This window comes from Paracoccus sediminicola, from assembly GCF_027912835.1.
GTDB lineage: Bacteria > Pseudomonadota > Alphaproteobacteria > Rhodobacterales > Rhodobacteraceae > Paracoccus > Paracoccus sediminicola.
Genome location: NZ_CP115768.1, coordinates 2,871,487 through 2,926,294, shown reverse-complemented (window position 1 = coordinate 2,926,294; position 54,808 = coordinate 2,871,487). Strand labels below are relative to the sequence as shown.

Annotated in this window: 58 protein-coding genes and 2 tRNA genes (2 of these 60 running past the window's edge); 36 read left to right on the top strand and 24 right to left on the bottom strand. The window is 64.0% G+C overall.

Annotated elements, in window-relative coordinates; genetic code table 11:
* Positions 1 to 319 carry the 3' portion of an SIS domain-containing protein gene (locus tag PAF18_RS14360; protein ID WP_271116368.1) on the top strand. It extends 707 nt beyond the left edge of the window, so only the last 319 of its 1,026 coding nucleotides appear in the window; its start codon lies beyond the left edge, outside the window; it ends in the stop codon at positions 317 to 319.
* On the top strand, positions 316 to 1,464 hold the full coding sequence (gene nagA, locus PAF18_RS14355; RefSeq protein WP_271116367.1) for an N-acetylglucosamine-6-phosphate deacetylase: 1,149 nt from the start codon (positions 316 to 318) through the stop codon (positions 1,462 to 1,464). The genes PAF18_RS14360 and nagA overlap by 4 nt, the downstream gene beginning before the upstream one ends.
* Positions 1,465 to 1,477: 13 nt before the next feature.
* On the opposite strand, the gene hutG is transcribed toward nagA, so the two are convergent.
* The 7 genes from hutG to hutI are packed head-to-tail and all read right to left on the bottom strand — an operon-like array spanning position 1,478 to position 9,999.
* The gene (gene hutG / locus PAF18_RS14350; RefSeq protein WP_271116366.1) at positions 1,478 to 2,404 is read right to left on the bottom strand and encodes a formimidoylglutamase; all 927 of its coding nucleotides are present in this window, start codon (positions 2,402 to 2,404) and stop codon (positions 1,478 to 1,480) included.
* On the bottom strand, positions 2,397 to 3,941 hold the full coding sequence (locus tag PAF18_RS14345; RefSeq protein WP_271116365.1) for a TRAP transporter large permease: 1,545 nt from the start codon (positions 3,939 to 3,941) through the stop codon (positions 2,397 to 2,399). Before PAF18_RS14345 ends, hutG begins: the two co-directional genes overlap by 8 nt.
* Positions 3,934 to 4,455, bottom strand: coding sequence for a TRAP transporter small permease subunit (locus PAF18_RS14340; RefSeq protein ID WP_271116364.1), 522 nt, complete (start codon positions 4,453 to 4,455; stop codon positions 3,934 to 3,936). The genes PAF18_RS14345 and PAF18_RS14340 overlap by 8 nt, the downstream gene beginning before the upstream one ends.
* Complete coding sequence (locus PAF18_RS14335) at positions 4,452 to 5,537, bottom strand: TRAP transporter substrate-binding protein (protein ID WP_271116363.1); 1,086 nt, start codon at positions 5,535 to 5,537, stop codon at positions 4,452 to 4,454. The genes PAF18_RS14340 and PAF18_RS14335 overlap by 4 nt, the downstream gene beginning before the upstream one ends.
* A 42-nt stretch (positions 5,538 to 5,579) precedes the next feature.
* Positions 5,580 to 7,268 carry a urocanate hydratase gene (gene hutU / locus PAF18_RS14330; protein ID WP_271116362.1) on the bottom strand — a complete coding sequence of 563 codons (1,689 nt, stop codon included), beginning with the start codon at positions 7,266 to 7,268 and terminating at the stop codon, positions 5,580 to 5,582.
* Positions 7,265 to 8,803: a histidine ammonia-lyase gene (gene hutH, locus PAF18_RS14325; protein ID WP_271116361.1), complete on the bottom strand. Its 1,539-nt coding sequence runs from the start codon at positions 8,801 to 8,803 to the stop codon at positions 7,265 to 7,267. Before hutH ends, hutU begins: the two co-directional genes overlap by 4 nt.
* Positions 8,797 to 9,999, bottom strand: a complete 1,203-nt coding sequence (gene hutI, locus PAF18_RS14320; RefSeq protein ID WP_434802226.1) for an imidazolonepropionase — start codon at positions 9,997 to 9,999, stop codon at positions 8,797 to 8,799. Before hutI ends, hutH begins: the two co-directional genes overlap by 7 nt.
* Before the next feature lie 111 nt (positions 10,000 to 10,110).
* Here hutI and hutC point away from each other — a divergent pair, with 111 nt between their 5' ends.
* On the top strand, positions 10,111 to 10,782 hold the full coding sequence (hutC, locus tag PAF18_RS14315) for a histidine utilization transcriptional repressor HutC (protein WP_271116360.1): 672 nt from the start codon (positions 10,111 to 10,113) through the stop codon (positions 10,780 to 10,782).
* Positions 10,783 to 10,794: 12 nt separating this feature from the next.
* On the opposite strand, the gene PAF18_RS14310 is transcribed toward hutC, so the two are convergent.
* The 3 genes from PAF18_RS14310 to PAF18_RS14300 form a co-directional block, all read right to left on the bottom strand.
* Positions 10,795 to 11,814, bottom strand: coding sequence for a nucleotidyltransferase family protein (locus tag PAF18_RS14310; RefSeq protein ID WP_271116359.1), 1,020 nt, complete (start codon positions 11,812 to 11,814; stop codon positions 10,795 to 10,797).
* A gap of 1 nt (position 11,815) precedes the next feature.
* Entirely contained in the window at positions 11,816 to 12,034 is a 219-nt protein-coding gene (locus tag PAF18_RS14305; RefSeq protein WP_271116358.1) for a hypothetical protein, read from the bottom strand.
* Positions 12,035 to 12,216: 182 nt separating this feature from the next.
* Positions 12,217 to 13,002, bottom strand: a complete 786-nt coding sequence (locus tag PAF18_RS14300; RefSeq protein WP_271116357.1) for an IclR family transcriptional regulator — start codon at positions 13,000 to 13,002, stop codon at positions 12,217 to 12,219.
* A gap of 238 nt (positions 13,003 to 13,240) precedes the next feature.
* Here PAF18_RS14300 and PAF18_RS14295 point away from each other — a divergent pair, with 238 nt between their 5' ends.
* The 7 genes from PAF18_RS14295 (at position 13,241) to PAF18_RS14265 (ending at position 20,810) form a co-directional block, all read left to right on the top strand.
* On the top strand, positions 13,241 to 14,602 hold the full coding sequence (locus PAF18_RS14295; RefSeq protein ID WP_271116356.1) for an aspartate aminotransferase family protein: 1,362 nt from the start codon (positions 13,241 to 13,243) through the stop codon (positions 14,600 to 14,602).
* Positions 14,599 to 16,194, top strand: a complete 1,596-nt coding sequence (locus PAF18_RS14290) for an aldehyde dehydrogenase family protein (RefSeq protein WP_271116355.1) — start codon at positions 14,599 to 14,601, stop codon at positions 16,192 to 16,194. The genes PAF18_RS14295 and PAF18_RS14290 overlap by 4 nt, the downstream gene beginning before the upstream one ends.
* 49 nt (positions 16,195 to 16,243) lie before the next feature.
* Positions 16,244 to 17,431, top strand: a complete 1,188-nt coding sequence (locus tag PAF18_RS14285; RefSeq protein ID WP_271116354.1) for an ABC transporter substrate-binding protein — start codon at positions 16,244 to 16,246, stop codon at positions 17,429 to 17,431.
* Positions 17,432 to 17,495: 64 nt separating this feature from the next.
* Positions 17,496 to 18,257 (top strand): ABC transporter ATP-binding protein, encoded by a 762-nt coding sequence (locus PAF18_RS14280; RefSeq protein WP_271116353.1) that lies wholly within the window; start codon positions 17,496 to 17,498, stop codon positions 18,255 to 18,257.
* Positions 18,250 to 18,954 (top strand): ABC transporter ATP-binding protein, encoded by a 705-nt coding sequence (locus PAF18_RS14275; protein WP_271116352.1) that lies wholly within the window; start codon positions 18,250 to 18,252, stop codon positions 18,952 to 18,954. The genes PAF18_RS14280 and PAF18_RS14275 overlap by 8 nt, the downstream gene beginning before the upstream one ends.
* Entirely contained in the window at positions 18,955 to 19,839 is an 885-nt protein-coding gene (locus PAF18_RS14270) for a branched-chain amino acid ABC transporter permease (protein WP_271116351.1), read from the top strand.
* Complete coding sequence (locus tag PAF18_RS14265; RefSeq protein ID WP_434802225.1) at positions 19,836 to 20,810, top strand: branched-chain amino acid ABC transporter permease; 975 nt, start codon at positions 19,836 to 19,838, stop codon at positions 20,808 to 20,810. The genes PAF18_RS14270 and PAF18_RS14265 overlap by 4 nt, the downstream gene beginning before the upstream one ends.
* 194 nt (positions 20,811 to 21,004) lie before the next feature.
* Here the strand turns inward: PAF18_RS14265 and PAF18_RS14260 are convergent.
* Positions 21,005 to 21,080, bottom strand: a tRNA-Lys gene (locus PAF18_RS14260).
* A 96-nt stretch (positions 21,081 to 21,176) separates the two neighbouring features.
* On the opposite strand from PAF18_RS14260, the gene dapF reads away from it, so the two are divergent.
* Both dapF and mtaB read left to right on the top strand, forming a co-directional pair.
* Positions 21,177 to 21,992 carry a diaminopimelate epimerase gene (gene dapF, locus PAF18_RS14255; RefSeq protein WP_271116349.1) on the top strand — a complete coding sequence of 272 codons (816 nt, stop codon included), beginning with the start codon at positions 21,177 to 21,179 and terminating at the stop codon, positions 21,990 to 21,992.
* Entirely contained in the window at positions 21,989 to 23,254 is a 1,266-nt protein-coding gene (mtaB, locus tag PAF18_RS14250; RefSeq protein WP_271116348.1) for a tRNA (N(6)-L-threonylcarbamoyladenosine(37)-C(2))-methylthiotransferase MtaB, read from the top strand. Before dapF ends, mtaB begins: the two co-directional genes overlap by 4 nt.
* 117 nt (positions 23,255 to 23,371) lie before the next feature.
* On the opposite strand, the gene PAF18_RS14245 is transcribed toward mtaB, so the two are convergent.
* Entirely contained in the window at positions 23,372 to 24,208 is an 837-nt protein-coding gene (locus tag PAF18_RS14245; protein WP_271116347.1) for a hydratase, read from the bottom strand.
* A 96-nt stretch (positions 24,209 to 24,304) separates the two neighbouring features.
* Between PAF18_RS14245 and mutS the strand changes: the two genes are divergently transcribed.
* Entirely contained in the window at positions 24,305 to 26,932 is a 2,628-nt protein-coding gene (gene mutS, locus PAF18_RS14240; protein ID WP_271116346.1) for a DNA mismatch repair protein MutS, read from the top strand.
* Here mutS and PAF18_RS14235 read toward each other — a convergent pair.
* From PAF18_RS14235 to PAF18_RS14220, 4 genes are read right to left on the bottom strand one after another with little or no spacing between them, the layout of a single operon-like run.
* Entirely contained in the window at positions 26,929 to 27,657 is a 729-nt protein-coding gene (locus PAF18_RS14235; protein WP_271116345.1) for a proteasome-type protease, read from the bottom strand. The two genes, mutS and PAF18_RS14235, sit on opposite strands and share 4 nt — an antisense overlap.
* A 33-nt stretch (positions 27,658 to 27,690) precedes the next feature.
* Positions 27,691 to 28,503 (bottom strand): transglutaminase family protein, encoded by an 813-nt coding sequence (locus PAF18_RS14230; protein WP_271116344.1) that lies wholly within the window; start codon positions 28,501 to 28,503, stop codon positions 27,691 to 27,693.
* 2 nt (positions 28,504 to 28,505) lie between these two features.
* The gene (locus tag PAF18_RS14225) at positions 28,506 to 29,453 is read right to left on the bottom strand and encodes an alpha-E domain-containing protein (protein WP_271116343.1); all 948 of its coding nucleotides are present in this window, start codon (positions 29,451 to 29,453) and stop codon (positions 28,506 to 28,508) included.
* 11 nt (positions 29,454 to 29,464) lie between these two features.
* The gene (locus PAF18_RS14220) at positions 29,465 to 30,871 is read right to left on the bottom strand and encodes a circularly permuted type 2 ATP-grasp protein (RefSeq protein ID WP_271116342.1); all 1,407 of its coding nucleotides are present in this window, start codon (positions 30,869 to 30,871) and stop codon (positions 29,465 to 29,467) included.
* A 213-nt stretch (positions 30,872 to 31,084) separates the two neighbouring features.
* Here PAF18_RS14220 and PAF18_RS14215 point away from each other — a divergent pair, with 213 nt between their 5' ends.
* Complete coding sequence (locus PAF18_RS14215; protein WP_271116341.1) at positions 31,085 to 31,663, top strand: transglycosylase SLT domain-containing protein; 579 nt, start codon at positions 31,085 to 31,087, stop codon at positions 31,661 to 31,663.
* A 266-nt stretch (positions 31,664 to 31,929) separates the two neighbouring features.
* Complete coding sequence (locus tag PAF18_RS14210) at positions 31,930 to 32,790, top strand: D-amino-acid transaminase (RefSeq protein WP_271116340.1); 861 nt, start codon at positions 31,930 to 31,932, stop codon at positions 32,788 to 32,790.
* Between the two features lie 124 nt (positions 32,791 to 32,914).
* On the opposite strand, the gene PAF18_RS14205 is transcribed toward PAF18_RS14210, so the two are convergent.
* Entirely contained in the window at positions 32,915 to 34,297 is a 1,383-nt protein-coding gene (locus tag PAF18_RS14205; RefSeq protein ID WP_271116339.1) for a YfcC family protein, read from the bottom strand.
* A 424-nt stretch (positions 34,298 to 34,721) separates the two neighbouring features.
* A complete protein-coding gene (locus PAF18_RS14200; RefSeq protein WP_271116338.1) occupies positions 34,722 to 35,747 on the bottom strand; it encodes a LacI family DNA-binding transcriptional regulator in 1,026 nt (341 codons plus the stop codon).
* A gap of 97 nt (positions 35,748 to 35,844) precedes the next feature.
* Here PAF18_RS14200 and PAF18_RS14195 point away from each other — a divergent pair.
* Positions 35,845 to 35,921: transfer RNA gene (locus PAF18_RS14195), tRNA-Arg, on the top strand.
* 5 nt (positions 35,922 to 35,926) lie between these two features.
* Here the strand turns inward: PAF18_RS14195 and PAF18_RS14190 are convergent.
* From PAF18_RS14190 to PAF18_RS14180, 3 genes are read right to left on the bottom strand one after another with little or no spacing between them, the layout of a single operon-like run.
* On the bottom strand, positions 35,927 to 37,030 hold the full coding sequence (locus tag PAF18_RS14190; protein WP_271116337.1) for a tyrosine-type recombinase/integrase: 1,104 nt from the start codon (positions 37,028 to 37,030) through the stop codon (positions 35,927 to 35,929).
* On the bottom strand, positions 37,014 to 37,274 hold the full coding sequence (locus PAF18_RS14185; RefSeq protein WP_271116336.1) for a hypothetical protein: 261 nt from the start codon (positions 37,272 to 37,274) through the stop codon (positions 37,014 to 37,016). Before PAF18_RS14185 ends, PAF18_RS14190 begins: the two co-directional genes overlap by 17 nt.
* A 14-nt stretch (positions 37,275 to 37,288) precedes the next feature.
* Positions 37,289 to 37,483: an Arc family DNA-binding protein gene (locus PAF18_RS14180; protein WP_223191509.1), complete on the bottom strand. Its 195-nt coding sequence runs from the start codon at positions 37,481 to 37,483 to the stop codon at positions 37,289 to 37,291.
* 50 nt (positions 37,484 to 37,533) lie between these two features.
* Here PAF18_RS14180 and PAF18_RS14175 point away from each other — a divergent pair, with 50 nt between their 5' ends.
* Entirely contained in the window at positions 37,534 to 37,872 is a 339-nt protein-coding gene (locus PAF18_RS14175) for an Arc family DNA-binding protein (RefSeq protein WP_271118149.1), read from the top strand.
* Between the two features lie 50 nt (positions 37,873 to 37,922).
* Here PAF18_RS14175 and PAF18_RS14170 read toward each other — a convergent pair whose 3' ends face one another.
* Complete coding sequence (locus tag PAF18_RS14170) at positions 37,923 to 38,600, bottom strand: hypothetical protein (protein WP_271116335.1); 678 nt, start codon at positions 38,598 to 38,600, stop codon at positions 37,923 to 37,925.
* A 112-nt stretch (positions 38,601 to 38,712) separates the two neighbouring features.
* Here PAF18_RS14170 and PAF18_RS14165 point away from each other — a divergent pair, with 112 nt between their 5' ends.
* The 5 genes from PAF18_RS14165 to PAF18_RS14145 all read left to right on the top strand — a co-directional run bounded on the left by PAF18_RS14165 (position 38,713) and on the right by PAF18_RS14145 (position 42,354).
* A complete protein-coding gene (locus tag PAF18_RS14165; RefSeq protein ID WP_271116334.1) occupies positions 38,713 to 39,114 on the top strand; it encodes a helix-turn-helix domain-containing protein in 402 nt (133 codons plus the stop codon).
* Between the two features lie 243 nt (positions 39,115 to 39,357).
* Entirely contained in the window at positions 39,358 to 40,518 is a 1,161-nt protein-coding gene (locus tag PAF18_RS14160) for a hypothetical protein (protein ID WP_271116333.1), read from the top strand.
* Positions 40,519 to 40,582: 64 nt separating this feature from the next.
* Positions 40,583 to 40,756 (top strand): hypothetical protein, encoded by a 174-nt coding sequence (locus tag PAF18_RS14155; RefSeq protein ID WP_271116332.1) that lies wholly within the window; start codon positions 40,583 to 40,585, stop codon positions 40,754 to 40,756.
* 300 nt (positions 40,757 to 41,056) lie between these two features.
* Positions 41,057 to 41,317: a WGR domain-containing protein gene (locus PAF18_RS14150; RefSeq protein ID WP_271116331.1), complete on the top strand. Its 261-nt coding sequence runs from the start codon at positions 41,057 to 41,059 to the stop codon at positions 41,315 to 41,317.
* A gap of 200 nt (positions 41,318 to 41,517) precedes the next feature.
* Positions 41,518 to 42,354: a hypothetical protein gene (locus PAF18_RS14145; protein ID WP_271116330.1), complete on the top strand. Its 837-nt coding sequence runs from the start codon at positions 41,518 to 41,520 to the stop codon at positions 42,352 to 42,354.
* A gap of 7 nt (positions 42,355 to 42,361) precedes the next feature.
* Here the strand turns inward: PAF18_RS14145 and PAF18_RS14140 are convergent, their stop codons facing one another.
* Positions 42,362 to 42,640, bottom strand: a complete 279-nt coding sequence (locus PAF18_RS14140) for a hypothetical protein (protein ID WP_271116329.1) — start codon at positions 42,638 to 42,640, stop codon at positions 42,362 to 42,364.
* Positions 42,641 to 42,802: 162 nt separating this feature from the next.
* Between PAF18_RS14140 and PAF18_RS14135 the strand changes: the two genes are divergently transcribed.
* From PAF18_RS14135 to PAF18_RS14070, 14 genes are all read left to right on the top strand, one after another.
* The gene (locus PAF18_RS14135; protein ID WP_271116328.1) at positions 42,803 to 43,120 is read left to right on the top strand and encodes a hypothetical protein; all 318 of its coding nucleotides are present in this window, start codon (positions 42,803 to 42,805) and stop codon (positions 43,118 to 43,120) included.
* A gap of 79 nt (positions 43,121 to 43,199) precedes the next feature.
* Positions 43,200 to 43,796 (top strand): lytic transglycosylase domain-containing protein, encoded by a 597-nt coding sequence (locus tag PAF18_RS14130; protein WP_271118148.1) that lies wholly within the window; start codon positions 43,200 to 43,202, stop codon positions 43,794 to 43,796.
* Positions 43,796 to 44,086: a TrbC/VirB2 family protein gene (locus tag PAF18_RS14125; RefSeq protein WP_271116327.1), complete on the top strand. Its 291-nt coding sequence runs from the start codon at positions 43,796 to 43,798 to the stop codon at positions 44,084 to 44,086. Before PAF18_RS14130 ends, PAF18_RS14125 begins: the two co-directional genes overlap by 1 nt.
* Positions 44,087 to 44,089: 3 nt before the next feature.
* Entirely contained in the window at positions 44,090 to 44,368 is a 279-nt protein-coding gene (locus PAF18_RS14120) for a VirB3 family type IV secretion system protein (RefSeq protein WP_271116326.1), read from the top strand.
* Positions 44,358 to 46,730, top strand: a complete 2,373-nt coding sequence (locus PAF18_RS14115) for a VirB4 family type IV secretion/conjugal transfer ATPase (protein WP_271116325.1) — start codon at positions 44,358 to 44,360, stop codon at positions 46,728 to 46,730. Before PAF18_RS14120 ends, PAF18_RS14115 begins: the two co-directional genes overlap by 11 nt.
* Entirely contained in the window at positions 46,727 to 46,939 is a 213-nt protein-coding gene (locus PAF18_RS14110) for a hypothetical protein (RefSeq protein WP_271116324.1), read from the top strand. Before PAF18_RS14115 ends, PAF18_RS14110 begins: the two co-directional genes overlap by 4 nt.
* Positions 46,932 to 48,083, top strand: a complete 1,152-nt coding sequence (locus tag PAF18_RS14105) for a lytic transglycosylase domain-containing protein (protein WP_271116323.1) — start codon at positions 46,932 to 46,934, stop codon at positions 48,081 to 48,083. Before PAF18_RS14110 ends, PAF18_RS14105 begins: the two co-directional genes overlap by 8 nt.
* Positions 48,080 to 48,865, top strand: coding sequence for a type IV secretion system protein (locus tag PAF18_RS14100; protein ID WP_271116322.1), 786 nt, complete (start codon positions 48,080 to 48,082; stop codon positions 48,863 to 48,865). Before PAF18_RS14105 ends, PAF18_RS14100 begins: the two co-directional genes overlap by 4 nt.
* A 3-nt stretch (positions 48,866 to 48,868) precedes the next feature.
* Positions 48,869 to 49,522: a VirB8 family type IV secretion system protein gene (locus PAF18_RS14095; RefSeq protein WP_271116321.1), complete on the top strand. Its 654-nt coding sequence runs from the start codon at positions 48,869 to 48,871 to the stop codon at positions 49,520 to 49,522.
* 6 nt (positions 49,523 to 49,528) lie between these two features.
* A complete protein-coding gene (locus tag PAF18_RS14090; protein ID WP_271116320.1) occupies positions 49,529 to 50,230 on the top strand; it encodes a TrbG/VirB9 family P-type conjugative transfer protein in 702 nt (233 codons plus the stop codon).
* Positions 50,223 to 51,554 (top strand): TrbI/VirB10 family protein, encoded by a 1,332-nt coding sequence (locus PAF18_RS14085; protein ID WP_271116319.1) that lies wholly within the window; start codon positions 50,223 to 50,225, stop codon positions 51,552 to 51,554. The genes PAF18_RS14090 and PAF18_RS14085 overlap by 8 nt, the downstream gene beginning before the upstream one ends.
* A 3-nt stretch (positions 51,555 to 51,557) precedes the next feature.
* Complete coding sequence (locus tag PAF18_RS14080) at positions 51,558 to 52,571, top strand: ATPase, T2SS/T4P/T4SS family (protein ID WP_271116318.1); 1,014 nt, start codon at positions 51,558 to 51,560, stop codon at positions 52,569 to 52,571.
* The gene (locus tag PAF18_RS14075; protein ID WP_223191507.1) at positions 52,564 to 52,728 is read left to right on the top strand and encodes a DUF4177 domain-containing protein; all 165 of its coding nucleotides are present in this window, start codon (positions 52,564 to 52,566) and stop codon (positions 52,726 to 52,728) included. Before PAF18_RS14080 ends, PAF18_RS14075 begins: the two co-directional genes overlap by 8 nt.
* A gap of 8 nt (positions 52,729 to 52,736) precedes the next feature.
* On the top strand, positions 52,737 to 53,735 hold the full coding sequence (locus tag PAF18_RS14070; protein WP_271116317.1) for a TrbL/VirB6 family protein: 999 nt from the start codon (positions 52,737 to 52,739) through the stop codon (positions 53,733 to 53,735).
* Between the two features lie 634 nt (positions 53,736 to 54,369).
* Here PAF18_RS14070 and PAF18_RS14065 read toward each other — a convergent pair.
* Positions 54,370 to 54,808, bottom strand: the end of a protein-coding gene (locus PAF18_RS14065) for a heavy metal translocating P-type ATPase (RefSeq protein WP_271114198.1). The gene runs 1,925 nt beyond the window's last position; only the last 439 of its 2,364 coding nucleotides appear in the window; its start codon lies off the right edge, out of view; its stop codon occupies positions 54,370 to 54,372.

The following is a 54,808-nucleotide window of genomic DNA, read 5'->3' as shown; positions in this document are numbered from 1 at the left end:
CTCGGCCGAGGTGCTGCACGGCCCTTCGGCGATCGTGCAGGCGAATTTTCCGGTGCTGGCGCTCGGCGTCGAGGACGCCGCCTTGCCGCATGTCGTGGCTACCGTCGAAAAGCTTGCCGAACAGGGCGCGGATGTGTTCCTGACCGGCGCCGACGCCAAGGGCACCACCAGGCTGCCAACGGTCGGCGGGCTGCATCCGATGGTGGCTCCGCTGGTTAATATTGCGAATTTCTACGCTTGCGTCGAAGGGCTGGCCCGGCGGCGCGGCTTCGATCCGGACACGCCTCCTCATCTGCGCAAGGTCACGGAGACTGTATGACACGGCTGACCATCTCTGCCCCTCGGATCTTCGACGGGACACGCATCTTGCGGGACCATGCCCTCGTCCTGTCGGATGACCGGATCGAGGCATTGCTTCCAGCGGCGGATGCCGGAACGCCGGATGTGATCTGCGAAGGGCTGATCTCGCCGGGGTTCCTTGATCTTCAGATCAATGGCGGCGGCGGTTTGATGGTCGGGGCAGAGACCGATCTCGCGGCTCTGACGCAAATCTGTGAAATCCATCGAGACCTCGGTTGCGCTGCGGTGCTGCCGACGCTCATCACCGACACGCCCGAGACCACCGCGCGCGTGATCGCGTCCGGGATCGAGGCGGCGACAACTCGGGTGCCGGGCTTCCTCGGGCTGCATCTGGAGGGGCCTCATCTCGATCCACGGCGCAAGGGCGCGCATCACCCGCGACTGATCCGGACGATGGGCGAGGACGATCTTGCGCGGCTTTGCGAAGCGGCGCGGGCCTTGCCCGTGCTGATGGTAACGCTGGCACCGGAATCGGTGACGCCAGATCAGATAAGCACGCTGGCAAAGGCCGGAGCGGTGGTCAGTATCGGCCACAGCGATTGCGATTACGAAACCGCCTGCGCCGCCTATGCCGCCGGGGCGCGCTGCGCCACGCATCTGTTCAACGCGATGAGCCAGCTCGGCCACCGCGCGCCGGGTCTCGCCGGGGCGGTGCTGGCCGGGGATGCGCCATTTGCCGGGCTGATCGCTGACGGTATTCACGTGCACCCTGCGGCGATGCGCACGGCTCTTGGCGCGCGGCAAGACGGTATCTTTCTGGTGACGGACTGCATGGCCTTTGCCGGGACACAGGCGCGCGAAATGACTCTGAACGGACGAGTCATCCGGCGTGAGGCGGGGCGGCTGACGCTGCCCGACGGCACGCTGGCCGGGGCGGATCTGCGCATGGATGCGGCAATTTCGACGCTGGTGACCCGGCTGGGCGTCGCGCCCGAACGTGCGCTGGCCATGGCCACATCCATTCCCGCCCGCGCGGTCGGGGTCGAGGATCGCCTCGGCTCCATCGCGCCGGGCCGCCCCGTGTCCCTGAGCCTTCTCGATGACGATTACCGGCTGAGCGCAACATGGCGCGATGGTGGCTGGCGCGCGGCCAATCCGGCCTGACGGCAGTTCGGGATCACACCGCCTCTGGCCCAAGCAGCAGCCGCCGTCCGAGAAGCGCGGCACTGCGCGCGGCCAGCCCGGCGGGGTCGAGCGAGGGATTGAACTCTACCATATCGGCCACCGCGATGTCGGGTGCGGCGGCGAACACGGCGTCGATCAGACGCTCAACCACCGCGAAAGGCACTCCACGGCCTGCGGGCGCGCTGACGGCGGGCATGGTGGCCTGCGGCAACACGTCGAGATCCAGCGTCAGGTAGATGTGATCGACCCTCGAAGCGAGGTCGGCAATCGCACGCTCCGCTGCCTCCGGCCCAAGTTGCAGCGCCGAATCCGCGATCATGGTCACGCCCCAGCCCTGCGCCCGCTCGGTCAGCGCCGCCGTGTTGGCCTCGGCCGCGACCCCGAGCACGAGATAGTCGAACCCGTCCGGATCTTCGTCGCGGATCTGCGCGAATGGCGTGCCGGAGGACGGCCCCTCCGCCCCGGTCTTCCGAATGTCCAGATGCGCGTCGATATTCACGATGCCGATCCGGCCCGGCCTCGCGCGGCGCAGTCCCTGCCAGCTGGCGAAGGCGGTCTCGTGCCCTCCGCCGAGCACCACCGCGCGCCCATGCGTGGCAAGCGCCGAGTAAATCTCTGCCGCCATCCGCTCCTGCCCCTGGTCCAGCCCCTGGCCCGGCACCGCAATATCACCAAGATCGGTGAAACCGCCCCATGCCGGAGGAGCCGCCAGCCCGGCCATGGCCTTGCGCAGAGCAGCAGGTGCCTCGGCGGCGCCGGGTCGGCCCTTGTTGCGGCGCACACCCTCGTCGCAGGCAAAGCCCAGAAGCGCGACCGCCGCCCCCTCTTTGCCTTCCAGATGATGCATCCGCAGCGCCTGCGGCCCATCCTCGGGGTCGCTGCGGCCGGTCCATTCGACAGGGGGTCGGTGCTCAGCCATAAAGCCACCCGGGAAGCCAGGTCGCGATCACCGGCAGCAGCCAGACCACCGCAACCGCCGCCGCCTGCAAAGCCAGATAAGGCACCACACCGCGATAGATCTGCCCGGTGGAGACTTCCGGCGGCGCTGCCCCGCGCAGGTAGAACAGAGAAAACCCGAAAGGCGGCGTGAGGAAGCTGGTCTGAAGATTGATCGCGATCAGCACGGCCAGCCAGATCGGATCATGTCCCATGGTGATCAGCATCGGCACGACGAGCGGAAGAAGTATGACCGAAATCTCAACGAAATCGAGGAAGAACCCGAGCAGAAAGATCAGCCCCATGGTGAATAGCAGCGCGCCGGTCGGCCCGCCCGGCATCGACTCCAGCAGATCGGCGAGCCGCTCCTCTCCGCCAAGCCCGATGAACACCAGCGAGAACATCCCGGCCATGAGGATCGTGGCAAAGATCATTGCGCTGACGGTGGCGGTCTCGGTGACCACGGCGCTGAGCATTCCGCCAAGACGGATGCGCCACGCCCCGAGTGCCAGCACCAGCATCGAGACCAGTGCCAGCACAGCATAGACCATACCCAGCAATTGCTGCGTCTCGGTCAGATCATTGCGCTGCATCCTCACCGGGGCCACCCCTGCCGCGATCGCCAGCGCCAGCAGCGCGAGAAACCCCGCCCAGAATTGCCAGCCGGGCATGCCGGCATGACGCGCCGCCAACAGCAGCGCGCCCGCCGCCCCCACGGCGCCTGCCTCGGTCGGCGTGGCGATGCCACCCAGGATCGCGCCCAGAACCGCGACGATCAGGGCGATGGGCGGCACCACCGCTGCCATGATCTCGGCCGCCGAGGGGCGTCCGGTTTCATCCATCACCGGAGTCATGTCTTGCGGCCGAAGCCAGGCGCGGATCACCAGATACAGCAGATAGATCCCGACGATAGCCAGACCCGGAAGCATCGCCGCCGCGAAGGTCTGGCCGACCGAGATGGTCTGGATCGAGAACTTGCCCTGCGCATATTGCGCCTGCTGATAGGCCGAAGACATCACGTCCGACAGGATGATCAGCAGCGTGGAGGGCGGTATGATCTGGCCAAGCGTGCCCGCCGTGCAGACCGTGCCGCAGGCCAGCGGCACATCATAGCCGTTGCGGATCATCGTCGGCAGCGCGATCATCCCCATCGCTATCACCGTCGCACCCACGATGCCGGTCGAGGCGGCCAGCAATGCCCCCACCAGCACGACCGAGATCCCAAGCCCGCCGCGGCGATGTCCGAACATCCGCGCCATTGTCTCCAGCAGTCTTTCAGCGATGCCAGAACGTTGCAGGATCACGCCCATCATCACGAAAAGCGGGATGGCGATCAGCGTGCGATTGGTCATCACGCCGAAGAAGCGCTGCCCGATCGCGCCGAACAGCCCGGCATCGAAGCCGCCGGTCAGCCAGCCGATCCCGGCGAACAGCACCGCAATCCCCGAGATGGTAAAGGCGACCGGATAGCCAAGCACGATCCCGACGATCAGCGCCGCGATCATCCACAGATCAAGCATTTCCCTGCCTTTCATCGCGTTGGACGGTCAGCCGCGCCAGATCGCGCAGGATCAGCGCCAGCCCCTGGATCGCCAGCAGCAGACAGAAGGCGAGCGTCAGCGATTTCAGCAGATACGAAAATGGCAACCCGCCGACCGAGATCGCCCCTTCCCGGATCGCCCATGAATTGCGGATCGCAGGAAAGCTCCACCACGCGATTACCGCCAGCGTCGGCATCAGCAGCAACATATGACCTGCAAGATCGAGAAGCGCCCGGCCCCTCGGGGACCACTTCGCATAGAAGATATCCACTCGCACATGCCGATCCATCAGCAGCGTATAGCCCGACGCGAGCATGAACAGGCTGGCGTGCGTATACAGCACGATCTCATCGGCCCAGATCGCGCCAATGCCAAAGACATAGCGCAGCAGCACGATGGCAAACTGCACCGCGAGCAGAAGCAGCGCCAGCCAGCGGACCGTCTGGCCGACGACGCGATTGATCGCGTCCAGACGGTCCGCTGCCTTCATCATTCGATGCCCATGGCCGTGGCACGTGCATTGATCGCACCGCCCTCGGAGCGGATCTGATAGCCTGCAATCAGGTCACGATAGGCCATGAAGCTTTCGGTGACGCGCTTCGTCGTGTCGTCACCGGCGAGCAGCTCTTGAAAGACCTCGTCCGCCGCCGTCGCCATCGCCTCCAGCACGCTGTCCGGCAGGCGTTGCACCTGCACCCCGTCCTCGGCCACAAGCTTTTCCAGCGCGCGGGCGTGGTTGGTCAGGTATTCGGTCAGCACCTCGTTATACAAGCTCTCGCAGGCGGCGCGCACGGCGGCCTTCAAATCGTCCGGCAGCCCCTCCCAGCTTTCCAGATTGACCGCGCATTCCTCGGCCGAGCCGGGCTCGCCGATACCGGGCCAATAGTAGTTCTTGGCGATCTGCTGATAGCCCACCGCAGCATCGGTCCACGGCCCGATGAACTCGCCCGCATCGAGCGCGCCGGATTGCAGCGCCTGGAACATCTCTCCGCCAGAGAGCGCCTGCACCGACATGCCCAGCTTTGTGCACATCTCGGAGGCCAGCCCCGTCGAGCGGAAGCGCAGCCCCTTCAGATCCTCTGGCGAGCTGATCGGTTCGCGGAACCAGCCCGCCCATTGCGGACCGGAATTGCCGCAGAGGAAGGGCTTCAGACCGAAACCGGCATAGACCTCGTCATAAAGCTCTTGCCCCCCGCCATAGGCCATCCAGCCGACCTGCTCCATCGCGGTCAGGCCGAAAGGCTGGCTGCAAAACAAAAGGATCGCCTTGGATTTGCTGCCCCAGTAGCTGGGAACCGAGTGATACAGATCGGCGGTGCCCTGCGACACCGCGTCGAACACGCCATTGCCGGGCACCAACTCTCCGGCGGCGAAAAGCTGGACCTCGATCCGTCCACCTGACAGCAGAGTGATGCGGTCAGCCAGCTTCTGCGCGGCCACGCCCGGGCCAGGCAGGTTCTTCGGCCAGCTGGTGACCATTTTCCATTGCAGCACATCCTGCGCGAGGGCCGGCGCAGCGAGGGCCGAGGCGGCGGCGCCGATCCCGGCAGTGGTCAGGAAATTTCTTCTCTTCATGGGTCGTCCTCCCTTGGTGACAATCTGCCCGTATCGCCGGTCTCAGCTCTGGCGGCCAAGTATGCCCGGCAAATCAAGCCCGTTTTCTTTCGCACAATCAATTGCGATGTCGTAACCCGCATCGGCATGGCGCATCACGCCGGTCGCCGGGTCGTTCCACAGCACATTGGCGATGCGGCGATCGGCATCCTCGGTGCCGTCGCAGCAGATCACCATGCCGGAATGCTGCGAGAAGCCCATCCCGACCCCGCCGCCGTGATGCAGGCTGACCCAGGTCGCCCCCGACGCCGTATTCAGCAACGCATTCAGCAGCGGCCAGTCGCTGACCGCGTCGCTGCCATCTGCCATCGCCTCGGTCTCGCGGTTTGGACTGGCGACCGAGCCGCTGTCCAGATGGTCGCGCCCGATCACGATGGGTGCCGACAATTCGCCGTTGCGGACCATTTCGTTGAAAGCGAGGCCCAGCTTGTGGCGCAGCCCCAGCCCGACCCAGCAGATCCGCGCGGGCAGGCCCTGAAAGCTGATCCGCTCGCGCGCCATGTCCAGCCAGTTATGCAGATGCGGATCGTCGATGAGCTCTTTCACCTTGGCATCGGTCTTATAGATATCCTCGGGATCGCCGGACAGCGCCGCCCAGCGGAACGGACCAATGCCTCGGCAGAAAAGCGGGCGGATATAGGCGGGAACAAATCCGGGGAAGGCAAAGGCGTTCTCCAGCCCTTCTTCCTGCGCGACCTGTCGGATATTGTTGCCATAATCCAGCGTCGGCACATCGGCATTCCAGAAATCGACCATTGCCGCAACATGGGTCTTCATGCTGTCACGTGCGGCCTTCTCAACCGACTTGGGATCGCTTTCCTGCTTGGCGCGCCACTCCGCCACGCTCCAGCCGAGGGGCAGATAGCCATGCACCGGATCATGGGCCGAGGTCTGATCGGTCACGATATCGGGGCGCGGACCGCCTGCCTTCATGCGGCGGACAAGTTCGGGATAGATCTCGGCCGCATTGCCGATCAGTGCGACTGACTTCGCTTCGCCCGCCTCGGTCCATCGCTGGATCAGCGCAAGCGCCTCGTCGAGGTCATGGATCTTTTCATCGACATAGCGCGTGCGCAACCGGAAATCCGCCCGCGTTTCGTCGCATTCGACGGCCAGGCAGCAGGCCCCGGCCATCACCGCGGCCAGAGGCTGCGCGCCGCCCATGCCGCCCAGACCGGCGGTCAGGATCCATTTGCCGGTCAGGTCGCCGCCGTAATGCTGACGCCCGGCTTCGACGAAGGTTTCATAGGTGCCCTGCACGATTCCCTGAGAGCCGATATAGATCCACGACCCGGCGGTCATCTGCCCATACATGGCGAGCCCTTTCTTATCGAGCTCGTTGAAATGGTCCCATGTCGCCCAATGCGGCACCAGGTTGGAGTTTGCGATCAGCACGCGCGGCGCATCCTTGTGTGTGCGGAAGACGCCGACCGGCTTGCCGGATTGCACCAGCAAGGTCTGATCCTCCTCAAGCCGGCGCAGGCTGTCCACGATGAGATCGAAATCCTCCCATGTCCGGGCCGCCCGGCCGATGCCGCCATAGACAACGAGCTCGGCGGGGTTCTCGGCCACGTCGGGATGCAGGTTGTTCATCAGCATCCGCAGCGGCGCTTCGGTCAGCCAGGATTTCGCGGTCAGATCTGTGCCGGTGGTCGGGCGGACTTCGCGGGTGTTCTTGCGGCGGTCGATCATGCGTTGTTCTCCAGTTCAGGGAAGGCGATGCGCGTCGCCTCGGTCAGCGCGCCGCCCGCGATCAGCGCCGAGGCGCGGTCGAGATCGGGGGCGATGAAGCGGTCTTCGGTCAGCGGCGCGATCTGGTCCCGCAGCCGCGCGATCGCGGCGGCGACGGCGGGGCTCGGCTGAAGCGGCGCGCGGTGGCGTATGCCCTCTGCACCGGCAAAGGCCTCGATCCCGAGAATGCGGAACAGATTGTCGCCCATGCGCAGAAGCCGTCGCGCGCCATGGGCGGCCATGCTGACATGATCCTCCTGATTGGCGGAGGTCGGGGTGGAATCGGTGCTGCACGGATTGGCGAGATGCTTGTTCTCGCTCATCAGCGCCGCCGAGGTCACTTCGGCAATCATCAGGCCGGAATTCAGCCCCGGATCGGCGGCGAGGAAAGGCGGCAGATCGAAGGACAGGCTCGGATCGACCAGAAGCGCGATCCGGCGCTGCGAGATGGCGCCGATCTCGGCCATTGCCAGCGCGATCATATCGGCGGCGAAGGCCACCGGCTCGGCGTGGAAATTGCCGCCCGAGACGATGCGATCTTCGGCGATCAGCACCAGCGGGTTGTCGGTGGCGGCATTCGCCTCGCGCGTCAGCGTCACCGCTGCCTGCCGCAGCAGATCCATCGCCGCGCCGGTGACCTGCGGCTGGCAGCGCATGCAATAGGGGTCCTGCACGCGCGGATCGTCCTGCCGATGGCTTTCACGGATTTCCGAGCCGTCCAAAAGCGCGCGCATCACCGCCGCCGCCTCGATCTGGCCGGGATGACCGCGCAGCATGTGGATCTCGGTGGCAAGCGGCGCGGTGGAAGCCATCGCCGCATCGATCGACATGCACGAGGTCAGCAGCGCACCCTGCGCGGCCTGCCACGCCATGAACAGGCCCGCAAGCGCATTGGCCGTCGAGAACTGCGTGCCATTGATCAGCGCCAGCCCCTCTTTCGGGCCAAGCTCGACCGGCTCCAGCCCGACCGAGCGCAGCGCCTCGGCGCCGGGCAGACACCGGCCGCCGACCTCAGCCTCGGCCTCGCCGATCATCACCGCAGCCATATGCGCCAGCGGCGCGAGATCCCCCGACGCGCCGACCGAGCCCTGGGCGGGCACGACCGGCATGACATCCAACTTTAGCATCGCTTCCAGTAGCGTGATAATCTCAGGCCGCACGCCTGATGCCCCGCGCCCCAACGAGATCAGCTTCAGCGCCATCATCAACCGCACGATTTCAGGCGGGCTCGGCTCACCGACACCGGCGGCGTGGGACAGGATCAGGTTGCGCTGAAGCGTTGTCGTATCTTCCGCCGGAATGCGGATCGAGGCCAGCTTGCCGAAGCCGGTATTGACGCCATAGACCGGCTGATCGCCCATCGCCGCCTGCTGCACGCGTTCCGCCGCGCGGCGCACCGCATCAAGCGCGGACGGTTCCAGCCGCGCCGGGGCGGCCTGCGCCCAGATCTTTTCCAGCTCGATCAGACGCACCGCGCCGGGAGTGAGGGTCAGCATGGGGTTCCTTTATAGTAACGCGTGTAAAGCGGCGCGTCGCCGATGCGATAGGTAAGCTCGGCCGGCGTCTCTGCATCCCAGATGGCCAGATCGGCGCGCAGCCCCTTGGCGATGCGCCCCCGGTCGTTCAATCCAAGCGCGGCGGCCGCATTGGCGGTGGCACCGCGCAGCGTTTCTTCGGGCGTCATGCGGAAGAGCGTCGCCGACATATTCATCGCCAGCAGCAACGAGCTCATCGGCGCAGAACCCGGATTGGAATCGGTTGCAACCGCCATGCGGACGCCCGCGTTGCGAAGCGCTTCGACCGGCGGCAGCTGCGTCTCGCGCAGCGTGTAGAACGCGCCGGGCAGCATGACGGCGACGGTCCCGGCATCGGCCATGGCGGCAATGCCTTCCGCCCCGAGATACTCCAGATGATCCGCCGACAGCCCGCCACGTTCCGCCACCAGCACCGCGCCGCCAAGATCGGAGAGTTGCTCGGCATGGAGCTTGACCGGCAGGCCTAGCACGGCGGCGGCGTCGAAGACACGGGCGATCTGGGGCGGGGTGAACGCGATATTCTCGCAGAACCCGTCCACCGCATCGACCAGACCTTCGGCGGCCGCGTCACGCAGTGCCGGAATGCAGATCTCGTCGATATAACGATCCGCGTCCTGCCCTTTCGGGATGGCATGAGCGCCGAGGAAGCTGGTCACCACATCGACCGCGCGTTCCCGTGCCACGCGCCGGGCAACGCGGAGCATTCGCAGCTCGGTGTCACGGTCCAGCCCGTAGCCCGACTTGATTTCAATTGTGGTAACGCCTTCGGCAATCAGCCGGTCGGCGCGGCGCAGCGCCCCTGCCAGCAGCACATCTTCGGACGCCGCGCGGGTGGCCTCCACCGTTGAGACTATTCCGCCCCCGGCCCGCGCCACCTCCTCATAGCTGGCACCGTTCAGCCGCATCTCGAATTCCTCGGCGCGGCTGCCCCCATAAACGAGATGGGTGTGGCAATCGATCAGCGCCGGTGTCACCAGCCGCCCGCCAAGATCCTCGGCCGGAGCGTCGCGGAAGCCATCGGGAAGATCCTCATCGGGCGCAAGACAATCAGCGATCACCTCTCCCTCGATCAGAAGCCGGGCCGGGCGTGGCGCATAGCCCTCGGCCCCGGGCTGCATTGAGGCCACGCGGCCATTTTCCAGCACTCGACGAATCATTGGCTCCTCCTCCCAGCCTTTATGTTCATACATATTTAGGTTATGTTCAATCTTATTTTGCGGCGCGCCGCAACCAATCCCGCCGGCGACGGTTGCAATGGCAGAGGACAGATGACGAGATTTGCTGCAATACGCGACGAAATGTTGCGCCGGATCAACGATGGCGACTGGCCGGTCGGGCATGAGCTGCCGACCGAGCCTCAGCTGGCGCAGGAATTCGGCGTGGCGCGCGGCACGATCCGGCGCGCGATGGATGCGCTGTCCGATCAGGGGCTGATCCTACGCCGCAAGCGCGCCGGCACGCGGGTCGCGGCGCGGCAGGGTCATGCGTCGCGGATGACCATTCCCATTGTCCGATTGGGCATCGAGGCGCGTGGCGATCGCTATTCCTACCGCCTGCTGGCACGCGATATGCGTCCCGCAAGCGCCGATTTCGGCGGGCCGGCCGGGGTGCTGCATATCGACTGCCTGCATCTGGCCAACGCGCAGCCGTTCCAGATCGAACAGCGCCGCATCAGCCTCGATGCCCTGCCGGAGAGCATCGACGTGGATTTCACCCGCGAGAGTCCGAATGAATGGCTGGTCAGGCATATTCCCGCGACGGATGTCGAAACCACGCTGCGGGCCGACGGGGCGCAGGACGAGGTGGCACAGCATCTTCAACTGCCCGAGGGCGCGCCGGTCTTCGTGCTTGAGCGACGCACCTTCCTGAACGGCAAGGCGCTCACCATGGTGCGGATGTCACATCCCGCGGCGCTTTATTCGATCACCACCCATGGCTGATATGGCCGCGTCTCATCCTAGCATCGCCAGCCGATCCGCAGCCTCCGGCATCCGGTCGAGCGTGGCTTCGATCCGCGCCCGCCATCTCGGGCCGCGAGACAGCGCGTCCTCATAGGCCTCGGCCAACTCGTCGGGGCGGTCCTCGGCCAGCACCCCGATCAAAAACGCCGCCTGCGCCCGGTCCTTTCGCGATTTCAGCTGATCGGGTCCGTCGCGACGCCGGTCAGCCACGATCAGCTTGTGGATGGCATAGCGTTCGGGTCGGGGGATCTGCACCAGCACGCCAGAGCGATAAAGCGCCACCGCATGGATCGGATCGGCGATCAGAAAATTCAGATAGTTCAGGGCCTGCGCGCTCACCCCAAGCGCGGGCAACGGCTTCACCGTCTCATCTCCGAAAGCGGGGGTCAGGAACTCCACCATCGCTTCCGAGCTGCTCTGCCGCCACCGCCAGACCTGCCGGTCATGTATCCCCGGCACCGGGTCGAAGCGCAGCGCCGAGAGCATCGTGCCCGGATCTTCTTCGACGCGGTCCTGCAACGCCACCGAGAGCCGCTCGAAGCTGGCCAGATCGACATCGCCGGTCTGGGCGAGTTCCTCGTAATCCATCCGCACGCCGAGTTCGCCCTGATACAACCCATAGGCCGAAGTCCCGACCAGAGTGCCGCCCAGCCTGAACACGCCGGCGCGGGCGAAAGCCAGCAGCATCGAGCCGGTCTCGCGGTCCTGACTGATGAAGCCCTCGGCGCGCAGCGTACGCACCAGCCGGGTCATGCGCTTGCGCCGCGCGTCGTTTTCGTCGCGCAGGATCTGAGCGCGGTCCAGCCGCGCCCGCAGTTCCGGCGTGTCCTCGCCGATATATCTGCTTTTCATCTCGGTCCCGAGCCGGAAACGCTCATATAGATAGACACGCCCATTACGGGCGCGGGATTCGACGGTCCCGGTCAGCGCCGCCGCGCGCTCATCCAAGTGAAGGCGCAACAGATCCTGATAAGCCACCACGGCGGGTCGGCTGTGAGCGATAATATTCAAATCAGTCCCCGATGTGCATCAAATTATATATTGATGCACACACATCCAGTGCGCAAGCATGTGCATCAAATTTATTTTCGATGCACATATTGCCAAGGACTGGCTTCGGCGGGCCCAATCGATGTTGCGATAGGCCCGCATCAACTCTGGCATCGGGGACGGTTAGAACAACTTCGATCCAGTATCCAGCCGGGTCGTTGGTAATGGCGATCTGTTTCATGACGCCCTCTCCCAGATTTTTCTGGAAAGTCGGGCAGGCGTTTTCGAGGAAGGCGCAGGCGGCCTCGATGTCGGGAACAGAGACACGGATATGCCCTCACCCCTCGCGCGGTGCATCATTGCCGTCGCCTCCGCTGAAATAGCTGGCAAATGTCAGGGTTTCACGACTGCGCGCGAAACCCCTCACCCCCGTCGCGGCATCCCGACGCAGATCCGAGCCGCCGCCTTGCGCAGCGGACCGAGGAGGAAATCGGTCTCGTGCGCGGTGATCGTGGCATGGGGCACGGTCAGCCCAAGCGCAAACTCGATCGGCCAGGCGGAATCGGCCGCGACCGGGACGGCCAGGCTCGAGCGGCCGGGGATATGTTCGCCGGTTTCCCGTGCATAGCCCTGCGCGACGATCTCGTGGAACATCGCGACGGCGGCGCGTTCCTGCCCGTGCTTGCCAAGCGCCGCATAGATGCGTCGCCGCATCGCCGGGCTGCTATGGGCCAGCATGATACGTCCTGTCGCGGTGGTATCAGCGGGAAAATTATAGCCGGGCGAGGCCAACGTCACCTCGGCCTGCGGCGCGGTTTCCCGCAGCACCGCCTTGACCCGATCCCCGATAAGACGGGCCAGAAACACCGTCGCCCCGGTTTCGACCGAGAGCGCCCGCAGCACCGGGCGGACATCACGCTCCAGCCAGGTGCGGTCGGTGCCGAGAATCCTGACCATCCGCGCGCCGGGCACATAGGTGCCGGTGCGGTTCGATTCGCGCACCATCCCCTCGGCGATCAGATTATCGAGCAGCCGCAGCGTCGTCGTGCGCGGGATACCCAGTATCAGCTCGATATCCTTGCGCGTCAGCCCAACCGAGCTGGCCGACAACGCTTCGAGAATCGCCACATAACGCCCGAGCGGCGAGCCGAGGGAATCCCCCTGACCGCGTTGACCGGAAGTGCTGGAAACGTCGTCACGCGGGGCCACGCGCGATCTATCTGGAGCGGGTCTCGACGCAGCCACGGGTTTCCTCACGAGGGTTGGGGATGCGAAGAGATCCTATCGCAGCGCCTGCCAGCGCCGCAACGCCCGGCAACCACCGGATGCAGCGGGGAAGGTCGCGCAAACCGGCGGCAGAGAGGCTGTCCGATTTTCGGACAGGTGCCATCTTTCGTTCCGCGGCGCGGCTGCTAGCTTGCGCCTCGACCCCTGACAGAGGCTGACCATGTCCGACCCCGTTCTTCACCGCATCGTTGGCAGCACGCCGCCGCGTGCCGCGGCGGCATCGGGTTGCTGGATCGTCGACGAGGCCGGGAATCGCTATCTCGATGCGTCATCTGGCGCGGCGGTGAGCGCGCTTGGCCATGCCCATCCGGCGCTGATCGAAGCCGTCACCTCGCAGCTCATGACGCTGGACTACGCACATACCGGATTCTTCACCTCCGCCCCTGCACAGGATCTGGCCGCACGGCTGGTCGAGTTGAGCGACGGCGCCTTTGCCTCGGTCTATTTCGTGAATGACGGCTCTGAAGCGGTCGAGGCCGCGCTGAAGCTGGCCCGGCAGGCGGCGCTTCAGCGCGGCGAGGAATCGCGCCGTCGGATCATCGCGCGGCGGCAGAGCTATCACGGCAACACGCTCGGCGCGCTTGGCGTCAGCGGGCATCTTGCGCGCCGCCAGGGCTTCGCGCCGCTTTTGACCGAGGCGCATTTCACCGCGCCATGCTATGAATATCGCCACCGTCGTCCCGACGAGACAGCGGAGGACTATGGGGCGCGCCTCATCTCCGAGCTAGCGGCCGAGATTGCCGAAATGGGCGGCGACACGGTTCTCGCCGTCATCGCCGAAACCGTGAGCGGGGCCACGATTGGGGCGGCAACGCCGGTGCCGGGCTATCTGCGCGGGCTGCGTACGCTCTGCGATCAACACGGCATCACGCTGATCCTCGACGAGGTGATGTGCGGTGCCGGGCGCACCGGGCATTTCTTCGCCTTCGAGGCCGAAGGGGTAACTCCGGATCTGTGCACCATGGCTAAGGGGCTTGCCGCCGGCGTCCAGCCCATCGGCGCGGTGCTGGTCTCGGGTCAGATGCGCGACGCGCTGGCGCGGGATGGCGGTGCGATTCGCAATGGTCATACCTATAGCGCCCACCCGGTTGCCTGCGCCGCGGCTCTGGCAGCGACCGCGGAAATCTCAAACGAAGACATGCTGGCTCGGGTGCGCGAACTCGGGGACGAACTGGCCGAAGCGCTTGCTGCCCGGCTCGGCGCGCATCCTCATGTCGGCGATCTGCGCGGGCGCGGCCTTCTGCGCGGGATCGAGCTTGTGGCGGATCGCGACAGCAAGACCCCGTTTTCGCCGGATCTGCGTCTTGCATCGCGAATCAAGTCGGCCGCGATGCAGACCGGCCTCTGTGTCTATCCGGGCAGCGGCACGGCCGATGGCGTGGCCGGCGACCACATCCTGCTGGCGCCGCCTTTCATCTGCACCAGTGCCGACATTGCCGAGATCGTGGACCGTTTCGCCCGCGCGCTTGACGCAGCGCTGAAACCGGTCCTCCACGAAACAAAATTCGAGGTGAGCTCATGAATGCCGAGAACCCGCGCGATCTGCCGCGTGTGACCTATTCCAATATCCGCGAGGATTTCTCTGGGGTGCATGACCATTTCGACGGGGTGCTGCCTCGGGTCCGCGAGACTATGCTGGGCCAGGATCAACCCAACCTGATCGACGGGCAGGATGACCGCGCGGGCGCTGAGATGACGGCACAGAGCCCGATCGATCGCCGCCTGACCCTCGGTCGATTCGTTGCCGCCGATGCGGATGCCGTGAACCGCGCATTCGCCGCGGCAAGGCGCGCCCAGCCAGAGTGGGCTGCATCTGGCTGGGCGCATCGGGTGGCGGTGCTGCGCAAGGCTGCGGATGTGCTGGAGGATCGTAAATACGAGGTTTCGGCAGCTTGCCTGTTCGAGGTCGGAAAATCTCGGATGGAGGCAATCGGCGAGATCGAGGAAACGGTCGACATCATCCGCACCTATGCCGGGTTCATGGAAGAGGCGCAGGGCTTCGACGTGGATCTCGACCGCGTCAATCCGGGCGAGGAGACATTCGACAAGATGCGCCCCTTCGGCGTGTTCGGCGTCATCGCACCTTTCAACTTCCCCGTCGCGCTCTCGGTGGGAATGACCTCGGCGGCGCTGCTTGCGGGGAATGCGGTGGTCTATAAACCCAGCCCCGACGCCGCGCTGACCGGGCGCCTGCTGGCAGAGATCTATCGCGATGCAGGCGTGCCCGCGGGGGTTTTCAACCTGGTTTGCGGCGGCGAGGAAACCGGCCGCGCCATCGCTGGCCATCCCGATCTGGACGGCATCGCCTTCACCGGCTCGCATCGGGTGGGGATGGAGCTGCTGCGAGAGGTCGGCGCAGGCGGACAACACGCGCGCCCGGTTCTGGCCGAGATGGGCGGCAAGAACCCGTGCTATGTTACCGGCTCCGCGACGCTCGACGACGCTGTGTCGGGGCTGGTGCGCTCGGCCTATGGGTTACAGGGTCAGAAATGCTCGGCCTGCTCGGTCGCGTTTCTGCACGACGATATACACGACGATGCCGTCGCCCGGCTGCGAGACGCCGCGAATGCCGTTAAGATAGGCGATCCGGCGGAACGCGACGTGTTCATGGGTCCGCTCATCAATGACACGTCGCTGGACCGCTTCCTGAATGCAGTTCAAGAGGCAAAGGCGGCGGGTGCGACGGTGCATGGCGGCGAACGGCTCAGCGGCGGGATCTACGATCACGGTTGCTATGTCAGCCCGGCGCTCGTCACCGGCCTGCCGGACGATCACTGGCTGCATCGCGAAGAGCTGTTTGCGCCGTTTCTGACCGTGCGCCGGTTCAGCGATCTGGCCGAAGCGATCACTCGCGGCAATGCGGTGCAATTCGGGCTGACGGCAGGGATCTATACCGGCGACCAGTCCGAGCTGGACCTGTTCCTGAACCGCGCCGCCGCCGGGGCGCTTTATGCGAACCGTCCCAGCGGGGCGACGACCGGCGCCTGGCCTGGCACCCAGACCTTCTGCGGCTGGAAAGGTTCGGGGACCGGTTCGAAAGGCGGACTTGGGGCATGGTATTTGCCGCAATTTATGCGAGAACAGAGTCACACGATCATGCGACCGGCTGGCTAAGCATCACCCGGCGCATTTCCTAGGGAGGAGAAGACCAATGAAAAACACGATGAAAACACTGCTCTGCGGCACTGCGTTGACATTCGCCGCCGCTGCCGCCACGGCAGAGCCGGTCAAGATCGGCGTGCTCGAAGACATGTCGGGCATCTATGCCGACCTGTCGGGCGAAGGCTCTGTCTATGCCGCGCAGATGGCGGTCGAGGATTTCGGCAAGGATCTTCTGGGCGAGCCGATCGAGCTTGTCTCGGCCGATCACCAGAACAAGGCCGATGTCGCCTCGTCGCTGGCGCGGGAATGGCTCGACAATGAAAGCGTCGATGCGATTTTCGGGCTCGGCAACTCCGCCGCCGCTCTGGCCGTGCAGGAACTTGCGAAAGAACGCGGCAAGTTCACCGCCGTCTCGACCGGCGGCTCGACCGCGCTGACCGGCGAGGCCTGCTCGCCCACGGGGATGCACTGGACCTATGACACACGCGCGCTTGCTGTGGGGACCGGGGCCGCCGCGGTCGATGAGGGGCTGGACACGTGGTATTTCCTGACAGCCGATTACGCCTTCGGCCAGAGCCTTGAGGAAAACACCACCGCCGTCGTCACCGATAAGGGCGGCGAGGTTCTGGGCAATATCCGTCACCCGCTCGGCACAAATGACTTCTCGTCCTACCTGCTTCAGGCGCAGGCTTCCGGCGCGAAGGTGATCGGCCTCGCATCGGCAGGCGGCGACATGAACAATGCAGTGAACCAGGCGGCCGAGTTCGGCATCACCTCGGCCGGCCAGTCGCTGGCCGGTCTGCTGATGTTCATCACCGATGTGCATGCGATCACCCCCGAAAAGGCCCAAGGCATGATCCTGACCACCGGCTATTACTGGGATCGCGACGATGCGAGCCGCGAATGGGCCGCCCGCTTCGAGGAAGAGATCGGACGCAAGCCGACCATGGCGCAGGTCGGGGTCTATTCCTCGGTGCTGCATTTCCTGAAAGCCGTTGAAGCGGCGGGCTCGCTGGAACCCGAAGCCGTGATGGAGGCAGCGCGCAGCATGCCGGTCGAGGACGTGCTGACGCAGAACGGCACGCTGCGCGAAGATGGTCGCATGGTCTATGACATGTACCTGGCGCGCGTGAAGTCCCCCGATCAGGTCGAGGGCCCGTGGGACTATTATGAGATCCTGCGCACCATTCCGGGTGACGAAGTGTTCCTGCCGATCGAGGAAAGCACCTGCCCGCAGCTCGGGCAATAAGTCCCGCATCCCCGGCCGGTCGCTTCGGCCGGGGACCGCGTTCCTCACCTGCGACGGATGGCAGATGACAAGCACCAATGACGACATACTGGTCGCCCGCGACCTGACGAAGGAGTTCCGCGGCTTCCGGGCCGTGGATGGCGTCGATCTGAATGTGCGCCGCGGCTCGATCCATGCGATGATCGGGCCGAACGGCGCTGGCAAGACCACCTGTTTCAACCTGCTCACAAAGTTTCTTCAGCCGACTGCCGGAACCATCATGTTCGACGGGCAGGACGTGACCTCGTGGACCGCGGATCGCATCGCGCGCAAGGACATGGTGCGCAGCTTCCAGATTTCCGCGGTCTTCCCCGAGATGACCGCCGCTCAGAATGTGCGCATTGCCCTGCAACGGCGGCGCGGACATAATTTCGACTTCTGGCGCAGCGAAAAGCGTCTGCACCGCTTCGATGACGAGGCGCGCGAATTGCTGTCCCGTGTCGGCCTGGCAGAGTTCGCCGATGAAAAGGCCGCTGCGCTATCCTATGGCCGCAAGCGCGCGCTCGAGCTGGCCACGACGGTGGCGCTCGATCCCCGGCTGCTGTTGCTGGACGAGCCGATGGCAGGGATGGGCCGCGAGGATGTCGCCCGGATCACCGAACTCATTCGCGAAATCGCCCGCGACCGCACGATCCTGCTGGTCGAGCATAATCTCTCTGTCGTCGAAACCCTGTCGGACCGCATCACCGTGCTGGCGCGCGGGGCGGTTCTGGCCGAAGGCGATTACGCCGAGGTCTCGAACAATCCCGACGTGATCGACGCCTATATCGGGGCCGGCCATGACTGAACCCTTGCTGAAAGTAAGCGATCTGCACGCCTGGTATGGCGAAAGCCATGTCCTGCATGGCATCGCCTTCGATGTCTCCGCCGGAGAGGTGGTCAGCCTGCTGGGCCGCAACGGCGCGGGCAAGACCACCACGCTGCGGGCAATCATGGGGCTGATGAGCAAGCGCGAGGGCTCCGTCACCATGGACGGGCGCGAATTGATCGGGCTGGAGCCGCGCCATATCGCTCGGCACGGCATCGCCATCTGCCCCGAAGAGCGCGGCATCTTCGCCTCGCTTTCCGTGCGCGAGAACCTGAACCTTCCGCCGCGCATCGCCGATGGCGGGCTGAGTGAGGACGAGATCTTCGAATTGTTCCCGAACCTGCTCGAACGTCTGAACAGCCAGGGGACAAAGCTGTCGGGCGGCGAACAGCAGATGCTGGCCATTGCGCGCATCCTGCGCAGCGGCGCGCGGCTCTTGTTACTGGACGAACCGACCGAGGGTCTGGCCCCGGTCATCATCCAGCATATCCGGCGCACCATCGAGGCACTGAAGACACGCGGGTTCACCATCGTGCTGGTGGAACAGAATTTCCGCTTCGCCGCGACCGTTGCCGACCGTCACTATATCGTCGATCAGGGTCTCGTCGTGGATGAGATCGCGGGCGCAGAGGTCGACGCCCGGACCGACGATCTCAAACGCTATCTGGGGGTTTAGATGGGTTTCTGGGACATTCCCTTGCAGGTGTGGATGGGCCAGTTGCTGCTGGGTCTGATCAACGGGGCCTTCTATGCGGTGCTGTCGCTCGGCCTCGCGGTCATCTTCGGTCTGCTGAACATCATCAATTTCGCCCATGGCGCACAATATATGCTGGGCGCCTTCGCCGCGTGGTGGCTGGCGCAGAATCTGGGCATTGGCTTCTGGCCGGCGCTGGTGCTGGTGCCGCTGATCATCGGCGCGTCAGGCGTGGTGATCGAAAGAACCATGCTCGCGCCGCTGGCCAAGCTGGATCACCTTTACGGGCTGCTGCTGACTTTCGGTCTCGCCCTGATCTTTCAGGGGCTGGTGCGGCAGGGATACGGCATCTCGGGCCTGCCCTACCCGACGCCCGAGGCGCTTTCGGGCGGCTATAATCTGGGCTTCATGTTCCTGCCGAAATACCGCGCCTTCGTGATCCTGGCCTCGGTGGTGATGTGCCTCGCGGTCTGGCTGGTGATCGAGAAGACCAAGCTCGGCACCTATCTGCGCGCCGCTACCGAGAACCCGGAACTGGTCGGCGCCTTCGGCATCAATGTGCCCATGACTGTGACGCTGACCTATGGCGCCGGGGTGGCACTTGCCGCCTTTGCCGGGGTGCTGGCTGCACCGATCTATTCGGTGAACCCGAATATGGGCGCGGATCTCATCATCGTCGTCTTCGCTGTTGTGGTGATCGGCGGGATGGGCTCGATCCTCGGCTCGATCGCCACCGGCTTCGGGCTGGGCATCATCGAGGGGCTGACCAAGGTGATTTATCCGCAGGGCGCCTCGATCGTGATCTTCGTGGTCATGGCGATCGTGCTTCTGGTCAAGCCTGCGGGACTGTTCGGAAAGGCGACATGATGGCGGACAAGGCTCTGGATAAACCGATCCGCACCGATGAGCACCGGGCCGAGCGTGGCGCGCTGCTGTGGCTTGGCGCGCTGACCGTGCTCGCGGTGGTCGGCCCGTTCTTCGTCTATCCCGTTCTGCTGATGAAGATGATGTGCTTCGGGCTGTTCGCCTGTGCCTTCAATCTGCTGCTCGGCTTTGGCGGGCTGCTCTCTTTCGGACATGCGGCGTTTTTCGGCACCGCCGCCTATATATGCGGCCATGTCACGAAGGAATGGGGGCTGGACCCGATCCTGTCGATCCTGGCCGGGACAGCGGTATCGGCGCTGCTGGGGCTGGTGATCGGCAGCCTCGCCATCCGGCGGCAGGGAATCTATTTCGCGATGATCACCCTCGCCTTCGCCCAAATGGTCTATTTCGCCGCGCTGCAACTGGCCTTCACCGGGGGCGAGGACGGTATCCAGGCGATCCCGCGCCGCCCCGCGCTCGGGCTGATCGACATCTCCAGCGATGAGCGGCTTTACGTGCTGGTCAGCATCATCTGCCTCGGCGGGCTGTTCCTGATCTGGAGGATCGTGCATTCGCCCTTCGGCAATATCGTCAAATCGATCCGCGAGAATGAACCTCGTGCCCTGTCGCTCGGCTATCCGGTGGCGCGCTACAAGCTGGCGGTGTTCGTCCTGTCCGCGGCGATTTCCGGTCTGGCCGGGGCGACCAAGTCACTGGTCTTTCAGCTTGCATCGCTGACCGATGTGCATTGGGCCATGTCGGGCGAGGTGGTGCTGATGACGCTGATCGGCGGCATGGGATCGGTCTTCGGCCCGCTTGTCGGCGGCGCGGCCATCGTGCTGATGCAGAATTACTTCGCCAGCATCGGCGCCTGGGTCACGATCATTCAGGGCGCGATCTTCGTGGTCAGCGTGCTGTTGTTCCGCGAAGGCATCGTCGGGGTCATCCAGAAACTGCTGAACCGTCGCCGCTGAAAAATGTTGCGGGGCTGCACTGGTACGAGAGCCAGAGGGTCAGTGACAGCAAAGTAATTTAGCTCAGATCGTGGGAAGGACGTCGGCACTGTGCAAGACGGCGGCGAAATTACGCTCGCCGCACCAGAGACATTGCTTCGACGGACAGAAACTGCCGCAACCGGCCAACATGTCCGACAGTCGTTTATGAGAAGTGGTGAGCCGTGCAGGATTCGAACCTGCGACCCACTGATTAAAAGTCAGTTGCTCTACCAACTGAGCTAACGGCCCACGTCACAGGGCGCTTTCCTAGTTTTGCCTCCCGGTGGCGTCAACCTCAAAAACACGCATCTGGCGAAAAGTTTCCGCCCGCACTATATCGCGGGAATGGAACACGCCCGCACCTCTGGCCTGCCCTTCATGAAGATGCATGGGCTCGGCAATGATTTCGTCGTCATCGATCTCCGTCACGGGATCGGGGCGCCGGGTGCTGCGACCATCGCCGCCATGGCCGACCGGCATCGCGGCGTGGGGTTCGACCAGCTTGCCACCATCGAAACCGATGCCGACAGCGATGCGCGGCTGGTCTTCTTCAACGCCGATGGGTCGCGCTCGGCGGCTTGCGGAAACGCGACGCGCTGCATCGCACGGTTTCTGATGGAGGGCTCCGGCGCGGCATCACTACGCCTGCGGACCGATCATGCCGTGCTGGTGGCCGAGGATGCAGTCGACGGGCTCACCCGCGTGAATATGGGCCCGCCCGTGCTCGACTGGCGGCAGATCCCCCTCGCCCGCGAGGTGGATATCGACCATCTGCCCATCGACGGCGACGCGGCGGCGACCGGCATGGGCAACCCGCATCTGACCTTCTTCGTCGAGGATGCCGATTCGATCGATCTGGGCCGTTTCGGTCCCGAATATGAACATCACGCGCTTTATCCCGAGCGGACCAATGTCGAGATTGTGCAGGTGATCTCGGACAGCGAGATCAGACTGCGCATCTGGGAACGCGGCACCGGACCGACTCTGGCCTCGGGGTCCTGCTCCTGCGCGGCGGCGGTGGCGGCGGCGCGGCGCGGGCTGACCGGGCGCGAGGTCACGGTGCATGTGCCGGGCGGCACGTTGCAGATCGACTGGCGCGATGACGGTGTCTGGATGACCGGCCCGACCGCGTATGTCTTTGACGGGGTCTGGCGGGGATGAGCGCGCCCGAGCTGACAAAAGCGGTGTTTTCGACCCATGGCTGCCGCCTGAACGCCTATGAATCCGAGGCGATGCGGGAAATGGCTGAAGCCGCGGGGCTGAAAGGCGCGGTGATCGTGAACACCTGCGCGGTCACCGCCGAGGCCGTCCGTAAGGCGCGGCAGGACATCCGCCGGCTGGCCCGCGACAATCCCGGCGCGCCGGTCATCGTCACCGGTTGCGCAGCGCAGACCGAGCCCGAGACCTTCGCCGCCATGCCCGAGGTCACCCGCGTCGTCGGAAATACCGAAAAGATGCAGCCCGAGACCTGGGCCAGCCTCACCCCCGACCTGATCGGCCAGACCGAGCGCGTGATCGTCGACGACATCATGTCGGTCGAGGAAACCGCCGGCCATCTGATCGACGGATTCGGCCGGCACCGCGCCTATGTGCAGGTGCAGAATGGCTGCGACCATCGCTGCACCTTCTGCATCATCCCCTATGGTCGTGGCAACTCGCGGTCCGTGCCCGCCGGTGTCGTTGTCGACCAGATCAAGCGCCTGCGGGATCGCGGCTTCAACGAGGTGGTGCTGACCGGGGTCGATCTGACCTCATGGGGGGCCGATCTTCCCGGCACGCCGCGTCTGGGCGATCTGGTGATGCGGGTCCTCAAGCTGGTGCCGGACCTGCCCCGGCTGCGGATCAGCTCGATCGACAGCATCGAGGCGGATGAGAACCTCATGCAGGCCATCGCCACCGAGCGGCGGCTGATGCCGCATCTGCATTTGTCGCTTCAGGCCGGGGACGACATGATCCTCAAGCGCATGAAGCGCCGCCATCTGCGCGACGACGCCATCCGCTTCTGCGAAGATGCCCGCCGCCTGCGCCCCGAGATCGTCTTTGGCGCCGACATCATCGCGGGCTTCCCGACCGAGACCGAGGCGATGTTCCAAAACTCGCTGAAGCTGGTCACGGATTGCGGCCTGACCTTCCTGCATGTCTTCCCCTACTCGGCCCGGCAAGGCACCCCCGCCGCGCGAATGCCGGCAGTGAACGGCAAGGCGATCAACGACCGCGCCGCCCGCCTGCGCGCCGCGGGGGACGTGGCCCTGCGCACCCATCTCGACGCCCAGCAAGGCCGCCGCCACCGCATCCTGACCGAAGGCCCCCGCACCGGGCGGACCGAGCAGTTCACCGAAGTCGCCTTCGACCGCGACATGCCCGAAGGCACGATGATAGACGTGACCATCAGCGGACATGACGGGGCGCGGCTTCGGGTCTAGCCAACCGCGCGGCGGGACGCGGCCCGTCAATCCAGTCAGCGACCGGCGCGTCCTTGCCCGGCGGCCCGACTGCGCAAGCGCGGCGCATGGCACCAACGGTCAGTGAGACGCCGTGCGCTATTCCACCGTCACCGCCGTCACGCTCAGCGCCTTGTCACCGATCTGGTAATCGGCCCGGATCTCCAGCCCCGGTTCGGCGGGGTGCAGCGCGCCGAGGGAGCCCAGCGAGATCACCGATCCTTCGGAGAGGTCGTAATTCCCCTGCCCCGCCAGCCACAGCACGACATCCAAAGGATGCCCCAGCAAAGCCTCGCCGCTGGCCCGGTCCATCTCTTCGCCATTCGCAGAGAGCGTCGCGGTCAGCGCGCCCAGCTCGTCCACCGGGTCGGCCAACTCGGCCAGCGGCAGCGATTCGCCCAGAACCCCGCGCCACGGGATCACGCCGTAAGAGGCCATGATCGCACCGTTGGGCTGGACCCCTTCGGCCAGAGCCATGTCAGGCAGTTCGATGAAGGCCTGCACCGCACCCAGAGCCGCCGCAGCTTCCTCACGCGTGGTCGCTGCCGCCAGAGCCTCGGGGTCGGCAACCGTAACCACCAGATCGGCCTCGAAGAACGGCGTGCGCGACCCGTTCAGGCTGATTTCCGCACCGTTTTCCAGCAGCATCGGCCGGAACAGCGCGCCCGCCACCGGGCCATCTACGCCAAAGCGTTCCTGCGCCGGGGCCGAGGTAAACCCGACCTTCACCCCGACCGGACGACCATATTCATCCTCGAGCCGCTCGCGCCAATGCGTATAGGCGCAGGCCGCGTCTTCCATATTCTCCACGCCCGGATCGGGCAGCCTTTCGCCGGCCAGCCAGCCCTCGGCGGCGGCATAGATCGTCTCGGGCGCAGGACATTCCGCGAGGGCCGGGCCTGCCGAGACCGCCAGAATCGCAATTGCGTATTTCATAACCGCATCCTCCCTGATCCGATCAGCCTGCCCCAGCCTCCGCGCTCTGGCAATCACCGCGTGATGCGCTAGAACAGGCGCCCAGAAGGAGGCATCATGTCCGATCAGCCGACCCCGATGATGGCCCAGTATCTTGCGATCCGCGAGGCCAATCCGGGTGCGTTGCTGTTCTATCGCATGGGCGATTTCTACGAGATGTTCTTCGACGACGCGGTGCAGGCCGCCGCCGCTCTGGACATTGCGCTGACCAAGCGCGGCACCCATCAGGGCCAGCCGATCCCGATGTGCGGCGTGCCCGTGCACGCGGCGGAAAGCTACCTGCTGACGCTGATCCGAAAGGGCTTCCGCGTCGCCATTGCCGAGCAGATGGAGGACCCGGCCGAGGCGAAGAAACGCGGCAGCAAATCCGTCGTCGCCCGCGACGTTGTGCGGCTGGTCACACCCGGCACGCTGACCGAAGAGACCCTGCTGGAAGCGCGGCGGCATAATTTCCTCGCCGCCTTCGCGCAGGTGCGGGACGAGACCGCGCTTGCCTGGGTCGATATCTCGACCGGGGCGCTGCGGGTCATGGCCTGTCCGCAATCGCGGCTGGCGCCGGAACTGGCCCGCATCGCTCCGCGCGAATTGCTGGTCGCCGAAGGCGCGCGGCTGGACGAGCTTGCCGAAGAGGCCGGCGCCGCGCTGACCGAGCTGCCGCCCAACAGCTTCGACTCCACAGCCGCGACACGGCGTCTTGCGGCGCTGTTCAAGGTCGAGACGCTGGACGGCTTCGGCAGCTTCACCCGCGCCGAACTCGCCGCGATGGGGGCGATTGCGGATTATCTGGAACTGACCCAGAAATCACAGCTTCCCCTGATCCGCCCCCCGCAGCGAGAGCAGGTCGCGGGCGCGATGCAGATCGACGCGGCGACCCGGCGCAATCTGGAACTGACGCAGTCTCTGTCCGGCGGGCGCGAGGGCTCGCTGCTCTCGGCCATCGACCGGACCTCTACCGCAGCGGGTGCGCGGCTTCTGGAACGTCGCATCTCGGCCCCGTCGCGCGATCTCGCAACGATCCATGCCCGCCACGACGCAGTGCAGCATCTGGCCGAGGATGCGAGGCTGACCGCCGATCTGCGCGAGGCGCTGTCGCGGGTGCCTGATATGGACCGGGCGCTGTCGCGTCTGGCGCTCGACCGGGGCGGGCCGCGCGACCTGGGGGCGGTCAGGGCGGGGCTGACGCAGGCGATCTCGGTGTCGGGAATGCTGCCGGAGGACGCGCCGCGGGTGCTGGCCGAGGCCGCGCGCGATCTGACCGGCCATGACGATCTGATCGAGCTGCTGGACGACGCACTTATCGCCGAACCACCCCCGCTCGCGCGCGATGGCGGTTTCGTGGCGGCGGGCTTTGACGGCGATCTGGACGAGACCCGCCAGTTGCGCGACGAGGGGCGCGGCGTCATCGCCCGGATGCAGGGCGAATATGCGGAACTCGCCGGGGTCGGCAGCCTCAAGATCAAGCATAACAACGTGCTCGGTTATTTCATCGAGACCACCGCGACCCATGCCCAGAAGATGATGGCCCCGCCTCTGTCGGAAACCTTCATTCACCGCCAGACCACCGCCAACCAGATCCGCTTCACCACGGTCGAGCTGTCCGAGCTGGAGACCCGCATCGTCAATGCCCGCGACCGCGCGCTTGAGATCGAGCGGGCGATCTTCGCCCGGCTCCGCGAGGCGGTTCTGGCCGCCGCCGCGCCCATCGGTCAGGCGGCGCGGGCCCTGGCCGAGATCGACCTGAGCGCCGCTTTCGCCGATCTGGCCACCGGCGAAGCCTGGACCCGCCCGCAGCTCGACGACAGCCGCGCCTTCGAAATCGAGGCCGGGCGCCACCCGGTCGTGGAACGGGCGCTGAAACGCAAGGCGGACAGCTTCGTCGCCAATGACTGCGCGCTGACCGGCGGCGAAACCCCGGCAATCTGGCTGCTGACCGGCCCGAACATGGCCGGGAAATCGACTTTCCTGCGCCAGAACGCGCTGATCGCGATCCTTGCGCAGGCCGGTTCCTTCGTCCCCGCGACGCGCGCCCATATCGGGCTGGTTAGCCAGCTTTTCAGCCGCGTCGGCGCCGCGGACGATCTCGCGCGCGGGCGGTCCACCTTCATGGTCGAGATGGTCGAGACCGCCGCCATCCTCAACCAGGCCGACGACCGCGCGCTCGTGATCCTCGACGAGATCGGGCGCGGCACGGCGACCTGGGACGGGCTGTCCATCGCCTGGGCGGTCATGGAGAACCTGCAAGCGGTCAATCGCTGCCGCGCGCTGTTCGCGACGCATTACCACGAGCTCACCGCGCTCGCCGCCAAGCTGGACGGGGTGGAGAACGCCACCGTCGCCGTGCGCGAATGGGAGGGTGAGGTGATTTTCCTGCACGAGGTGCGCAAGGGCGCCGCCGATCGCTCCTATGGGGTGCAGGTGGCGCGGCTGGCCGGGTTGCCCGACGCGGTGGTGACACGCGCCCGCGACATTCTGGACCTGCTGGAATCCGGCGAACGCGAGGGTGCGGTCCATCCGGCAGAGATCATCGACGACCTGCCTTTGTTCCGCGCCGCGCCGCCGCCGGCCCCCGCCAAACCGAAGGAAAGCGAAGCCGAAACCCGGCTGCGCGGGCTGAACCCCGACGCGCTGACTCCGCGCGAGGCTCTGGATCTGATCTATGAGCTGAAGGGATTGACCGACCGTTAAAGCGGCATCTCGACGAAGGCTTCCCGCAGCGCCTCCGACCAGGCTTCGGACATGGCCGAAAATTGCGGATCGCTTTGCAGGATGCGCCGCTTGGCGCTGACCCGGCAGGCATCGTTCTCGATGATCGCGAGATCCAGCGGCATGCCCACCGACAGATTCGACTTCATCGTCGAATCCATCGACAACAGAACCGCCTTCTGCGCGTCCTCCAGATTGGTCGCCGGCGTCACCACCCGGTCGAGGATCGGCTTGCCGTATTTATGCTCGCCAATCTGAAGATAGGGCGTGTCCTCCGTCGCCTCGATATGGTTGCCCTCGGGATAGACGAGAAACAGCCGCATATCGCCGCCCGAGCGCTGACCGGCGACGATCATGCTGGCCGAGGCCTGGCTCTGGCGCAGATCGGCATGCTGGGCGGCGATCTCGCGGCGGGTGCGCGACAGGGTGTCGCCGATGATGCCGACCACGCCAAGCATCGAGCCCGCCTTCATGATCGAATTATGCTCACTCGCCTCGGGCGAATCGATGGCCTCCTGCAACCGCGCGATGGTGGTTTGGGTGACCGACAGGCTGCCCGCGGTCATGATCCCGACCACCCGCTCGCCCGGCTCCTCGAAGAAGAACATCTTGCGATAGACCGAGATATTGTCCAACCCGGCATTGGTGCGCGTGTCCGACAACAGCACCAATCCGGCATTCAGCTTCAGTGCGACGCAATAGGTCATTTTCGTTCCAGGCGAGTTTTCACGCGCCGCTGTCTACGCCTCGACTCGGCTCACCGCAACCTTAACCTCCAGCTTCTCGGCCCCGCCCATCGCGGTTACCCCGCGGATCGGTGCCGCGTCGCGCGAATCGAGCCCCGAGCCAGTGCGCACGTAAAGATCGTTCGGGCAGGTCTTGTTGGCCGCGTCGAATCCGACCCAGCCGAGGCCGCCGACATGGATCTCGGCCCAGGCATGTGCGGCTTCATGGGCGTTGCCCTCGGCATCGGCGTGCAGATAGCCCGAGACATAGCGCGCCGGCAAATCCCGCGCGCGCGCCAGCGCGATCAGTGCATGGGCATGGTCCTGACAGACGCCGCCGCCGATCGAAAACGCCTCGGCCGCCGTGGTCCGGCCATTGGTGACGCCCGATCTGTAGGGGATGCGCTCGTGGACCAGATGCGACAGCGCATGGGCCAGGTCCAACGCGGACAGGGATTGTTCCGGCCCTGCCGCAATATCGCGGATCTCGTCATTCAGCTCGGTGGCCTCGGTGGATTGCAGATAGACCGCCGGATGAATGATCTCGCGGTGACCGCGCAGCACCCCGGCCATGTCGGTGGTTTCGACCTCGCCTTCAAGCCGCACCGGTACTTGGGTGATCGGGCCGCGAATGGTCCATAGCTGCACCCAGTCCCCGGCCCCGTCGCGGAACCCGGCCCCGGCCTCGCATTGCGCGCCCATATCGACATTCCACGAAATTACCTTCTGGCCCTGGAAAACCGAAGGAGTCACCCGCAGGCTCTGCACCCCGAAGCTGACCGGGCGCTCGTAATCATACACCGTGTGATGGCTAATCCTGAGCCGCATTCTCAGCCCCTTCCGTGGAAATAATCGGCCTGCACGCAGCTCGCGATCTGGCCGATCTCGATGATGAAGTCGGTCAGGAACTCATGCAGCCCCTCATAGAAGATCTCGTCGATATCCAGCCCGTTCAGCCGGTCTGCCAGGGCCTGCGCCCGGTCGCGCGCCGTATGCGGCACGTCATCGCGGTAACGGCGCACCAGCGAGTCCAGATGCCACAGCGCCTCGTGCACCGAGGTGATCAGCGACCGCGGCGCCTCTCCGTTGAGGATCAGGAAATGCGCGACCCGCCCGGCGCTCACATCGTCGCCATAGGCCCAATGAAAGGACCGATGCGCCGACAGCGCGCGCAGGATCACCTGCCACTGATAGCTGTCCAGCCCCGATCCGACGAATTCCACCCGCGGCAGCAGCACGAAATATTTCACGTCCAGCACGCGGGCCGTCGAATCCGCACGTTCCAGCGCATTGCCGAGCTTCATGAAATGAAACCCGTCATTGCGCAGCTGCGTGCCGTCGATCGCGCCGTGCACGGTCGAGGCGTGCCGCGCCACCATATCAGCCAGATCGGCGGCATCTTCCTGTCCCGGCCCCAACGACCGGATCTCTTGCCAGGCAACGTTCAGCGCATCCCAGACCCGGCTGGTCAGCGCGGTGCGCACGATGCGCCCGGATTCGCGGGCGTTATACATGCAGCTTGCCACGGAAGAGGGATTGTCGCGGTCGAAGATCATGAATTTCTCCATGTTCTCCTCGTTCACCTCGTCATAGGCGCGGCGATAAAGATCCGACGCCGCCGAAGCGCGCAGCAGCGATTCCCATTCGTTGCGATAGCCCTCTTCGGTATTGGGCAGCATGGTGATGCGTGCGCCCACCTCGAACAGGCGCGACGCGGTCTCGGCGCGTTCCATATGGCGGCCAAGCCAGAACAGGTTGGATGCGGTACGGCTGAGCATGACTATCCCCCTTATTCCGACAGGACCCAGGTGTCCTTGACGCCCCCGCCCTGAGACGAGTTGACGACAAGACTCCCTTCCTTCAGTGCCACACGGGTCAGCCCGCCAGGCACAAGCTCGATCCGGTCGCCGCACAGACAGAAGGGACGCAGATCGACATGGCGCGGCGCGATGCCTTCCTCGACAAAGGTCGGGCAGGTGGACAGCGCCAGGGTCGGCTGCGCGATATAATTATGAGGGTTCTTCTGGATCAGCTTGCGGAAGGTCTCGATCTCTTCCTTGGTCGAGCGCGGCCCGACCAGCATCCCGTATCCGCCCGAGCCGTGAACCTCCTTCACGACCAGCTCACCGAGATGATCCATGACATATTTGTAGTCGTCATCCTCCCACAGCGTGTAGGTATCGACATTCTTCAGGATCGGTTCCTCGCCCAGATAGAAGCGGACCATCTCGGGCACGAAGGTATAGATCGCCTTGTCATCGGCCACACCTGCACCGGGCGCCGAACAGATCGTCACCCCGCCCGAGCGATAGATATCCATCAGCCCCGGCACGCCCAGCATCGAATCGCGCCGGAAGGTGAGCGGGTCCAGAAACGCATCGTCGATCCGGCGATAGATCACGTCGACCCGCTTTGGACCCTCGGTGGTGCGCATATAGACGAACTCGCCCTCGACGAACAGATCCGCGCCCTCGACCAGCTCGATCCCCATCAGATTGGCGAGAAAGCTGTGCTCGTAATAGGCGCTGTTGAAATGGCCCGGTGTCAGGATCACCGCGCGCGGCTTGCCCTGGCATTTCTTCGGCGCAACGGATTCCAGCGTGTGGCGCAGCAATTCGGGATAGCCGTCCACCGGCTCGATCTTGTTGCCCCGGAACAGCTCGGGGAACATGCGCATCATGATCTCGCGGTTCTCGAGCATATAGCTGACGCCGGACGGGGTGCGGCAGTTATCCTCCAGCACGAAGAACTCGTCGCGCCCGGTCCGTACCAGATCAGTGCCAATAATATGGCTATAGACCCCGCGCGGCGGCATGAACCCGACCACCGCCTTTTCATAGGCTTCGTTCTGATAAACCAGCCGCGCCGGGATCTTGCCGGCCCGCACGATCTCGCCGCGCGAATAGACATCGTTCAGGAAGGCATTCAGCGCCTTGGCGCGCTGACGGATGCCGCGCTCCAGCCCGCGCCACTCGTCCTGGGTGAAGACGCGCGGCATCATGTCGAAGGGGATCAGCCGGTCCGGGTCGCCGCCATCGCCATAGACGGCGAATGTGATGCCGATGCGGCGGAACAGCGCTTCCGCCTCGGCCTGTTTCATCTGCCGCAGATCCTCCGGCATCCGTTCGACCCAATCCGACAGGCTGGTATAGGCCTCGCGGACCTTCTCGCCGTCGAACATCTCGTTGTAATACATTCTCACCCCTTCCCTCGGCGACCGGCTGCGTGCTGCGCCCGGCCAGACAGCATGGCGCGCCGCGCGGCGGTTTGAAAGCGACCGCCTTGATCTAACGGGGCTTCTGCGGCGAAGTTCCGAACGCTGCCTGTTTTCGCGGCAGATGCGGAAGATGTTTAACCCGCCGCCGCTTTGCCCTAGACTGCCGGGAAAAATGAAGAACGAGAGGCAGTCATGAACAGGTTTCTGAAGCTGGCGATTCTGATGCTCGTCGCCTCCTGCGGCGGCGGAGGCAATTATTCCGCACCGCGCGACCTCGAAAACGCCTGCGCCATCGTCGCAGAGCGTCCCGCCTATTATCGCGCCATGCAGCGCACCGAAAGCCGCTGGGGCATCCCCGTTGCCGTGCAGATGGCGGCGATTCACCAGGAATCGAAATTCATCGGCGACGCCCGCACCCCGCATCAATATGCGCTCGGCGTCATCCCGGTCGGCCGTCAAAGCTCGGCCTATGGTTACAGCCAGGCCCTCGACGGCACATGGGAGGAATACCAGCAGGACACCGGAAATCGCCGCGCCCGCCGCGATAATATCCGCGACGCGACCGACTTCATGGGCTGGTACATGAACGAGACAACCCGCCGTCTGGGGATCTCGAAATGGGATGCACGCGGGCAGTATCTCGCCTATCACGAAGGCCGCTCGGGCTACGCGCGCGGCTCCTATCGCTCGAAGGGGTGGCTGATGAGCGTCGCCAACCGCGTCCAGTCCCGCGCCGAGATGTATCACGCCCAGCTCAGCGCCTGCCGCTGATCCCGCCGCGCGCGCAGACTCTCGATGTGACAAAGAAACAGGCCCTTCGCATCATGGCGAAGGGCCTGTCTCCTCCCGCGTCGGATGTCCTGACCTCCCCGTCAGACACCCTGCGTATATCATTGCGCCAGACTCACATCGCCTGACGATGCATCACTTCTGCCTGAGCACAGGTCATTCTGTCAACCATAGGCGTCAATGCGGGCGCTTGACGCACGCCTAAGACAGGCGCAAGACGGCAAGAAACCGCCAGTCAGGAGCCCGAAATGTCCCGTATCGTCTTTGTGAACGGCGAATATCTTCCCGAAGAAGACGCCACCATCTCGATCTTCGACCGGGGATTCGTGATGGCCGATGCCGTATATGAGGTGGTCAGCGTGCTGGACGGCAAGCTGATCGACATGGAGGGCCACCAGGCCCGGCTCGGCCGCTCGCTCGAGGCGCTGGGGATCGGCAACCCGATGAGCGATGATGACTATCTGTCGATGTTCCGCGAGCTGGTGTCGCGCAACGAAATGCGCGACGGTATGATCTATCTGCAGGTGACGCGCGGCAATCCCGGCGATCGCGACTTCACCTATCCGCCCGCCGACACGCCGCAGACCGTGGTCGCCTTCACCCAGTCCAAGCCCGGCCTGGCCGAGAACCCGGCAGCACAGACCGGCTGGTCGGTCATTACCGTGCCCGATCAGCGCTGGGGGCGGCGCGACATCAAGACGACGCAGCTTCTTTACCCCTCGATGGCGAAGATGATGGCCAAGGAGGCAGGCGCAGACGATGCCTGGCTGGTCGAGTATGGCAAGATCACCGAAGGCACTTCGAACAACGCCTATATCGTCAAGGGCGATACCATCATCACCCGCGAGCTGTCCCATGACATCCTGCACGGCATCACCCGCGCCGCTGTGCTGCGGCTGGCGCGCGAGGCTCAGATGAATGTGGAGGAGCGTGGCTTCACCGCCGAAGAGGCCGCCAGCGCCGATGAGGCTTTCGTCACCTCGGCCTCAGCCTTCGTAATGCCGGTGGTCCAGATCGACGGCGCGCAGATCGGCGAGGGCAAGCCGGGCCGCATTGCGACCCGCCTGCGCGAGATCTATCTCGACGAGATGCGCAAGACGGCGGTCTGAGCCGCCGCCTCTTCCTGTCCCGGAATACAGTTCGCATACCTGCCGGGCCGGCGTCGGCCCGAGGTCGAATCCCGGCGCTCCTGTCGCGCTCTCGCGGCAGACAGGGGCGCTCGGGCGCGCTCCCTCAGCCGGTCCATTGGGTGCTCTGCGCAAAGATCATGAACCCTGCGGCAATCGCGACCCAGATCCCGAACAGCGGCAGGAAGAACCGGACCCAGCGATCCCAGCTGACCCCGGCCAACGCCAGCGTCGCCATGAAATAGCCCGAAGTCGGGAAGATGATGTTCGAAAGTCCGTCGCCAAGCTGATAGGCGAGGATCGAGGTCTGCCGCGTCACCCCGATCAGATCCGAAAGAGGTGCCATGATCGGCATCGTCACCAGTGCCTGACCGCTGCCAGACGGGATCACGAAGTTGAATCCGAGCTGCGAGATGAACATCCCCACCGCCGACAGCACCTCCGGGAAGCCGCCGACCAGTGTGCCAAGCCCGTTCACCATCGTGTCCATGACCTGACCCTGTTCCAGCATCACCGCGACGGCGCGGGCGATCCCGACGATCATCGCGCCGACCAGCACGTCGCGGAACCCCTCGTTGAACCCGTCGCAGATCTCACCGGGTTTCAGCCCGGCGACCAGCCCGACGACAACGCCCATGATGACGAACAGCCCCGACATCTCCAGCATGAACCAGCCCTGGCTCAGCACGCCCCAGACCATCACCGCAAAGAACAGCAGCGCAACGATCCCCGCCGCCATCTGGCGCGAGCTGAACTGCAAAGGCGCATCGCTTGTCGCATGGCGATAGCGCTTCCGCTTATCCGCTTCGGCGGGATCATCGGATAGCAGGCTCTTGCCGCTATCGTCAGGCAGCCGCGCGGCATAGCGGACCGTGTACAGGATACCCACTGCCAGCAGGCAGACGAACAGCACCGCCCGCAGCCCCAGCCCGGACCAGAGCGGCACCTGCGCGATGGTCTGCCCCAGCCCGGTATTGATCGGGTTCAGCACCCCTGCGGTAAAGCCCGAGGTGGTCGCCACCAGCGCCACCGCCACGGCGGTCATCGAGTCGAATCCCAGCGCGATCATCAGCGGTAGGATCACCGGCACATAGACCAGCGAAAGCTCCTGCGTGCCGATCAGCGTGGCGACCACGGCAAAGACCGTCATCAGCACCGGAATGACCAGGACCGAGCGTCCCGCAAAGCGCCGGGTCAGCTTGTCCACCGCGACCTCGATCACCCCGGTTCGGCGGATGACCATGAACATTCCGCCGATGATGAAGGTGAAGAAGACCACGACCGAAGCATCGACCAGACCGTTCGGCACCGCCATCATGAATTGCGTCAGACCGACCGGATCAGCCTCGACATAGCGAAACGATTCGGCATCGATGGCAACCCGCCCATTGGGCAGTTCAACCCGATCGAACTCACCGGCCGGTATGAAATGCGTGGCAATCGCCGCGATCGCCGTGAACACGAACAGGATCACGTAAATATCCGGCATCCGGAATCCGCCGCGCGGCGCGGGCGCGCGGGCGCGCGTGCGTCTGTCGGCTCGGTTTCGGCCATGATGAAATCCTCCCTCGGGGTCTGCCTGCCTGTCATCGTGACGGGTTCGCGGGCGGCGCAGCGTCGCGGCCTTTCGCGCGCCAGTCACATGCGTGATGGAACCCGGAGTGAAGGCTCTGCGCAACCCTGAAATGAAATCATTTTTATGATAAGCGAAGATCTTCCGACGCCAGATCAGCCCCTTGCATAATTCGCCCCTTTGGTAAAGCAGACGCAAATCACGACACCGTCGCCAAAGGAAAACAACTTATAGTTGTAACAGGGCTGTCTCTGGCTGTGATATGGCGCGGCCTGCTCGTCCGGTGGACGCTCTGGCTCCGCGCGGTGTATGGCCTGTGCGCGCGCTTTGCAGGCTGGTTTCAGCGGGGCGAGCGGATCGTATCGCCAGGCATGAAATACGGGTTCAGAGACAGCTTCCCACCATCGGGCCGCGACTCTTTCCCCGAAACGATCCGCGCCGCGCGCCGCCCGATATCGACCCGCCGCGCATCCGTCGTCGCCAGGCGAATCGGCAATCCGTCCAGAAGATCGACCCCGTTGAACCCGGCAAGCCCCAGCTTGCCGGGAATATCATAGCACTGTTCGCGACACCAAAGCAGCCCGCCCGCACCGATCATATCATTGGAATAATAGAGAAAATCCAGATCCGGCTCGCGCGCGAGGATGCGCTCGGTCAGTTCGCGGCCCTTCGCGAGCGAGGAGTTCCCCTGATAGTATTCCCGCGCCGCCAGCGTCATGCCGACCTCGGACAGCGCTGCCTCCAGCCCCTCCAGCCGTTTCTTCGCGCGATGATCCTCTGGCATATGCGTGCCGATGAACCCGATCCGCCGATAGCCTGCGCCAAGGATTTCCGCGGCCATCTGCCGCCCGGCCTCGCGATGGCTGATCCCGACCACGGTATCGATGATCTCATCGCCATCCGTATCCATGATCTCAACCACCGGCACCGAGACCGCATCGAGCATCGCCCGCGCCGTGCGGCTATGCTCCAACCCGGCGAGGATCACGCCCGATGGTCGCCAAGACAGCATATCGTAAAGCACGGATTCTTCTCGAGAGAGCGAATAGTTCGTTACACCGATCACAGGTTGTAATGCAGTATCGTCAAGCTCGGCAGAGATGCCTGTCAGCACATCTGGAAACACCAGATTCGACAGTGACGGGATGACCACAGCGACCAGATTGACCCGCTGGCTGGCCAGCCCGCCGGCAATCTTGTTGGGCACATATCCGAGCGTCTTCGCCGCCGTCAGCACCTTCTCTCGCGTGGACGCCGACACATCGCCCCGATTGCGCAGGACGCGGCTGACCGTCATCTCGGACACGCCGGACGCCTCCGAAACATCGCGAAGCGTCAGAGGGCGGCGGGTCTTGCGGTTCGACATGCGGATTTTCCAGATCGTTTTCTTGAGTTAGCGCATGACAACCCCGCAGGGCAAGCATCTTGCCAAACCTCGCCCACCCCGGCACAAGAAGAGCCGTGGCCCCGTGGCTCAACTGGATAGAGCAGCCCCCTCCTAAGGGGCAGGTTGCAGGTTCGAATCCTGCCGGGGTCGCCAATTGGTCATTTTATGCCTTTCTTATCAGTATCTTGAAGGGTGGTTTTGCCCAACCCCCCGTCGAGGTTGGGCAAATTTGTAAGCAAATCGAGCGCTGAAGAGGCGAGTGTCATGCGACTCGCAGCAGCGATGTAGCGTCTTGCTTCGTGGTGAGAGTGGTGTCCCAAGAAGGCCGCGATTTGCGCTTCTGTGGCGCCAGCCTCAGCCAAACGCATTGCGCCGTGCTTGCGAAGCCCATGTATGCGGCACTCGGTTGGGAGGCCTGCGGCCTGCGCCATCGTGGCAAACCAATTGCCAAAACCTTCAGTGGTGTAGGGCCGCCCATCTTTGCGGGCGACGAATACGTCCCTGTTTTCTTGGTGAACGCCAAGCTCTCGCGCGAGATCCGGTAGCTTCGCAAGTGGCAACTCGACTTTGCCTCCAGTTTTGCCGCGCGAATACCGGATAACACCTCCCCGGATGTTGAGCGGCCCCATCCGTGCAGCGTCTTGCCTTGCAGCCCCGGTCCCCAGAACCAACTCAAAGGCGAGGCGCTCCTTAGTTCCAGATGGGTAGAAAGCTCGAAACTGTGCGATCTGTTCACGCGTCCACGTGTGATATCCGTCAGTTTCGATCTTCTGGCGGTCGACTTCGACCGTGGGATTTCGGCCTGTGTACCCATGTTGCCGGCTAGCCCACTTATAGAGTTGCGCCAAATCTTTGTGTAAGCGGTTTGCAGCTTCAGGGCCGCCTTTGCGATCCATGAGAGCCGTAACATGGCGCGGCAGGAGGTCCTGATAATGCGCTTCACCAATGGTCGAACGTATCCAGTCAAGCCTTAGCCGTTTCGCATAGCGTGTGGCCTGCGCCAGCTCCTTGAAGGCGCGAGAACCGAGGTAGTCTTCGATTAGGAAAGAAATGGTGCGCTCAGCCACACCAGAGGTTTTCTTCTTTTGAGGTTCTGCAAGCGCCGCTTCATACTGAGTCCGAAAATCCTCAGAGCCAAAAACAGCATCGATGTAGCAATCGATTCGTCGGCCCTTTATCGTCCTGCGCAACCGCCACCGGGTTTTTCCATGACGATCGGTTGCTTTGGTGACGCCAGGAAATCTCTTACGACGCTTCACCATCGTTCTTCCTCAATAAAAGGTCGATATCCGGACCGCTGGACTTAATCGGGGTGTAACCCTCGCGATAGACAGTCACTTCGCCGGTCTCGTGGTTCACGGTATACGCTCCAACGATAAAATCAGCCTCAGCAGCGCCACGCAGGGCACGGCTGATCTCTGTGCGCGTAACTTTTGCGGGACGATTAGGCATTTGAGACAGCCCCGGCGCTGAGTAGGCGACAAGAAAACTGCTTTTGAAGAGCAAGGTTCTTCATCGATTTATCCTCTTTTTTGACCTGCTCCTTGCGCGATATCCTTCGCGACCCGAAGCGCCCGAATGACCTCTGAGTTTTGCGAGCTGCAGTTGCGCGCAGCCTCCTGTGCGATCCAGTCTTTGAGCTCTTTGGGCAGCCGCAGCTGCAACTGTTCACGATGCCCCACAGGTCTTCTCCCGATTTGGTTTGACTTAAACATGGCGACACGCCAGCATTGCGTCAACGGCTAAATTATGGCGGGTGGCCATCATGACGAATTATCCTTCAGTAACCCAAGACAAATATATCATCCGCATGCCCGACGGCCTGCGGGATCGCATCCGCGAAAAGGCCGAGGCGAACCGGCGCAGCATGAACGCTGAGATTGTTGCCCTTCTGGAAGAGCACTACCCGCCGAAAACACCTGAGACGGTTCAGGAGCCCGGAGCGCGTATTTTGCTTTGGCTTGCAAAACGGATCAGGCGCCAAGAGCCCAAGCCCGGATCGACGCGCGACCGGCGCGCGCAAATGTATGAGAGCATTGCCGCGGAGATCATCACGCGAGCCGATGCTATTGACCGGAGCGCGAAGGAACGCGGCCGAGATTGAGAGGTCGCTGTCCCTCTGCCCCCTCGGGGAAAGCGCGAACTGGGCCGGCATCAGTAACTCACCCACTCGAAGCCGTGATTGCCTTCGTGGTCTTCCCACTCCACACCGACGCCGCGTCGCGTGCTGCCCCATGAACAACTGCGCGACGGCAATACCCATGTTGGTGCGGCAGATGGGGTCGCCGGGTGCCACGCGAAGTCGCCCTGCGCGCCATAGGTGCCGAGCCGCATAGAGAATCGTTCTTCACAATCGCCATCTTCACCGCGCTCGCGATGGCTGTAGTGACGGACATCCCAGACGCGGATCGATCTGACAAAATCGAACTCGATCCCGCTGATATCAATATCGGCGCTGCCGCTCTCTGCGTTGACGCGAATAAGGTCGGATGGATCAAGACCTGGCAAACCGCTCGCCTGCAAAATGGTCGGCGGCACGCTTTGCAACGGCGCTCGATCAGCGACACCCATGGGGCACCGCCAGATTTGTAGCGGTGGCTCGATGGGCCATGGCGTGATCCTGCGAATGAAGACGGCACGGGCGTGCGCGCATTCTGCAGAGGCCGGCCAACCACCCGCAAGACAAAGCAAGATGGCGCAATCCACCGGGTAAGCTTTGACCACTTGAGGCGCGATGCTCGAGAAGACTGCCAGCGCGGCGCCGCTGACCCAGTTGCGTAGTCGATGTGATCTCATATCGGCGCCCTCAACATTGCTATAGTAATGAATCATATTGACAGCAATGTGGATGAATGAGCGGCAGGTCAAGCCTTTCTCGCAGCGCGCTGTACGAAAGCGGATTATAATCCGTAGAGCGCACCCGTGACTTGGCCAATTACAGGCCATGGAATTGAGGAACCTCATCGGGCTAAATATTCAGAATTACAGGCGGTTGCTACGGATCAGCCAGGAAGAGCTTGCGTTGCGCGCTGGAATTGACCGCAGCTACATGGGGCGGATCGAGTTGGCCAAGACGTCGGTGTCTTCGGACAAGCTGGCTCCGATCGCTCGTATTCTGGGTGTGGAACCACCGGATTTGCTGAGAAGGATGCCAGGCAAAATGTTAGACAGTGAAGAACGTCGCATGAAGGCCGAGCCGCTCGGCCGGATCAACGCCATGAACAGCGATGAAGAGATCGGCTTGGTCTATCTGTGGAACAATGGGGCCACCCAGATCGTCCTGCACAATACCCAGCCGGAGCTCGAAGAAGACGACGTGCCCGCGGAAATGCCCTCGAAGAGCTAGCGCCCGACCGCTCGCGGTCTCTTGCTGTGCGTGCCCGTCCATCGGCTTGGCTGCGGATTGCAGCAGTCGATCGATGGCGTTGCTGCTTCAAAACCCGCGGTTCCCGTGCCATCTTCGCGCTTGGCGAGGGAGGCACGGATGGCGCGGGCGTCAAAACACAAATGGGGATTCAAGGCGGGTATGCGCGCCGGCGCTTTCGGGTGGCGCGGGTCTGCTAAGGCTGTCGCGCGCCTAAAAGCCGCTGTGAGCGAAATCAAAGCGGTGCGCCGCAAGGATCCTGTCGCTGCGGCGGAAGGCTGCGTTGCACTGGCCGAGCGTATTTGGCCGGCATTTGAACATATCGATACCTCGTCGGGGTCGTTGGGAAATGCCGTCTATCGCACGCTCGAACAACTCCTTCCGATCCTGATCGAGGCACCAGCTGATGAGCCAACACGGGCGGCCTGGCTCGAACGCCTGCGGGACGCCATCGCAGAAGATGGGGTCGATTATCTCTCGCCCCTCGCCGACCGCTTCGGCGAAATCGCGGTGTTTCCCGCTTTGCAACAAGACCATGCCGACCGCGATCTCGATCTTATTCGTATAGCATGGGCAGATCATTCGGTCTTTTCCCATGTGCCAACCGCGACCCTGACACTGTCGTGCCTGCTGGAAGCCGGACGATACGACGAAGTGTTCGCGCTGCTGAACTTGGCCAAGACACGGATGTGGCACTATGAGAAATACGGGGCCGAAGCGTTGGTGCGTCAAGGACTGAATGACGAGGCGCTCGCCGTGGCGAGCAGTCTGCTTGAGAGTGACCGGGCTGTTTGGCGGGCCCGTGACATCCAATGTTTTTGCGAAGACATCCTGAAGGACCAAGGCAAACACGACGAGGCCTACCACCGCTTTGGCCTACCCAGTGCCACCGGCACCACCTGGCTCGCCATATGGCGCGACCTGATCAAACGCTATCCGGATCGCGATCCGCGGGCTGTGCTCGAAGACCTGATTGCGCTTTACGGCAACAAGGGCAAATGGTTCGCCACGGCCAAGACGGCGGGGTTTCTGGATATCGCGCTCGACTGTGCGGCCGATATGGACGCCGCTCCGGCAACCCTTACCCGGGCCGCGCGGGATTTTGCGGAGACCGAGCCCAGATTTGCAGCGCAGGTTGCGCTGCACGCCCTCAACCAGCTTTTGGCGGGTCGTGGGTACGAAGCGAGCCCGTTCGATATCGATGAGGCCTTCGGATACTTGATCGCCGCCAGCGACAGGATCGACGCCAAAGAATGGGCTCTCACCCAGTTGAACAAATTGGTCAACGGAGCGCGAAACGGAGCGCGAAGCGAAGACCTCATGGCGCACCGGCTGGCCACCAAGCTGGCGGAGTTTGAAGCGACCAGAAACGCCACCCGCCATTGAAGGGTAGTGTTTCGGCCTGCTCTTTGGCATTGAGGAGGAAAATCCTCAATGAACGGAGTACGATATGCGACTGACAGCCCCTTCTTTCATCATCTTCCTGATGTCAGTGATTTGCGCGGTTCTGGCGCTCCTCCCGGTCTTTGGCATCGCGGTAGTGGCATTGCCGACATCAGGTTTCTGGATGATGACGATTGCCTGGGGACTGATGACGGCCGGCGTCCTGTTTCGCGGAGTGTGATCAGGCCGCGTGCCGGCTGTCCTCTAGCGATTTGTCACGCACGGTGCGGAACACCACTTGCGGCGCCTGCGAAGCGCAGTGTTTCGGCGACGGCACTGCGACGGCCTCGCCGCAATTGTCACCAACCTGTGCCTCGCGCGCGGAGCCACCACACCAAGGGCAGCACGTTTTGGAAATGGAATCGCTCATAATGCCCCCCGTTCTTGGCAGCTTCACCATCAGCGTGGTCAACGATGGGACATCACGCAAGCTCTAAATTGAGTATGGACGCACTCCAGCCACAACATGTAGTATCAAATCATGCAGTTCGAAGTATTCCCAGACCAGATTCGACTACGGCGCGAAGAGCCTGCGCAAAACCTGCGCCGCTTTTACATGATGGTCGTGCAGCGCGACCTGTTCGGGGGTGCATCCTTGATCCGGGAGTGGGGCAGACTTGGAAGTTCTGGGCAAGTCCGGATTGATCATCATCCGGATGAAGGCCGCGCGATCAACGCCCTGGCGGACCTGATGGCGGCCAAACGGAAACGAGGCTATCGCATTGAAGATGCGCCCAAATGAGGTTTCAGCGGACAATCGGTATCAATTATTCCGGCGCTGAGACACCAGATTCGGGCCTCAAAGGGTTGCGCGTGTACATGAGCACGGCAGGTGGGCCCGCAGAAGAGGTGTCACCGCCGCCTGGAGGCAGCAAGTATTGGTCACGACGCGAGCTGTCTCATTGGCTCAGAGAATGCCTTTCCGAGCCAACTGCGACAGTCGTGGCCATTGATCACGCGTTTTCGTTTCCAGAGGCCTATTTCAAACGGCATGGCGTCAGTCGGGATTGGGACATTTTTCTCGATGACTTCTATCAGTATTGGCCCGCAGACATGGAGCATTACTACGTGGATTTCTTGCGGCAGGGCCGCAGGTCCACCGGGGCGGGCCGCAGCGGGCTGAAGACCTGGTTCAGGGTGACGGATAAAGCCTGCAAGGCAAAGTCGCCTTTCGACTTTGATGTTCCGCGGCAAGTCGCAACAGCCACGCACGCGGGATTGCCGTTTCTGCGAAGTCTACGCGAGGACTGCCCCGATCTTCACGTTTGGCCTTTTGACGGCTGGACGGTGCCCGATGGTGGCTCTTGCCTGGTTGAGGCACGCGCCCACGTCTTCAAGAATCTATATGACAGGGGGGAACGGTCCGTCCCGCAACACAATGCATTTTCCATTGCTTCGTGGCTCAGGGATGCGGATCAAAACGATGGCCTGGCGGCAGCGTTTCAGCCGGATTTGTCTGACAAGCAGCGTCTGGCCGCGACGTATGAGGGCTGGATACTGGGTGTCGACGCGGGGCCGCCTGCCCGTAAGACCCAAAAGAGCGCCAAAGCGCTGGCACCCCAAAGCCGGCAAACATCCGGCCTTACGGAACCTGGATATTGCAATCTCAATGGGCAGATTGTCATCCGTGTCATGCATGACGCTGGATCCGAAAAGGCTCGGCGTGTTTTTCAGATGGCTTGCAGCACCTGCGGGCTGAACTACGGAGCGCCGGAGCTCGAGATCGCCGAGCGGAAATGCCCGTCTTGCGGCGGCGGCAAACCTGGATTGGTGCTCTGAGCGGGGCTCACTCCCCCACCACCTCGATCATCCACCCATAGGCCTCGGTCACGTCCTGCGCCTCGCGGAAGACTCGCTGGCGCTCCTGCTCCATGCACCGGAAGTAGGCTTGCGCGTCGGCGAAGTAGGCCTCGAAGTCTTGCCGCAAAAGATCGGCATAGGCCCGGATGTCTGCGGGATCCGTCGGGATAAACGGCGCCTCGGGCGCAAGGCAGGCCCCCGCATGCACTGCCGTCGCGGCGCCCAGAACCACACAAGCGGCAATCCCGACCCTCCAGGCGCCCATAGAACCTTGGCATGCCGCCCCTGTCGCGGTACTTCTGCGATGTCGCATAAGGGCCGATTCAATCGAATATATACGGCTTGAATGCATTGCTATAATCTTGTAGGGCTTGCCTGTCCATGGGGGACAGCCGGGCTCTCCGATCTGTTGGAAGGCCCGGATCACATGAACTGGATGCAAGACGCCCCGAATGTCGTTAGCGAAGACGGATTGCGCAAACTCCTCGGTGAGGACCATAGCTGCGATGTGCTGTGCCGGGTCACGCCGGAACGGACGGGGGCCCAATGGTCGGGCGTCTGGACGGTGCATTGCGTGGCCCCGGATGGCGAGCGACGGCTTCTGGTTACCGCGCGCAACAACATGGCTGCGCGGGAGTTCAGAACGATCAACGGGCTTACCAGCTTCCTTACCGGGCTTGGATTGGATCTGGTCTCGATCCCGATGGTTGAAGGCAAGATCGGCACGCACCAGTTGCCGGGCTGATCGCCCCGCGTTTGCGCTCCTCACCTGCGTTGCCCTGACCCTCTCCTCCCCGGTCCTGGCGGAGGGTTTTGTGCTCGCCATGGCCGCCGATGGCCAGCTGGCAGCGCAGGCCCCGCAGACGGGATTTGCGCAGAGCTATGTGGCGGGGCGGCCGGTTGGCCCCACGGGTCTTGTTGTCTTCGGCGAAGATGCGGGCGCGCGTCAGGCACCTGCTGCACCTTCTACGCCCGCGCCTGCGCCTACGACCCCACACCCCGAGATCCTCGCCGCGCTCCAGGACACGGCCTTGCGCTACGCCGGCCACCCCGCTTTGCGTGCCGCGGGCCTCACCGCCTCCGACTGGCTGACGCTGTTTCAGGCCAATATCGAAGTGGAAAGCGCCTATCGGCGTTCTGCCGTGAGTTCCGCCGGCGCGATCGGCCTCGGCCAGCTCATGCCCGAGACGGCCCGTGAGCTCGGCGTCGATCCGCGCGACCCCGCTCAGAACCTCGACGGCTCCGCCCGCTATCTCCTCGCCATGCTGACCCGCTTCGGCACGGCCGAGCTCGCACTTGCCGCCTACAACGCGGGGCCAGACGCGGTCGCGCGCCACGGCGGCATCCCACCCTATTCCGAGACCCAAAATCACGTCCGCCGCGTCTTCGCTGTGCGTGATCGCCTGACAGGAGCCTCCTGATGTCCTCCCAATTCCGCCTGTTCCTCGGGCTGGCTCTGGCCGGTCTCATCCTCGCCGACCCTGCGCTGGCGCAAAGCATCGATCTCTCACCTGTGCAGAACCTGTTGCAGGGCATTGTCGATACGATCACTGGCCCCTTGGGCATCGTGATCGGCACGCTGGCGCTCATTGGCGTCTTTCTGTCCTGGCTTTTCGGCATCCTCGATTTCCGTCAAGCGCTCTGGGTGCTGGTGGCGATCGCGGGCATTGCGGCGGCACCGACCATCGTGACGGCCATCTGGGGCGCGTGAGCTATGGCGGCTGAGACCCGGCTGTTTTTGGGCCTCATCCGCCCGCCCAAGCTCATCGGCCTGCCGATCATGTATGCGATGGTCTGGCTCTTCGGCTTCGTGCTGGTGTTTCTCTGGGTGCAAAGCTGGCCTGTGATCATCCTCGCGGGCCTCGCCTATCCGGCGCTGTGGAAGGCGGCCGATTGGGACCCGGCCTTCCTCGAAGTGGTGGTCACTGCGTTGCAGGAGACGCCGCCGACAGGCAATCGGCAGATCCACGGGGGCGACAGCTATGCGCCCTGAGCGGTTTGAGCCCGATGCCGATGATCTGACCGGCCTGCCGGCCTGGGCGGCGCGCGAGCGGCCCATGGCTTTGATGCTGCCCTATGTGAGCCTCGTCGATGACGTGACCATCCGCACGCGTGGCAATGCGCTTTTCGAATGCATCCGCCTCGAAGGCGTCAACAGCATGACCAGCGAGGACGCCCATCTTGAGAAGACCCGCGCCCGGCTTGCGGCCATCATCGCCCAGATCGGGTCCGAGTATGGGTTCTACGTCCACAAGGTCTCGAAGGCGATCGATGTGGATCTGCCCGCGGTTGAGGGTGACGGCTTTGCCCGCGCCGTCGACGAGCGCTGGCGCGCAGGGCTTGCCGCCGCGGGGCTCCGGGACAAGACCCTGACGCTGACCGTGCTCAAACGCCCGTCCTCAAGCACACGCCTGCCGTTGCGCGCTGCGGCCTCGCTGAAGCAGATGCGCGCGCAGACCGCCAAAGAGCTGCGCAAGCTCGAGGAAGTGGTCGGGTTTCTGCTGTCGTCCTTTGCCGAGATGCGCCCCCGCCTGCTTGGGGCCGCAAGCGGTGAGCTTCTGGGCTTTCTCGGCGGGCTCAACATTGGCGCGGAACGCCCGCTGTTCCCCAAATCCCGCTTTGGCATCATTGCGGAAGATGTCGCCAACACGCGCGTGACCTTCCACGGCCGAACCTTTGTGCTCGAGGATGGCACCGCCGGCCGCCGGGTCGGCACCAGTTTTGCCATCAAGACCTATCCGGCCAAAACCCGGCCCACCATGTTCGACGAGCTAAGCCTGCCCATCGACATGGTGGTCACCCATTCCTTCACGCCCATCAACAGCAACATCATGGCAAGCCGCATCAAGCGGCAACAACGGCTGATGAAGGCCAGTGATGACGGGGCGATTTCGCTGACAGAAGAGCTGGTCGATGCGCTCGATGATCTGGAAGCCAAGCGCCTGAGCTTCGGGGACCACCATATGACCGTGACGGTCTTTGCCGAGACGGAAGACAAGCTCGACACCATCGCCGCCGAGATCCGCAATATCGCGGCCAGCGAAGGCGTGACGCTGGTCAGCGAGGCCTTTGCCGCGCGCACGCATTATTTCGGGCAGCATCCGGGCAATGGGCAGATGCGCAGCCGCAAGGCCGCCATCACCAATCTCAACTTCGCGGACCTGGCCGCCCTCCATCGCAGCCCCTTGGGCAAAGCGGGCGATCAGCTACCCTGGGGCAAGCCGATCGCGCTTTTCCCGACACCGGAACGCTCTGGCTTTCTCTTCAACTACCATGAGGCGGGCAGCCCCGACAAAGAGCCGACCGGCGGCCATACCCTGATCCTCGGTCGGCCCGGCTCGGGGAAATCCGTGCTTTCGGCCTTCCTGATGACCCAAGCCCGCCGCTGCGGCGCGCGGGTCTTCGTCTTTGACTACCGTGCCGGCATGGAGATGGCGGTGCGCGCAAATGGTGGGCGCTATGCGGCCATCAAGGCGGGCGAGACCACCGGGCTCAACCCGCTGCGCACCGAGATCGACCGGCGGGGCCAGGCCTGGCTCGCCGATTGGCTGGCCACGCTGCTGCACCGCACCGACAAACCCCTGAGCCCGGTCCAGATCAACCGCATCCAGGACGTGGTCCGCCAGAACGCCACGGCCTCCGATCCGGCCCTGCGCAACTGGCAGGACCTGGCCTCGCTCTTCGTAGCCGGGGCCGATGAGGGCGATCTCTTCGAGCGGATCCAGGAATGGACCGCCGAGGGCCGCTATGGCTGGATTTTTGGCCAGAGCGGGGAGGATACGTTTTCTCTGGCGGGCGATGTGGTGGGGTTTGACCTCACGGGCATTCTCGACAGCGAGAGCGAGAAGGAACGCATGGCGGTGCTTTCCTATCTTTTTCGCCGGATCGAGCGGGTGATCGAGGACCGCCGGCCCACGCTGATCATCATCGATGAGGCCTGGAAGGCGCTCGACAATGCGTATTTCGCGGACCGGCTGTCGAACTGGCTGGTCACCGCGCGCAAGCAAAACGCCGTCGTCGTGATGATGACGCAATATGCAAGCCAGCTCGAGAAGACGCGCACCGGCAAGACCATCGTGGAAGCCGTACCCACGCAGCTCCTCCTGCCCAATATCCGCGCCGCGGCGTCTGACTACGCCGTGCTTGGCCTGACCGACAAAGAGCTCGAGGTGCTTCTGGGCACCGGCAGCAGCTCGCGGCTGGCGCTTGTGCGCGACGATCAAGGCTCGGTCGTGATCGACGCCGATCTCAGCGCCCTGGGCCCGTATCTGACCATCTTGGGCGGCATGGAGAAGGGTGAGGCGCTGGTCGGCGCGGATTATCGTAATCAGCCGGACTTCTGGAGAGTGACATGACGCATACACGGATCAATCCATGGGCCAATCGTTGGGCTCGACACTTCCTGCTGATTGGTCTGGCCCTGAGCGTCTCGGCCTGCGCCACCTACCGACCGTCCGAGGCGGAGTGTTTCAACAGTTTCGCAGAAGTGACCCGCAGCAACTGCAGCTTCGAGATGCTGAACGGCATTGGCCCGACGGGCTCCACGGCGTCCATCGATGGCTAAGCGGCGCGCGCCCATCGTAGGGCTCCTCCTTGCCCTCGGCCCGGCCAGTCTGGCCGGAGCCCAAGGCGTGCCGACCTTCGATCTCGGCGCGTTTCTGCAGCGCGAGCAGATCCTGGGCCAAGGCGACCGGGACCTCGCTCTGCAACGCGACCGCCTCAGCCGCGAAGAAGAGCTGTCCGCCCTTGAAGAAGACCAACTGGCCGCGCTCGAGGATCTGCTCGAGGCCACGGCCCTTGGCTCGGGCGACACTGGCGCGAGCATCGCAAGTCTCGAGGCCGGGCGCTCCGACGAGACCGCCGCGGGCACGCTCTTCGGCCCCATGGATCCCAACCCCGCCGCACCGCAGATGTTTGGCGATGCGGCCGGCTCCATCGAGACGCTCATCATCCGCGCGGCCCGCGAGACCCATGGCCTGCCCGGCGTGGGCCGCGCCGGCCTCTCGCTGGTGCAATGGCGCTGTCTCATTCAGGCGATGATCTGGCAGGAAAGCCGGTTTTCGATCGGGGCGCGCTCGCCCGTCGGCGCCTTTGGTCTGACCCAGATCATGCCCGGCACCGCGCAAGACCTTGGTATCTACCCTGCATATTACGAGGACCCGTATATCCAAGTCACCGGCGGCGCGCGCTATCTCGCGCAGATGCTGAACATGTTCGGCGGCAATATCATCCTCGGGCTTGCGGCCTATAATGCCGGGCCCGGCAATGTGCAGCGCTATGATGGCGTGCCGCCGTTTGCCGAGACGCAGCACTACGTCCAGGTCATCCCAGAGCGCTACAATCTCTACCTCACCCGCGTGGGCGGGATCGACGCGCTCGGCACCATCGATCCGGTGCTGCTCGCCAATGCCTCCATGAGCCTCAGCGCCCATGGCGCCGGGATCTATGGCGATTATTCCCTGGTCTCGGTCCAGGCCGCCGCCCTGCGCCTGCAGGACATCATCACCCGCATCGGAGAGACGGAGGATATCCATGCCGCCATGTCCCTCAACACTTATGCCCGCGCGGAGCTCGCCCGACTCATGGCCATCCGAACTCGCCTCAAGGCGGCGCATACCCAGCCTCTCAGCGCCGCCGCTCTGGCCATGGCTGCCGCGCAAGCGCGCGAGCAAGCGTTTCTCAATTTCGACCTGGAGGTTTTGCCATGAGACAGACGGCAATTCGGTTCTTGTCCACGATATCCACCTGCGCCCTGTTTGCGGCGTCGCCCATCCTTGCCCAGGGTGTGCCCACGGTGGACACCCGCAACATCGCCCAGCAGATCCGGCAGCTGCAGCAAATGCTGGAGGATTTCGGGATCCAATCCGATCAGCTCGACGCCGCGCTCGAACAAATCAATCTCATCCAGGATCAGCTCGATACGCTGAACGAGACCTATGCCGCGCTGACCGGCGCGTCCGATATCCTCGAGATGGCCATGGGCGGCGACCTCGACGGGCTGCTCGATCAGGAATTCGGCGATCTTCTCGATGTGATTGCCCAGATCCAGACCGGCGATTTCTCCGGGCTCATCGGCAATGCCGGGCCGGAGATGGAAGGCCGCATGACGCAAGCCCTCGAAGACGCGGGCTTTGACCAGGACACGCTGTCCACAATGGCGACCAGCGGCAACCCGGGCGCAGAACGCACCGCGTCAACCGCCAGCACCGGCGCGGTCATGTCAGCGGCTGCGCAAAACAGCTATGCTGAGGCTGCCCAATCGCTCGAACGGGTCGCGCAGCTGGTCGATCTCATCCCCGATATGGAAACGCTCAAGGAAGCCGTTGATCACAACACCCGCGTCACGGCTGAGCTCGCCATCGCCATGACCCGCATGTGGGAGCTCGAAGCGATCCAGACCGTGGGCGCGGGCCAAGCCGGGGTCGCCGATGCGGCCACCCTCGCCGAGGAACGCCGGTATATGGATTTCACCTTGCCGGAGCTGCGGTGACGGATGGCCCATGGTTTGGAGATCATTGAAGAAGAACTGGTCTATGGCGCCCGCCGACGCGAGCTCTTCTGGCAAAAGCTCGGGCTTGCAGGCCTGGGCTTTGGCGGGCTTGGCTGCCTCGCGGCCGCTCTCGTGGCCATCCTCGATGTCGATCCCGCGCCTATGATCGTGCCCTTCGACAGCGAGACCGGCATGGCGCTGCCCAATGCCGCTGTCGAGGCCGTGTCGCTCGCCGAGCGCCCTGCCATCATCGAGGCGCAGGTGTTTCGCTATGTCACCGACCGCGAGACCTATAACCAGCTCGACAATGATCTGCGCGTGCAAAATGTGCTGTCACAATCGGATGGCGCCGCGGCTGCCAGCCTGCGCGCGCTCTGGACCAGTGGCAGCGAGGCCTATCCGCCACACACCTATGGCGAGGACGCACGGCTCGAGGTCGAGATCCTCTCGATCACGCTTATCAGCGCCAACCGTGCCCAGGTCCGGCTGCGCAAGCGCCTTAGCTCGCCGCGCGGCAGCCAGACCGGGCTCTTCACCGCCACGCTGATGTTTGCCTTCCGCCCCGAAGAGCGCCGCTCGATCGATGAGGTCTGGCAAAACCCCTTCGGCTTTACCGTCACGGAATATGCGATCCGCTCGGATCGGCTTGAGGAGTAGAGGCGCATGGTATTCCGGCTCAGCGTGACCCTTGCCGCGGTCAGCGTGGTCTTTGCCAGCACGGCGCTCGCCGAGGTCCAGCCCCGCCGTGGGCCCCATGATGCCCGGGTGCGACTCGCCACCTTTGTCGATGGCGAGGTCTACCAGATCCGCACCAGCCTGACCCATGTCACCAGCATCGAGTTCGGCCCCGGTGAGACCATCCGCTCGATCATCGCAGGCGACACCGAAGGCTTCCTGCTCGACGGCGTGCCCGGCGGCCAAGCTTTCGCCATCAAGCCTGTGGTGCGCGGCGCCCATACCAATATCACCGTCTATACCAACCGCCGGAGCTATTACTTCAACGTCACCGAAGCCCCGGATCCGACCTTCTATGTGATCAGGTTTCGCTATCCGGAGGCTGAGCGAGGTGAGACACGCGCCGTTGCCCGGGGCCCCTTGAACCATGCTTATGGCGTCAGCGTTCGCTCCGAGATTACCCCGCTGGAGATTTGGGATGATGGGACCTTCACGTATTTCCGGTTTGGCGCCAACGCGCCCGTACCCGCGATCTTCCGTTGGTCCTCAGGCCGCGAGCGCAGCGTCAACGCGCAAGCCACCGAAGAGGGCGTGATCCGCGTCTCCGGTGTCAGCCCCCGATGGGTCCTGCGTCTCGGCGATCTTGAGGTCTGCGTCCAGGATATGCGCGAGGGCGCCGCCGATGACTGAGACCGCCGAGCTGCGCAAACGCCTCGAGGCGCTCGAGGGTGGCGGAGCGGAGAGCGGTTCCGGCAGCCGCAAGCGTCCGGTCTTGTTGCTGGTAGCTTCGGGGATCGCGGGGGCGACTGTGTTGCTGGTGGCCGTTTCACTGTTTTCCACCGGCTCAGAACCTGAGCCCATGGAAACAGCCGCGCCGGCGGAGTTCCAAGATACGGGCCCGGGGTTTGGCGCACTCGATCCTGTGGCGCCGCCAGACCCCGCGCCGCCCGTCGCCGCGACAACCGACGAGAGCGCCGAGACCGAGGCCCTGCGCGCCGAGCTTGCCGCGATGCGCGCCGAACTGACCGCGCTGCGCGATGCGCCGCCGCCGGACCCGCCGGCAATGGATACCGCCGCGCTCGAGGCGCTGAATGTCGAGATCGCCGCTCTGCGCTCCGAGGCGGCGGAGTCCGAAGCCGCCCTCCGCGCTGAACTCGAGGACCGCGCGCGGCAAATCCAACGCCTGCAGACCGATCTGGAGCTTGCCCGCCTTGAGGCACCCACCGTCACGCCAGGGCCGACCGGCCCCACCGAGGAAGAGCAGCGCCTGCAAGAGCTCGAACGCCGCCGTCAGGAAGAGCGCGCCATCCTCGAGGCGCGGATCGCGAGCCCCATCATCGCCTTTGGCTCCGCAGGCAGTGTGGGCGACGAAAGCCCCTCGGATCAGCGCCGTTTGGATGGCGAGACGGAGTTCGTGCGCAACGGCGCGCAGCCGGCCACAGTGACCCAGGCACAGACCATCGTGAACCCCGCCAACACCGTGGTTCAAGGCACCTTGATCCAGGCCGTGCTGGAAACCGCCATCGACAGCCAGCTCGCCGGGCCGGTGCGAGCCCTTGTTTCCGAAGATGTCCATGCTTTCGATGGCAGCCGCGTGCTGATCCCGCGCGGCGCGCGCCTCATCGGGCGCTACCAATCCGGCGTGGATATTGCGCAACAGCGCATCACCATCGCCTGGGACCGGATCATTCTGCCCGACAACCAAAGCGTCGAGATCAGCGCCTTCGGGGGCGATGAGCTTGGCCGCTCCGGCACAACCGGCTTTGTCGACAGCCGCTTCGCCACGCGCTTTGGCTCCGCCGCTCTCATCTCGCTCATCGGCGGGCTGCCGACGGCCGCAGCCGGATCGACCGAGGATGAGACCACGGCAGACGCGCTCGAAGGCACGGCCGAGAGCCTGCAAGACACCACTCAAGGCGTGATCGGCGAGTATCTCGCGCTTGGCCCGGTCATCCATGTCGACCAGGGCGCGCGCGTCACCGTGATGGTCGACCGCGATCTGGAGATCTTTTGACCCATGGCCGCCAGCTATCTCCAATCCTCGCTCGACAAGCTGCCCGATGCGCGCGACCCCACCCTCATCGAGCTCTGCATCAACCCCGACGGTACGGTCTGGGGCGAGTTCCAGGGCGATCATTTTATGCGCGCGCTTGGCGCGCCGCTGACCCCTGATGCGGCCCGGGATCTAGGCACGCAGATTGCTTCCGCCGCCAACACCACCCTCAGCCGCGCCAAACCCATCGTCTCGGTCAGCATCCTCTATCGCGACCGGCCGATCCGCGCGCAGGTGATCCAACCGCCCGCCGTGGAGGGCGGCTTTGCGATTTCCCTGCGCTTCTTTGCAGACCTGCCGCTGGACCAGATCCAGCTTGCCTATCTCTTTGGCACCGAGCGCAGCGCCGAGGCCACGCGGCGCGCGCGCAATGCCGAGCTGCGCGCCGTGGTGGCCACCGGCGATATCGAGGCCGCCATTGGCTTTTGCGTCCATCACAAGCTCAACATGATCGTCTCCGGCGGCACCTCCACCGGCAAGACCGTCACCGCCCGCAAGATCCTCTCCTTCGTGCCCAAAGCCGAGCGGCTCATCACCATTGAAGACGCCGCCGAGCTGCGTCCCACGCAGCCCAACACCGTGACGCTGATGGCCGATCGCGACGCGCCCGAGCGCAGCGCCGATCAGCTCCTGACCGCCACCCTGCGCATGCGGCCCGACCGCATCGTTCTGGGCGAGGTGCGCGGCAAGGAAGCCATGACTTTCCTTGAGGCCATCAATACCGGCCATGGCGGCTCGCTCACCACGCTCCATGCCGAGACGCCGCAACTGGCCATCCAGCGCCTCGCCATCGCCGCCCTCAAGACCGACGTGCCCATGACCTACCAGGACATGATCCATTACATCACCCGCTCGATCGACGTGATTATCCAGGCCGGCCGCCATGACGGCGCGCGGGGGATCACCGAGTTTTACCTGCCGGGCGCTGAGGCCCATCAAGAGCCGCGCGCCGACACCAAGGAGACCGCCGATGTTTGAATACCGCACTGTGGAGCTGAACACCGCCCGCGCCAAACGGGCCCATGCCGATGTGCTGAACGCGCTTGCCCGCGATGGATGGGAGCTGGTTGCCGTCACGCCCGATTTTGACGGCGAGCATATCTTGACTGCGTTTCTGAAGCGCCGCATCGCCTGAGGCGCGGGATGGGCGTTGTCACCTGGATGGTCGAGACCACCGACGGCTATCTCGACGGGGCCGCCGAGACCACTTTCGGCAATGTGGCCAGCCAGCTTGGCGGGATCATCGCCGTGGGCTCCACCCTCGCCGTCATTGGCCTTTTTGTGAACATGGCCTTGCAGGTGCGCTCCGTCGACGGGCGCACCGCCTTCTGGTTCGCGGTCAAGCTCCTGCTGATCACGCTCTTTGCGCTCAACTGGGTGCAGTTCAATGCGATCGCCAGCGCCATCACGAACGGGCTCGACCAGCTTGCCGGAGGCATGGTGGCAGGCTTGGGCGGCGGTGGCGCGGGGTCGGCCTATTTTGCCGCCGCCTTCGATGATCTGATCGAAGAGTTCGGCAATTACCTCAATGCCGCCGGTGACAATATGCATTGGATGGCTGGCGCCATCATCGGTGCGATCGGGGCGTTTCTTTTGGGCGTCATCGGCGCGCTTTGCGGCCTCGTGCTGATCTTTGCCAAGATCATGCTCGCCGTCATGATCGGCATAGCCCCCATCATGATTGCCCTCTCGCTCTTTGACGTAACCAAGGATTATTTCCTGCGCTGGCTGTCTTCGACCGTCTCCTACGCGCTTTATCCGCTGGTGATCGCAGGCGTCTTCTCCACAGTCGTCGGCATGTCGCAATCGCTGCTCGCCGAGCTCGGCGATCCCGATGGCGCCAGCAATATCGGCGCGCTCGTGCCCTTCTTCATGATGATGTTCCTCGCCGGCGGCATGATCCTCGCCACGCCCCTCATCGTGCGCGGTATCTCCGGGAACTTCATGATGGCCGCCCCGCCAAGCATGCCGGGGGTCGGCGGGTTTACCAAAGGGCTGGTTGGAACCAAAGGGTCTCGCGCCCGGGCAAGGTTCGGGACGCAGAGCACAGGCGAGATCGCCGGAGCGGGCATTCGACAGGCCGGTGGGGCGGCTGTGGGCGCCGCGCAGAGGATTGCAGAGCGGGCGAAGAGGTTGGGGTGAGAGAGTCGGTGATCGATGTGGCCGCTGAGCTTTGAAATACACCGCGGCTGTTGCTCGGGCGCTGAAGGCCACTACGCTTCAGTTGAAAATTCCGCGGGCACTTTGCACGCGCAGCATTTGACGTGATGGGCGGAGAGCCGACTTGCGGCAGTGCGGCGCAGCATTGGCAACAATCTGTAATAAGCCGACATTCAGGGGCAAGATCACGAGAGACCGGCACGAGCTACTGGTCGGGCGGGATTTGCACCTACGACCTTCAGGTTATGAGCAGATCAGAGGCGAAATTCGGGCACCCCGTAATTTCAGTATGTTACGGGACAATCGATTGATTTATTGCGATTTCCATGCCGACGCTCAACTGCATTGAGCGACATCTGACGGAACAACCTGCACGAGAACTGCAGCCAAGGGTTGAGGTGGCGTTGAGGTAGATGATTTTTCCAGCATCGTAAGTCTGACAACAAAAGTGCGGCCCATGCGTTGCCAGCAAGAGAGGGCCCGCTGAGAAGAAAACTCACATCTCCAACGGTTGTCGTTTATGTAGTCGCCCTGATGGAAAGCCGCGTCATCTGTTTTGGACTACCCTGATCGGGCTGAAACCGAAATTTCAAACCCACACGCCACCTCCTCAACCTTATAGCTTCACCCGTTTCAGCCTCAGCGCATTGGCGATGACCGAGACCGAGGACAGCGACATGGCGGCGGCGGCAATCATCGGTGACAGCAATATTCCGAAGAACGGATACAGCAGACCGGCGGCAACCGGGATGCCAGCCGTGTTATAGGCGAAGGCGAAGAACAGGTTCTGGCGGATATTGCGCATGGTGGCCACGGCCAGCTTGCGGGCGCGGACGATGCCGGTCAGGTCGCCGCCCAGCAGGGTCAGCCCGGCGCTTTCGACCGCCACATCGGCGCCAGTGCCCATGGCGATGCCCACATCCGCCGCAGCCAGCGCGGGCGCGTCGTTTACCCCGTCGCCCGCCATGGCGACCTTGTTCCCCTTGCCGCGCAGCCCGTCGATCAGATCCTTCTTGCCCTCAGGCAGCATCCCGGCGCGGACCTCGTCGATGCCC

What these genes read in the sequence shown, in the direction of transcription:
- PAF18_RS14210 (WP_271116340.1), top strand. Translation starts at nt 31,930, where the DNA reads ATGTCCCGTATCGTCTTTGTGAACGGCGAATATCTTCCCGAAGAAGAC.
- PAF18_RS14230 (WP_271116344.1), bottom strand. Translation starts at nt 28,503, where the DNA reads ATGCGGCTCAGGATTAGCCATCACACGGTGTATGATTACGAGCGCCCG.
- PAF18_RS14295 (WP_271116356.1), top strand. Translation starts at nt 13,241, where the DNA reads ATGTCCGACCCCGTTCTTCACCGCATCGTTGGCAGCACGCCGCCGCGT.
- mutS (WP_271116346.1), top strand. Translation starts at nt 24,305, where the DNA reads ATGTCCGATCAGCCGACCCCGATGATGGCCCAGTATCTTGCGATCCGC.
- PAF18_RS14115 (WP_271116325.1), top strand. Translation starts at nt 44,358, where the DNA reads ATGCGCCCTGAGCGGTTTGAGCCCGATGCCGATGATCTGACCGGCCTG.
- PAF18_RS14225 (WP_271116343.1), bottom strand. Translation starts at nt 29,453, where the DNA reads ATGCTCAGCCGTACCGCATCCAACCTGTTCTGGCTTGGCCGCCATATG.
- PAF18_RS14245 (WP_271116347.1), bottom strand. Translation starts at nt 24,208, where the DNA reads ATGAAATACGCAATTGCGATTCTGGCGGTCTCGGCAGGCCCGGCCCTC.
- PAF18_RS14120 (WP_271116326.1), top strand. Translation starts at nt 44,090, where the DNA reads ATGGCGGCTGAGACCCGGCTGTTTTTGGGCCTCATCCGCCCGCCCAAG.
- PAF18_RS14130 (WP_271118148.1), top strand. Translation starts at nt 43,200, where the DNA reads ATGGCCGCCGATGGCCAGCTGGCAGCGCAGGCCCCGCAGACGGGATTT.
- PAF18_RS14155 (WP_271116332.1), top strand. Translation starts at nt 40,583, where the DNA reads ATGCGACTGACAGCCCCTTCTTTCATCATCTTCCTGATGTCAGTGATT.
- PAF18_RS14340 (WP_271116364.1), bottom strand. Translation starts at nt 4,455, where the DNA reads ATGATGAAGGCAGCGGACCGTCTGGACGCGATCAATCGCGTCGTCGGC.
- PAF18_RS14070 (WP_271116317.1), top strand. Translation starts at nt 52,737, where the DNA reads ATGGGCGTTGTCACCTGGATGGTCGAGACCACCGACGGCTATCTCGAC.
- PAF18_RS14090 (WP_271116320.1), top strand. Translation starts at nt 49,529, where the DNA reads ATGGTATTCCGGCTCAGCGTGACCCTTGCCGCGGTCAGCGTGGTCTTT.
- PAF18_RS14110 (WP_271116324.1), top strand. Translation starts at nt 46,727, where the DNA reads ATGACGCATACACGGATCAATCCATGGGCCAATCGTTGGGCTCGACAC.
- PAF18_RS14105 (WP_271116323.1), top strand. Translation starts at nt 46,932, where the DNA reads ATGGCTAAGCGGCGCGCGCCCATCGTAGGGCTCCTCCTTGCCCTCGGC.
- PAF18_RS14085 (WP_271116319.1), top strand. Translation starts at nt 50,223, where the DNA reads ATGACTGAGACCGCCGAGCTGCGCAAACGCCTCGAGGCGCTCGAGGGT.
- PAF18_RS14215 (WP_271116341.1), top strand. Translation starts at nt 31,085, where the DNA reads ATGAACAGGTTTCTGAAGCTGGCGATTCTGATGCTCGTCGCCTCCTGC.
- hutU (WP_271116362.1), bottom strand. Translation starts at nt 7,268, where the DNA reads ATGATCGACCGCCGCAAGAACACCCGCGAAGTCCGCCCGACCACCGGC.
- PAF18_RS14075 (WP_223191507.1), top strand. Translation starts at nt 52,564, where the DNA reads ATGTTTGAATACCGCACTGTGGAGCTGAACACCGCCCGCGCCAAACGG.
- PAF18_RS14100 (WP_271116322.1), top strand. Translation starts at nt 48,080, where the DNA reads ATGAGACAGACGGCAATTCGGTTCTTGTCCACGATATCCACCTGCGCC.
- hutI (WP_434802226.1), bottom strand. Translation starts at nt 9,999, where the DNA reads ATGATTCGTCGAGTGCTGGAAAATGGCCGCGTGGCCTCAATGCAGCCC.
- PAF18_RS14345 (WP_271116365.1), bottom strand. Translation starts at nt 3,941, where the DNA reads ATGCTTGATCTGTGGATGATCGCGGCGCTGATCGTCGGGATCGTGCTT.
- PAF18_RS14135 (WP_271116328.1), top strand. Translation starts at nt 42,803, where the DNA reads ATGAACTGGATGCAAGACGCCCCGAATGTCGTTAGCGAAGACGGATTG.
- PAF18_RS14140 (WP_271116329.1), bottom strand. Translation starts at nt 42,640, where the DNA reads ATGGGCGCCTGGAGGGTCGGGATTGCCGCTTGTGTGGTTCTGGGCGCC.
- dapF (WP_271116349.1), top strand. Translation starts at nt 21,177, where the DNA reads ATGGAACACGCCCGCACCTCTGGCCTGCCCTTCATGAAGATGCATGGG.
- hutC (WP_271116360.1), top strand. Translation starts at nt 10,111, where the DNA reads ATGACGAGATTTGCTGCAATACGCGACGAAATGTTGCGCCGGATCAAC.
- PAF18_RS14205 (WP_271116339.1), bottom strand. Translation starts at nt 34,297, where the DNA reads ATGCCGGATATTTACGTGATCCTGTTCGTGTTCACGGCGATCGCGGCG.
- PAF18_RS14220 (WP_271116342.1), bottom strand. Translation starts at nt 30,871, where the DNA reads ATGTATTACAACGAGATGTTCGACGGCGAGAAGGTCCGCGAGGCCTAT.
- PAF18_RS14125 (WP_271116327.1), top strand. Translation starts at nt 43,796, where the DNA reads ATGTCCTCCCAATTCCGCCTGTTCCTCGGGCTGGCTCTGGCCGGTCTC.
- PAF18_RS14180 (WP_223191509.1), bottom strand. Translation starts at nt 37,483, where the DNA reads ATGTTTAAGTCAAACCAAATCGGGAGAAGACCTGTGGGGCATCGTGAA.
- PAF18_RS14265 (WP_434802225.1), top strand. Translation starts at nt 19,836, where the DNA reads ATGATGGCGGACAAGGCTCTGGATAAACCGATCCGCACCGATGAGCAC.
- PAF18_RS14285 (WP_271116354.1), top strand. Translation starts at nt 16,244, where the DNA reads ATGAAAACACTGCTCTGCGGCACTGCGTTGACATTCGCCGCCGCTGCC.
- PAF18_RS14170 (WP_271116335.1), bottom strand. Translation starts at nt 38,600, where the DNA reads ATGATTCATTACTATAGCAATGTTGAGGGCGCCGATATGAGATCACAT.
- PAF18_RS14175 (WP_271118149.1), top strand. Translation starts at nt 37,534, where the DNA reads ATGACGAATTATCCTTCAGTAACCCAAGACAAATATATCATCCGCATG.
- PAF18_RS14165 (WP_271116334.1), top strand. Translation starts at nt 38,713, where the DNA reads ATGGAATTGAGGAACCTCATCGGGCTAAATATTCAGAATTACAGGCGG.
- PAF18_RS14305 (WP_271116358.1), bottom strand. Translation starts at nt 12,034, where the DNA reads ATGAAACAGATCGCCATTACCAACGACCCGGCTGGATACTGGATCGAA.
- PAF18_RS14270 (WP_271116351.1), top strand. Translation starts at nt 18,955, where the DNA reads ATGGGTTTCTGGGACATTCCCTTGCAGGTGTGGATGGGCCAGTTGCTG.
- PAF18_RS14275 (WP_271116352.1), top strand. Translation starts at nt 18,250, where the DNA reads ATGACTGAACCCTTGCTGAAAGTAAGCGATCTGCACGCCTGGTATGGC.
- PAF18_RS14080 (WP_271116318.1), top strand. Translation starts at nt 51,558, where the DNA reads ATGGCCGCCAGCTATCTCCAATCCTCGCTCGACAAGCTGCCCGATGCG.
- PAF18_RS14335 (WP_271116363.1), bottom strand. Translation starts at nt 5,537, where the DNA reads ATGAAGAGAAGAAATTTCCTGACCACTGCCGGGATCGGCGCCGCCGCC.
- PAF18_RS14150 (WP_271116331.1), top strand. Translation starts at nt 41,057, where the DNA reads ATGCAGTTCGAAGTATTCCCAGACCAGATTCGACTACGGCGCGAAGAG.
- PAF18_RS14235 (WP_271116345.1), bottom strand. Translation starts at nt 27,657, where the DNA reads ATGACCTATTGCGTCGCACTGAAGCTGAATGCCGGATTGGTGCTGTTG.
- PAF18_RS14290 (WP_271116355.1), top strand. Translation starts at nt 14,599, where the DNA reads ATGAATGCCGAGAACCCGCGCGATCTGCCGCGTGTGACCTATTCCAAT.
- nagA (WP_271116367.1), top strand. Translation starts at nt 316, where the DNA reads ATGACACGGCTGACCATCTCTGCCCCTCGGATCTTCGACGGGACACGC.
- hutH (WP_271116361.1), bottom strand. Translation starts at nt 8,803, where the DNA reads ATGCTGACCCTCACTCCCGGCGCGGTGCGTCTGATCGAGCTGGAAAAG.
- PAF18_RS14095 (WP_271116321.1), top strand. Translation starts at nt 48,869, where the DNA reads ATGGCCCATGGTTTGGAGATCATTGAAGAAGAACTGGTCTATGGCGCC.
- hutG (WP_271116366.1), bottom strand. Translation starts at nt 2,404, where the DNA reads ATGGCTGAGCACCGACCCCCTGTCGAATGGACCGGCCGCAGCGACCCC.
- mtaB (WP_271116348.1), top strand. Translation starts at nt 21,989, where the DNA reads ATGAGCGCGCCCGAGCTGACAAAAGCGGTGTTTTCGACCCATGGCTGC.
- PAF18_RS14200 (WP_271116338.1), bottom strand. Translation starts at nt 35,747, where the DNA reads ATGTCGAACCGCAAGACCCGCCGCCCTCTGACGCTTCGCGATGTTTCG.
- PAF18_RS14190 (WP_271116337.1), bottom strand. Translation starts at nt 37,030, where the DNA reads ATGGTGAAGCGTCGTAAGAGATTTCCTGGCGTCACCAAAGCAACCGAT.
- PAF18_RS14280 (WP_271116353.1), top strand. Translation starts at nt 17,496, where the DNA reads ATGACAAGCACCAATGACGACATACTGGTCGCCCGCGACCTGACGAAG.